General features: G+C 53.5%; 42 protein-coding genes (2 of these 42 cut by a window edge). 27 read left to right on the top strand and 15 right to left on the bottom strand.

The genetic code is table 11. The features are described 5' to 3' along the window. Together AC1W8Y_RS03705 and AC1W8Y_RS03700 are read left to right on the top strand one after the other, a co-directional pair. On the top strand, positions 1–17888 hold the 3' portion of the coding sequence (locus AC1W8Y_RS03705; RefSeq protein WP_482013118.1) for a beta strand repeat-containing protein. 12160 nt of this gene lie to the left of the window's left edge; the window shows 17888 of its 30048 coding nt (coding positions 12161–30048); its start codon lies off the left edge, out of view; its stop codon occupies positions 17886–17888. A gap of 38 nt (positions 17889–17926) precedes the next feature. After that, the gene (locus tag AC1W8Y_RS03700) at positions 17927–18544 is read left to right on the top strand and encodes a response regulator transcription factor (protein WP_482013117.1); all 618 of its coding nucleotides are present in this window, start codon (positions 17927–17929) and stop codon (positions 18542–18544) included. Between the two features lie 16 nt (positions 18545–18560). Here the strand turns inward: AC1W8Y_RS03700 and AC1W8Y_RS03695 are convergent, their stop codons facing one another. Both AC1W8Y_RS03695 and AC1W8Y_RS03690 read right to left on the bottom strand, forming a co-directional pair. Then, a complete protein-coding gene (locus tag AC1W8Y_RS03695; RefSeq protein WP_482013116.1) occupies positions 18561–19322 on the bottom strand; it encodes a sensor histidine kinase in 762 nt (253 codons plus the stop codon). A gap of 27 nt (positions 19323–19349) precedes the next feature. Then, positions 19350–19655 carry a YXWGXW repeat-containing protein gene (locus AC1W8Y_RS03690; protein WP_482013115.1) on the bottom strand — a complete coding sequence of 102 codons (306 nt, stop codon included), beginning with the start codon at positions 19653–19655 and terminating at the stop codon, positions 19350–19352. Positions 19656–19718: 63 nt separating this feature from the next. Here AC1W8Y_RS03690 and AC1W8Y_RS03685 point away from each other — a divergent pair, with 63 nt between their 5' ends. Further along, positions 19719–20630, top strand: a complete 912-nt coding sequence (locus AC1W8Y_RS03685; protein ID WP_482013114.1) for a DMT family transporter — start codon at positions 19719–19721, stop codon at positions 20628–20630. A 32-nt stretch (positions 20631–20662) separates the two neighbouring features. On the opposite strand, the gene argH is transcribed toward AC1W8Y_RS03685, so the two are convergent. After that, a complete protein-coding gene (argH, locus tag AC1W8Y_RS03680) occupies positions 20663–22081 on the bottom strand; it encodes an argininosuccinate lyase (protein ID WP_482013113.1) in 1419 nt (472 codons plus the stop codon). Positions 22082–22173: 92 nt separating this feature from the next. Between argH and AC1W8Y_RS03675 the strand changes: the two genes are divergently transcribed. Together AC1W8Y_RS03675 and AC1W8Y_RS03670 are read left to right on the top strand one after the other, a co-directional pair. Beyond that, positions 22174–23820, top strand: coding sequence for an NAD+ synthase (locus AC1W8Y_RS03675; RefSeq protein WP_482013112.1), 1647 nt, complete (start codon positions 22174–22176; stop codon positions 23818–23820). A gap of 43 nt (positions 23821–23863) precedes the next feature. Next, complete coding sequence (locus tag AC1W8Y_RS03670; protein ID WP_482013111.1) at positions 23864–24202, top strand: P-II family nitrogen regulator; 339 nt, start codon at positions 23864–23866, stop codon at positions 24200–24202. Positions 24203–24222: 20 nt separating this feature from the next. Here the strand turns inward: AC1W8Y_RS03670 and AC1W8Y_RS03665 are convergent, their stop codons facing one another. Further along, entirely contained in the window at positions 24223–24807 is a 585-nt protein-coding gene (locus tag AC1W8Y_RS03665; protein WP_482013110.1) for a chorismate--pyruvate lyase family protein, read from the bottom strand. A gap of 21 nt (positions 24808–24828) precedes the next feature. Here AC1W8Y_RS03665 and AC1W8Y_RS03660 point away from each other — a divergent pair, with 21 nt between their 5' ends. Then, complete coding sequence (locus tag AC1W8Y_RS03660; RefSeq protein WP_482013109.1) at positions 24829–25557, top strand: pseudouridine synthase; 729 nt, start codon at positions 24829–24831, stop codon at positions 25555–25557. A gap of 39 nt (positions 25558–25596) precedes the next feature. Here AC1W8Y_RS03660 and AC1W8Y_RS03655 read toward each other — a convergent pair whose 3' ends face one another. Further along, the gene (locus tag AC1W8Y_RS03655; protein ID WP_482013108.1) at positions 25597–26454 is read right to left on the bottom strand and encodes a 23S rRNA (adenine(2030)-N(6))-methyltransferase RlmJ; all 858 of its coding nucleotides are present in this window, start codon (positions 26452–26454) and stop codon (positions 25597–25599) included. Positions 26455–26493: 39 nt separating this feature from the next. Next, complete coding sequence (gene ugpQ / locus AC1W8Y_RS03650; RefSeq protein WP_482013107.1) at positions 26494–27237, bottom strand: glycerophosphodiester phosphodiesterase; 744 nt, start codon at positions 27235–27237, stop codon at positions 26494–26496. A gap of 59 nt (positions 27238–27296) precedes the next feature. Between ugpQ and AC1W8Y_RS03645 the strand changes: the two genes are divergently transcribed. Beyond that, a complete protein-coding gene (locus AC1W8Y_RS03645; RefSeq protein WP_482013106.1) occupies positions 27297–29267 on the top strand; it encodes a SurA N-terminal domain-containing protein in 1971 nt (656 codons plus the stop codon). Here the strand turns inward: AC1W8Y_RS03645 and AC1W8Y_RS03640 are convergent. Next, on the bottom strand, positions 29233–29946 hold the full coding sequence (locus AC1W8Y_RS03640; protein ID WP_482013105.1) for an arylesterase: 714 nt from the start codon (positions 29944–29946) through the stop codon (positions 29233–29235). The genes AC1W8Y_RS03645 and AC1W8Y_RS03640 overlap by 35 nt on opposite strands. Positions 29947–30004: 58 nt before the next feature. Here AC1W8Y_RS03640 and AC1W8Y_RS03635 point away from each other — a divergent pair, with 58 nt between their 5' ends. Together AC1W8Y_RS03635 and dctP are read left to right on the top strand one after the other, a co-directional pair. Next, complete coding sequence (locus AC1W8Y_RS03635; protein ID WP_482013104.1) at positions 30005–30676, top strand: ABC transporter ATP-binding protein; 672 nt, start codon at positions 30005–30007, stop codon at positions 30674–30676. Between the two features lie 65 nt (positions 30677–30741). After that, positions 30742–31782 carry a TRAP transporter substrate-binding protein DctP gene (dctP, locus tag AC1W8Y_RS03630; protein ID WP_482013103.1) on the top strand — a complete coding sequence of 347 codons (1041 nt, stop codon included), beginning with the start codon at positions 30742–30744 and terminating at the stop codon, positions 31780–31782. Between the two features lie 9 nt (positions 31783–31791). On the opposite strand, the gene AC1W8Y_RS03625 is transcribed toward dctP, so the two are convergent. From AC1W8Y_RS03625 to gmk, 3 genes are all read right to left on the bottom strand, one after another. Beyond that, a complete protein-coding gene (locus AC1W8Y_RS03625; protein ID WP_482013102.1) occupies positions 31792–34080 on the bottom strand; it encodes a RelA/SpoT family protein in 2289 nt (762 codons plus the stop codon). Positions 34081–34093: 13 nt separating this feature from the next. Then, positions 34094–34297 carry a DNA-directed RNA polymerase subunit omega gene (rpoZ, locus tag AC1W8Y_RS03620; protein ID WP_482013101.1) on the bottom strand — a complete coding sequence of 68 codons (204 nt, stop codon included), beginning with the start codon at positions 34295–34297 and terminating at the stop codon, positions 34094–34096. Between the two features lie 99 nt (positions 34298–34396). After that, complete coding sequence (gene gmk, locus AC1W8Y_RS03615) at positions 34397–35023, bottom strand: guanylate kinase (RefSeq protein WP_482013100.1); 627 nt, start codon at positions 35021–35023, stop codon at positions 34397–34399. Positions 35024–35093: 70 nt separating this feature from the next. Between gmk and AC1W8Y_RS03610 the strand changes: the two genes are divergently transcribed. Together AC1W8Y_RS03610 and AC1W8Y_RS03605 are read left to right on the top strand one after the other, a co-directional pair. Continuing rightward, a complete protein-coding gene (locus AC1W8Y_RS03610; RefSeq protein ID WP_482013099.1) occupies positions 35094–35951 on the top strand; it encodes a sulfurtransferase in 858 nt (285 codons plus the stop codon). Positions 35952–35974: 23 nt separating this feature from the next. Further along, positions 35975–36730 (top strand): SDR family oxidoreductase, encoded by a 756-nt coding sequence (locus tag AC1W8Y_RS03605; protein ID WP_482013098.1) that lies wholly within the window; start codon positions 35975–35977, stop codon positions 36728–36730. Positions 36731–36742: 12 nt separating this feature from the next. On the opposite strand, the gene AC1W8Y_RS03600 is transcribed toward AC1W8Y_RS03605, so the two are convergent. Both AC1W8Y_RS03600 and ggt read right to left on the bottom strand, forming a co-directional pair. Next, positions 36743–37681 carry a YicC/YloC family endoribonuclease gene (locus AC1W8Y_RS03600; protein ID WP_482013097.1) on the bottom strand — a complete coding sequence of 313 codons (939 nt, stop codon included), beginning with the start codon at positions 37679–37681 and terminating at the stop codon, positions 36743–36745. Continuing rightward, a complete protein-coding gene (gene ggt, locus AC1W8Y_RS03595) occupies positions 37678–39480 on the bottom strand; it encodes a gamma-glutamyltransferase (RefSeq protein WP_482013096.1) in 1803 nt (600 codons plus the stop codon). Before ggt ends, AC1W8Y_RS03600 begins: the two co-directional genes overlap by 4 nt. Before the next feature lie 32 nt (positions 39481–39512). On the opposite strand from ggt, the gene rph reads away from it, so the two are divergent. The 3 genes from rph (at position 39513) to AC1W8Y_RS03580 (ending at position 42566) form a co-directional block, all read left to right on the top strand. Then, entirely contained in the window at positions 39513–40265 is a 753-nt protein-coding gene (gene rph / locus AC1W8Y_RS03590) for a ribonuclease PH (RefSeq protein ID WP_482013126.1), read from the top strand. A 100-nt stretch (positions 40266–40365) separates the two neighbouring features. After that, positions 40366–41310, top strand: a complete 945-nt coding sequence (locus AC1W8Y_RS03585) for a transferrin-binding protein-like solute binding protein (protein WP_482013095.1) — start codon at positions 40366–40368, stop codon at positions 41308–41310. Continuing rightward, positions 41310–42566, top strand: coding sequence for a surface lipoprotein assembly modifier (locus tag AC1W8Y_RS03580; RefSeq protein WP_482013094.1), 1257 nt, complete (start codon positions 41310–41312; stop codon positions 42564–42566). Before AC1W8Y_RS03585 ends, AC1W8Y_RS03580 begins: the two co-directional genes overlap by 1 nt. A gap of 48 nt (positions 42567–42614) precedes the next feature. On the opposite strand, the gene AC1W8Y_RS03575 is transcribed toward AC1W8Y_RS03580, so the two are convergent. Next, complete coding sequence (locus AC1W8Y_RS03575) at positions 42615–43625, bottom strand: NADP-dependent oxidoreductase (RefSeq protein WP_482013093.1); 1011 nt, start codon at positions 43623–43625, stop codon at positions 42615–42617. Between the two features lie 236 nt (positions 43626–43861). Here AC1W8Y_RS03575 and AC1W8Y_RS03570 point away from each other — a divergent pair, with 236 nt between their 5' ends. The 8 genes from AC1W8Y_RS03570 to AC1W8Y_RS03535 are packed head-to-tail and all read left to right on the top strand — an operon-like array spanning position 43862 to position 50232. Beyond that, positions 43862–44311, top strand: coding sequence for a (2Fe-2S)-binding protein (locus AC1W8Y_RS03570; RefSeq protein ID WP_482013092.1), 450 nt, complete (start codon positions 43862–43864; stop codon positions 44309–44311). Between the two features lie 11 nt (positions 44312–44322). Beyond that, entirely contained in the window at positions 44323–46524 is a 2202-nt protein-coding gene (locus AC1W8Y_RS03565; RefSeq protein ID WP_482013091.1) for a xanthine dehydrogenase family protein molybdopterin-binding subunit, read from the top strand. Between the two features lie 2 nt (positions 46525–46526). Beyond that, positions 46527–47015 carry a sulfur oxidation c-type cytochrome SoxX gene (gene soxX, locus AC1W8Y_RS03560; RefSeq protein WP_482013090.1) on the top strand — a complete coding sequence of 163 codons (489 nt, stop codon included), beginning with the start codon at positions 46527–46529 and terminating at the stop codon, positions 47013–47015. Then, entirely contained in the window at positions 47012–47452 is a 441-nt protein-coding gene (locus AC1W8Y_RS03555; RefSeq protein ID WP_482013089.1) for a SoxY-related AACIE arm protein, read from the top strand. Before soxX ends, AC1W8Y_RS03555 begins: the two co-directional genes overlap by 4 nt. Continuing rightward, positions 47452–47781 carry a thiosulfate oxidation carrier complex protein SoxZ gene (locus AC1W8Y_RS03550; protein WP_482013088.1) on the top strand — a complete coding sequence of 110 codons (330 nt, stop codon included), beginning with the start codon at positions 47452–47454 and terminating at the stop codon, positions 47779–47781. Before AC1W8Y_RS03555 ends, AC1W8Y_RS03550 begins: the two co-directional genes overlap by 1 nt. Then, positions 47778–48566: a sulfur oxidation c-type cytochrome SoxA gene (soxA, locus tag AC1W8Y_RS03545; RefSeq protein ID WP_482013087.1), complete on the top strand. Its 789-nt coding sequence runs from the start codon at positions 47778–47780 to the stop codon at positions 48564–48566. Before AC1W8Y_RS03550 ends, soxA begins: the two co-directional genes overlap by 4 nt. Before the next feature lie 40 nt (positions 48567–48606). Then, positions 48607–48930, top strand: coding sequence for a c-type cytochrome (locus tag AC1W8Y_RS03540; RefSeq protein WP_482013086.1), 324 nt, complete (start codon positions 48607–48609; stop codon positions 48928–48930). Between the two features lie 9 nt (positions 48931–48939). Beyond that, positions 48940–50232, top strand: a complete 1293-nt coding sequence (locus AC1W8Y_RS03535; protein ID WP_482013085.1) for an NAD(P)/FAD-dependent oxidoreductase — start codon at positions 48940–48942, stop codon at positions 50230–50232. Positions 50233–50238: 6 nt separating this feature from the next. On the opposite strand, the gene AC1W8Y_RS03530 is transcribed toward AC1W8Y_RS03535, so the two are convergent. Continuing rightward, positions 50239–51627 carry an MmgE/PrpD family protein gene (locus tag AC1W8Y_RS03530; protein ID WP_482013084.1) on the bottom strand — a complete coding sequence of 463 codons (1389 nt, stop codon included), beginning with the start codon at positions 51625–51627 and terminating at the stop codon, positions 50239–50241. A gap of 22 nt (positions 51628–51649) precedes the next feature. Continuing rightward, positions 51650–52810, bottom strand: coding sequence for an acyl-CoA dehydrogenase family protein (locus AC1W8Y_RS03525; protein ID WP_482013083.1), 1161 nt, complete (start codon positions 52808–52810; stop codon positions 51650–51652). A 114-nt stretch (positions 52811–52924) separates the two neighbouring features. On the opposite strand from AC1W8Y_RS03525, the gene AC1W8Y_RS03520 reads away from it, so the two are divergent. The 5 genes from AC1W8Y_RS03520 to glnL all read left to right on the top strand — a co-directional run. Then, complete coding sequence (locus AC1W8Y_RS03520) at positions 52925–53827, top strand: LysR family transcriptional regulator (RefSeq protein ID WP_482013082.1); 903 nt, start codon at positions 52925–52927, stop codon at positions 53825–53827. A 2-nt stretch (positions 53828–53829) separates the two neighbouring features. Continuing rightward, positions 53830–54462, top strand: coding sequence for an RdgB/HAM1 family non-canonical purine NTP pyrophosphatase (gene rdgB, locus AC1W8Y_RS03515; protein ID WP_482013081.1), 633 nt, complete (start codon positions 53830–53832; stop codon positions 54460–54462). Between the two features lie 4 nt (positions 54463–54466). After that, positions 54467–55708 (top strand): radical SAM family heme chaperone HemW, encoded by a 1242-nt coding sequence (hemW, locus tag AC1W8Y_RS03510; protein WP_482013080.1) that lies wholly within the window; start codon positions 54467–54469, stop codon positions 55706–55708. A gap of 195 nt (positions 55709–55903) precedes the next feature. Continuing rightward, positions 55904–57316, top strand: a complete 1413-nt coding sequence (glnA, locus tag AC1W8Y_RS03505) for a type I glutamate--ammonia ligase (protein WP_482013079.1) — start codon at positions 55904–55906, stop codon at positions 57314–57316. A gap of 51 nt (positions 57317–57367) precedes the next feature. Continuing rightward, on the top strand, positions 57368–57671 hold the 5' end (the start) of the coding sequence (gene glnL / locus AC1W8Y_RS03500; protein ID WP_482013078.1) for a nitrogen regulation protein NR(II). Its footprint extends 746 nt past the window's final position; 304 of the gene's 1050 nt are visible here — the first part of the coding sequence; the start codon lies at positions 57368–57370; its stop codon lies off the right edge, out of view.

The following is a 57671-nucleotide window of genomic DNA, read 5'->3' as shown; positions in this document are numbered from 1 at the left end:
GCGGTTTGTTGAACGCACAAACGCTCGCGGGCCTGACGCTGACGAGTGCAGGGGGTTTAGCGACAGCGTCAGTCGTGGGTGGCCCTTACACCATCACCCCGAGCGCAGCCAGCGTGAATGGTGGCATTGCGATCTCGAACTATGCGGTAACTTACAACACGTCCACACTGACGGTGAATCCTGCAACCGTGAGCGTTACGGCAACTAAGGTCTATGACGGCACAACAGGCTTGACGAGCAGCCAAGTCACGATCTCGGGTGTCACGATCGGTGGTGTTACTGAAAGCTTGGGCTATACCGGCACCGCCTTGTTATCGGATGCGAACGTGGCAACGGCGAATAAGTATGTTGTTGATACGAATGTCACGTTGGCCAACGGTAGTACCGGCGTTGCGAGCAACTATGTCTTGCCAAGCAGTGCTTATGTGGCCAGCCTAAACACAGCGACGGTGAGCCAAGCCACGGCAAACCTCAGCGCGACGAAAGTCTATGACGGCTCAACCGGTCTGACAAACAGTCAGATTACTGTGACAGGTGTGACGGTCGGTGGTGTGACTCAAGTACTGGGTTATACGGGTACCGCCAGCTTGTCAGACGCGAACGTCGCAACGGCTAATAAATATGTCGTCGATAGCAGCATCAGCTTGGCGAACGGCGGCAGTGGTAGCACCGTGGGTCTGGCCAGCAATTACACCCTGCCAAGTAGTGCGAACGGTGCAAGTAACGCAGCCACCGTCACCGCCGCAACCGCGACGCTGAGTGCCACCAAAGTCTACGATGGCACCACTAGCCTTACCAGCGATCAGGTCACGATTGCTGGCGTCACCGTCAACGGGTCGGCTCAAACCTTGAGCTATACGGGCACCGCGACCTTGTCAGATGCCAATGTTGCAACCACCAATAAATATGTCGTCGATACTGGCGTGACCTTGGCAAATGGTGGCACTGGCCTCGCGAGCAATTATGTGTTGGCCAGTAGTGCCTATCAGGCCAACGTCAATAGCGCGACAGTGACACCCGCAACGGCTTCAATAACGGCCACCAAGGTCTACGACGGCACGACTGGCTTGAGTAACAGCAACGTGACTATCACCGGCGTCACGGTGGGTGGAACGACTCAGTCACTTGGCTTTACAGGCACTGCAACGCTCTCTGACGCAAATGTCTCGACTGCGAACAAGTACATTGTTGTCGGCAGCGTGACCTTGACCAATGGTACGGGTGGCGTTGCTAGCAACTATGTCTTGCCCAGCAGTGCGTATAGTTCGACCAACAACGTGGCATCCGTAACCGTTGCTACTGTGACGCTGTCGGCAGCTAAGACCTACGACGGCACCACGGGGTTATCGGGCACACAGGTGACGATTACTGGCGTTAACGGCGAGTCGCTGAGTTACAGCGGCGCAAGCGCCATAAGCGCCAATGTGGCCAACAACGGCAGCAACTACATCAACGCCATTGCGCTCGTTAACGGGTCAGGTGGCAATGCCGGTGTCACGTCCAACTACACGTTGCCAAGTCTCAGTTTTGCGAGTGCGCCGGTGACGATTTCTGCAGCACCCCTCACGATTACCGCGAGCGCCGACAGCAAGGTGTACGGCTCAAGCTCAACCACTGGCAGCCTGACCTACGATAGCACTGGGGCGGTGACGGGCGTGACAACGGGCTACACCGCGACCGGTTTAGTGAATTCGCAGACCCTTGCAGGGGTTAACTTGGCAAGCACCGGGGCGTTGACTACGGCGTCTGTAGCCGCAGGTCCCTATCTCATTACGCCAAGCGGTGCTGTGCTCAGCAACGGCGTTTCGCTCAACAACTATAGCGTCACTTATGCGACCGGTTTGCTGACCGTCAATCCCGCGACGGCAACCATTTCGGCAACTAAGACCTATGACAACACGACGGGTCTCATCAGCAGCCAAGTGACCATCTCGGGCGTTAATGGGGAAGTGTTGGCCTACAGCGGCACCGCATCGGTCAATAACGCCAACGTGAGTGCCAATGGCTCTAATTACGTGACTGGCACCATTGCCTTGGCCAACGGCACAGGTTCATCGGCTGGCGTGGCGAGTAACTACGTGCTGCCTAGCTTGACGGCTCACTCGAGTAACGACAGCGCAACGATTAACGCCTACGCCGGGTTCGTCACGTTGACGGCAAACAGCCTGACAACGACGTATAGTGGTTTGGCTCAGACGGTCAGTGGGTTCACGGCCACCGGCTTGTTGGGGACGGACGCGAACAACGTGGCAACGTCGATGGCGGGGTATAGCGCAAGCGTAACGGGCACCAATGCTGCGACCTATACCAATAGCGTCACAGGCAGCAACACCAATACCAACTACAACAACATCACGCTTGCGACAGGCGCCTTGACGATTGGTCAAGCGACGGTTTCTATCAGCGCGACTAAAACGTATGACAACACCACCAGCCTGACTAGCAGCCAAATTGTGATCAGCGGTGTGAACGGTGAAACCTTGAATTACAACGGCACGGCAACAGCCAATAACGCCAATGTCAGCGCCAACGGATCGAACTATGTGAGCGGCATCACATCGCTTGCCAACGGCACGGGCAGCCTGGCAAGCAACTATGTGTTGCCAAGCCTCGCTGCTCACGGTGGCAATAACAATGCGACCATCAACCCTTACACCGGTTTGGTTACGCTGACCGCCAACAGCCTGACCTCAACATATAGCGGTCAATCACAAAACGTCAGTGGGTTTAGCGCAACGGGTCTCTTGGGCAACGATGCTAATAGCGTCGCCAACACTATGTCGGGCTACAGCGCCAGCGTCAGCGGCACCAACGCCGGTAGCTACACCAACACCGTGACGGGCGCCAACACGAATACCAACTACAACAACGTGACCCAAGCCACGGGGACGTTGACGATTGGTCAAGCAACGGTTGCCATCAGTGGCATCAAGACGTATGACAGCACCACTGCCTTAACGAGCGGTCAGATCACGATCAGCGGTGTCAATGGTGAAATACTGAGTTATACCGGGACAGCAGTCGCCAACAACGCAAACGTGAGTGGCAATGGCTCTAACTTTGTATCCGGCATCGTGCTCGCCAACGGCACGGGCAGCTTGGCCAGCAACTATGTCTTGCCAAGCCTGACAGCACATTCAAATAACAACACCGTGACGATTAATGCGTACGCAGGGCAGGTTACCCTGACCGCGAATAGTCTGAACACCACATACAGTGGCTTGGCTCAGACCGATAGTGGCTTTACCGCCAACGGCCTTCTAGGTAACGATGCAAGCAACGCAGCCACCACGATGTCTGGCTATAGCGCCAGTGTGTCAGCTACTAATGCAGGTAGTTACATCAATAGCGTCACGGGTAGCAATACCAATACGAATTACAACAATGTGGTTCTGGCCACCGGGACGTTAACCATCGGCAAGGCGACCGTAGCGATAAGCGCCGCTAAGACCTATGACAACACCACGGCGCTAACCAGTAGTCAGATCACCATCAACGGTGTGAACTCAGAAGTGCTGAGCTATACCGGCACAGCCGTTGCCAATAGCGCCAACGTGAGCGCCAACGGTTCGAATTTTGTGACTGGCATTGCGCTTGCCAACGGCACGGGTAGTCTGGCAAGTAACTACAGCTTGCCAAGCCTGACTGCATACTCCGCCAATAACACGGTGACGATAAGTACTTACGCAGGGCAGGTGACCTTGACTGCCAATAGCTTGTCGACGACTTATAGTGGGTTGGCGCAAACCGTCAGTGGCTTTACGGCGACTGGGTTGCTCGGCACCGATGCGGTTAGCCCAACGACCACGCTGTCAGGGTATACGGCTAGCGTCACGGGTACCAACGCCGGTAGCTATACAAATACGGTGACAGGTAGCAATACCAACGCCAATTACAGCAATATTGCCCTGGCAACCGGTAGCTTAAGCATCTCGCAGGCAACCGCACGTATCACAGCAACCAAAACTTACGACAGTACCGTTAACCTCACGAGTGCTCAGGTCAGCATCAGCGGTGTCAATGGTGAACTGCTTGGTTACAACGGCACCGCGACGACTAATAATGCCAACGTGAGCGCCAACGGTGCTAATTACGTCTCCGGTATTACGTCACTTGCCAATGGGGCTGGCAGCTTGGCAAGTAACTATCTGTTGCCAAGTCTGACTGCCTACTCGACCAACAATACAGCCACCATCAATCCATACGCTGGCCTGGTGACCTTGACCGCCAATAGTTTGAGTTCAACTTACAGCGGGCTTGTTCAAACCGCTAGTGGCTTTAGCGCCACGGGTCTGCTGGGTACGGACGCAAGTAACGTGGCGACGACGATGGCAGGTTACTCGGCAAGCGTAAGTGCGACGAATGCGGGCACCTACACGAATTCGATGACCGGCAGCAATACCAACGCCAACTACAACAATGTGGCAGTGGCTACTGGTTCGCTCACGATTGGTCGGGCCACTGTCTCGATCAGTGCTAGCAAGACCTATGACACCACCGCGAGCCTTAACAGTAGTCAGGTTGCCATTAATGGCGTCAATGGCGAGGTCTTGGCCTATACCGGCACGGCACTGGCCAATAACGCCAATGTGAGTTCGAATGGGTCGAATTTTGTCACCGGGATCGTATTGGCGAATGGTACGGGTAGCCTGGCCAGCAATTACCTATTACCTAGCTTGACTGCACAGTCCAGCAACAACAATGTCACGGTCAGCGCTTACAACGGGCTGGTAACCCTGACCGCCAACAGTTTGACCTCAACGTATTCTGGTCTGGCTCAGACGGTTAGCGGCTTTACTGCCAACGGCTTGTTGGGTACTGATTCGTTGAGCCCAGCCACGACGATGTCTGGCTACACCGCAAGCGTGACGGGGACGAATGTCAATACCTACACCAATGCCTTCACCGGTAATAATACCAATACCAATTACAGCAACGTGAGCGTTGTTTCTGGCACGCTGGTCATCAATCAGGCGACAGTATCGATTAATGCGACAAAAACGTATGACAACACCACGAGCTTAACCAGCAGTCAGGTCACCATCAGCGGCGTCAATGGTGAAATCTTGAGCTACACAGGTACGGCGGTCGCGAACAATGCCAACGTCAGCGCCAACGGATCGAATTTCGTTAGCGGCATCACGCTGGCGGATGGCACCGGCAGTTTGGCAAGCAACTATTTAATGCCAAGTCTGACGGCTCACTCAAACGGCAACAACGCCACCATCAACGCCTACGCCGGTCAGATTACGTTGACCGCGAACAGTGTGAGCTCAACCTACAGTGGCGTCGCACAAACGGTGAGCGGGTTTACGGCAACAGGTCTTTTGGGTACTGACGCGACCACGCCTGCGACCACGATGTCAGGCTATAGCGCTAGTGTCACCGCGACCAACGCTGGTACTTATACCAGCACAGTGACGGGTAACAATACCAATTCGAACTACAGCAATGTGGCTGTGGTGTCTGGTAGTCTCGCCATCGCTCGGGCAACAGCCGTGATCAGCGCGACCAAAACTTACGACAGCACGACCACGTTGAGCAGCAGCCAGGTGACGATCAGCGGGGTAAATGGCGAAATCTTGAGCTACACCGGGACCGCGCTTGCCAATAGCGCTAACGTGAGTGCTAATGGCGCTAACTACGTGACCGGGATTGTGCTGGCCAACGGCACAGGTAGCCTGGCCAGTAACTATTTCACGCCGAGCCTGACTGCTTACTCAAGCAACAATAGCGTCACGATCAATCCTTATGCAGGGCAGGTGACGCTGACGGGCAATAGCCAGAGCACGACCTACACCGGGCTGGCGCAGTCCGTCAGTGGTTTCACGGCAACGGGTCTGGTGGGCACGGATGCCAACAACGCATCGACCACGATGTCTGGTTATAGCGCGAGCGTGACGGGTACCAACGCAGGTACCTACAGCAATGCGGTGACAGGCACCAATGTCAACACCAATTACAACAATGTCGTGCTTGTGGCTGGTAGCCTAGCGATTGGGCAAGCGACAGCGCAGATCAGTGCAAGTAAGACCTACGACAACACGACCGGCCTAACCAGTAGTCAAGTGACGATCACCGGCGTCAATAGCGAAGTGTTGGGTTACAGCGGCACGGCGTCTGCGAACAGTGCCAATGTCAGTTCAAATGGGTTTAACTTTGTCTCGGGCATCTCGCTGGCCAACGGTACGGGTAGTTCAGCGGGTCTTGCCAGTAACTATCTGTTGCCTAGCCTGACCGCTCACTCAGGAAACAACAACGTTTCGATCAGCCCTTATGCCGGTCAAATCACCTTGACTTCTAATAGTGCGACAAGCGTATATAGCGGTGTTGCCCAGACGCTCAGCGGGTTCACGGCGACTGGCTTGCTTGGCACCGATGCAAGTAGCTCAGCCGCGACGATGTCGGGCTATAGCGCCAGCGTGACCGCGACCAACGCTGGCACTTATACCAACGCGTTTACGGGCAGCAACACCAATACGAACTACAGTAATGTGGTGCTGGCAACAGGTAGCCTTGTGATTGGTCAAGCCACGGCCAGCGTGGCCGCCGTCAAAACCTACGACAACACCACCAACCTGAGCACCAGCCAAGTGACCGTCACCGGCGTCAATGGCGAGGTGTTGAGTTCTGTTGGTACGGCGGTCGCTAACAACGCTAACGTCAACGGCAACGCAACGAATTACGTCACGACGATTGTGTTAGGCAATGGCACCGATAGCTCAGCAGGGTTAGCCAGCAACTACTTGCTGCCAAGCCTGACGGCTCGTTCCAGCAACAATACCGTCACGATTAACGCTTATGCAGGTCAAGTCACGCTGACTGGCAATAGCTTGAGCTCAACCTACACGGGCTTAGCGCAATCGGTGAGCGGCTTCGCCGCCACCGGCTTGTTGGGCACGGATGCGATCAATGTGGCAACCACGATGGCTGGTTATAGCGCCAGCGTGACCGCGACCAACGCAGGTACTTATACCAACACAGTAACGGGTAGCAACACCAACACCAACTACAGCAATATCGTTCTCGTGGCAGGCTCGCTCAACATCGGACAGGCAACAGCAGCGATCAGCGCAACCAAGACCTATGACAACACGACGGCACTGACAAGTAGTCAAGTCACCATCACGGGTGTCAACGGTGAAGTACTGGGTTACACGGGGTCGGCCACGGCTAACACCATGAATGTGAGTGGCAACGGGGCCAACTACGTCACGACGGGCATCACGCTGGCCAATGGCACGGGCGGCTCTGCTGGTTTGGCAAGCAACTATGTACTGCCAAGTCTGGTCGCCTACTCAAGCAACAATAGTGTGACAATCAATGCCTACACCGGTCAAGTGACGCTGACGGCAAATAGTTCGGGCACGACCTACAGTGGCCAGTCACAGACGGTAAGCGGCTTCACCGCAACGGGTCTGTTAGGGACGGATGCTAACAATGCGTCTGGCACGCTATCTGGTTATAGCGCCACAGTCAGTGGTACCAATGCCGGTAGTTATACCAATACCGTGACTGGCACCAACATCAATACTAACTACAGCAATATCGTGTTGACGACCGGTACGCTGACCATTAGTCCGGCAACGGCAACCATCAGCGCCAGTAAGACGTATGACACCACGACATCGCTGATCAGCAGTCAGGTGTCGATCACGGGTCTCAATGGTGAGATCCTGGGCTACACAGGAACCGCGCAGGCTAATAACGCCAACGTGAGCGCTAACGGGTCTAACTATGTGACAAGCGGCATTACGTTAGCGGACGGAACGGGTAGCTCTGCAGGGCTTGCAAGCAACTATGTATTGCCAAGTTTGACGGTGCGCTCTTCGTACAACACGGCGACGGTGAATCCGTACACAGGGCAGGTGACGTTAACGGCCAACAGTGGCAGCGGCACGTATAGTGGTTTGGCCCAATCCGTGACGGGCTTCACGGCCACTGGCTTGTTGGGAACCGACACCAATAACGTGTCGAGCGTGATGTCGGGCTATAGCGCCAGTGTGAACGGCACCAATGCTGGCACCTACACGAACACGGTCACTGGCGCTAACATCAACGCCAACTACAACGACATTGTCTTGGCAACTGGTACACTGACCATTGGCAAGGCGACCGCTTCGATCAGCGCCACTAAAGTCTATGACAGCACGACCGGGTTAACCACCAACCAAGTCACGATTACTGGTGTCACGGCCAATGGCGCGACTCAAGTGCTTGGCTATACAGGCGCCGCGACGCTGTCAGACGCTAACGTCGCGACAGTCAATAAATATGTTGTTGATACTGGCATGACACTGGCTAATGGTGGCAGCGGCAGTTCGGTGGGCTTGGCCGCTAACTATGTGTTGCCTGCCAGTGCCTATGCGAGCGGCCAGAATAGCGCCACAGTCACACCAGCGACTGCGTCGATCAGCGCCACTAAAACGTATGACAACACAACCAGTTTGACCAACAGTCAAGTCACGATTTCCGGGGTCAACGGTGAGGCACTGAGCTATACCGGTACGGCCACCCTTAACAATGCCAATGTGAGCGCTAATGGGTCGAACTTTGTGTCAGGCACCTTTACCTTGGCTAACGGCAGTAGCGCAGTGGCGAGCAATTACGTCCTGCCAAGCCTGACCGGCTACGCGGGTAACAACAATGCCACGGTCAATGCCTATGCGGGCTTGATCACCTTGACTGGCAATAGTTCGGCTACCACGTATACCGGCTTGGCCCAGTCGGTCAGCGGTTTCACTGCTAACGGTTTGCTGGGTAACGACGCACTGAACGCGGCCACTACCATGGCAGGTTACAGCGCGACCGTCAGTGGGATCAACGCGGGCTCTTACAACAACATCGTGACGGGCAGCAACACGAATACCAACTACAGTAACGTTACCGTCGCAGCTGGTACATTGAGTATTGGTCAAGCGACTGCCAGCATCAGTGCGACCAAGATCTACGACAACGGTACGACGTTGAACAGCAGTCAGATTACGATCACAGGTGTGACGGTCAACGGGGTTACCGAGGTACTGGGCTACACCGGTACGGCCGTTGCCAACAATGCCAACGTGAGCGCCAACGGGTCGAATTACGTGTCGGGGATCACAGCGCTCGCTAATGGCGGATCTGGTAGCACGACCGGGCTCGCGGGTAACTATTTATTACCGAGCCAAACAGCGCAATCGAGCGGCAATAACGTGACGATTAATGCCTACGCCGGTCTGGTCACGTTGACGGCGAATTCATCAAGTACGACCTATACCGGTTTGACACAATCGGTGACAGGCTTTACTGCGACCGGCTTATTGGGTACAGATGCCTCGAACGCGACGACAACCATGGCTGGCTATAGTGCTGCTGGCAGTGGTACCAATGCGGGTAGCTACACCAGCACCGTGACTGGTACCAACACCAATAGCAACTACAGCAACATTGCTTTGGCCACAGGCACCTTAACGATTGCACGGGCGACCGCTTCGATCAGCGCGACCAAGACCTATGACAATACGACCAGCCTGACCACGAGCCAGGTAACCATTTCCGGGGTGAATGGCGAGGTCTTGGCTTACACCGGAACCGCGGTCATCAATAACGCCAACGTCAGTGCTAACGGCTCGAATTATGTGTTGGGTAGTATTGCGCTTGCCAATGGCAGCAACGGATTAGCCAGTAACTACGTCTTGCCTAGCTTGACTGCTTACTCAAGCGGTAACAGTGCGACTGTCAATGCCTATGCAGGTCAAATTACCCTGACAGCCAACAGTTTGACTTCGACCTATACGGGTCTCGCTCAGACTGTCGGTGGCTTCACCGCCAATGGTCTGTTAGGCACTGACGCTACCAACGTCTCGACGACAATGGCTGGCTACAGCGCGAGTGTGAGTGGCACCAATGCCGGTAGCTATGCCGATACAGTCACAGGCACCAATTCGAACAGCAATTACAGCAATATCGCACTCGCAACCGGTACGCTGACGATTGGTAAAGCAACGGCTAATGTCAGTGCCACGAAGACGTATGATGGCACGACCACGCTGAGCAACAGTCAGGTGACGATTACTGGGGTGACGGTCAACGGTTCGACGCAGACCTTGGGGTATACGGGGACGGCAGCCCTGTCGGATGCCAATGTAGCGACAGCGAACAAGTACGTGGTCGATAGCAGCCTGACCCTGACCAATGGGACAAGCGGCACGGTGGGTCTTGCCAGTAACTACGTGCTGCCAAGTGCTGTCTATATTGCCAATACCAATAGCGCGACGGTGACCCCGGCGAGCGCAGCGGTGAGCGCGACCAAGGTGTATGACGCGACAACGGGGCTGAGCACCAGTCAGGTGACGATTACTGGGGTGACAGTCAGTGGCAGCACCCAGTCACTGGGCTACACGGGGACGGCGACGGTGTCGGATGCCAACGTGGTGACTGCTAATAAGTACGTCTTGACCAGCGGTATGACCTTGATTGACGGTGGCAGTGGCAGCACGCTTGGCGTGGCCAGCAACTATGTGTTGCCAGCCAGCAGCTATAGCGGGCTACTCAACAGTGCGACGGTATCGCCTGCGACGGTGACCTTGTCCGCTGCCAAGACCTATGATGGCACGACAGCGTTTGGTGGCACCCAAGTGACGATCACGGGCGTCAATGGCCAGAGCTTGAGCTACAGTGGCGCCACGTCGTCAAGCCCTGATGTGTCGAACAACGGCAGCAACTACCTGACTGCGATCACCTTGGGTAATGGCAGTGGTTCGAATGCAGGGGTTTCAACCAACTACACCTTGCCCACGTTAAATGTCAGCAACGCTGCGGTCACGATCAACACTGCGCCTTTGACGATTACAGCGATCGCTGATGCCAAGACCTACGCCTCGGGCACGACCACGACCAACGGGGTTGTCTACGACAGCACCGGCACGGCAACGGGTGCGACCACGGGTTACGCGGTCAGTGGTTTGGTGAACTCGCAAACCCTGTCTGGGGTGACCTTGAGTAGCACAGGTGGGTTGGTGACGGCCACCGTGACTGGCGGGCCATACACCATCACGCCAGTGACAGCGACTATCACGGGCGGCATCAACCTGTCTAACTACAACGTCACCTACGTGAATGGCAGCATGACGGTGAATCCGCTGGCCTTGACCATCACAGGGTCGACGGGTCTGAGCAAAACCTATGATGCAACGACCGCCTTGCCAAGTGGCAGTTCGGGTTACAGCGTCACGACGTATACCGCGACGAATGGCGTGCTCTCTGGCCTGCCTAACAGCGATGTCGTGACAGTGGCTGGGGCACCGGTGTTTAGTTCTGCTAACGCTGGTAGTGTCAATGTGGTGCAGGGTTCGCTCACGTTGTCAGGCACGGCGGCCACCAACTACTCGATCAGCTGGGTCAACGGCGGCACCAGCACTATTACTAAAGCGGTATTGACGGTGACCGCGAACGATGCGGCCAAGCTGTCGGTACAGACCGATACCTCGGGCTTGAATGGGGTGTCGTATAGCGGGTTTGTGGATGGTCAGACCTCGAGTGTGTTGACGACCGCACCGACTGTGACAGTTAACCGTGCCAATGCGACAGCCAATGCAACGGGCCTATCGAGCACCAACAACGGTAGCGATCTGCCAGGCACATACTCAGGCGTTCTGGTGGCAGCCGGTGGGGTAGCAAGTAACTACTCGTTTAGCTATGTGAACGGTAATTACACCAATGTGGGGACAGGCACGGTGCTGGTTCAGGTCACCAATACCTCAGTGACGTATGGCACGACCCCCGCGCTTGTGATCTCAAGTGTGGCAGAGATCAATCCTGGCAATACGAGCGCGGTGCTGAACTTGACGGCGGTCTCGCACAGTGGCAACACATATACCTACACCGATAACTACACGTCTTCAACGACTACGCCCACGACCGTGACCTTCACGCTCAATCCCGGCACGACGGCCAACAGCTCGGGTTATGCCAACGTTGGCAATTACCAGGTGGCGGCGACGGGTATCTCGGTCGGTGGCGGTGGCAACATCTACAACCAAGTGTTCACGGGTAACGTGACCGTTACGGCTGCACCGATCACCCCCGTGACCAGTGGCGTGAGCAAGGTCTACGACGGCAGCAACACGATGACGAACCTGACCTTGGCCCCCTCGGGCACGATGACAGGTGACACCTTGGCGCTGAGCGGCGCGGGTACTTACTCAACGGTTAACGCGGGTAGCAATCTGAACTACACCGTCTCGGGGATTACGCTCTCTGGCACGAACGCTTCGAATTATTACTTGCCAGCCGGTTCAACCTATACGGGCAGCAACGGGGTGATCACGGCACGTCCGATCAATGTGACGGCACCTAGCATCACCAAGGTCTACGATGGTACGACTGCCTACACGACGACGGCGAGCAATCTGTCGACCGTTGGCACCGCCTCTGGTCTGGTCGCTGGCAATACGGTTGCGAGCCTGAACCTTGCCTACGCATCGACGAATGCGGGGACGGGCATCTCGGTCACGCCGTCGGCAGCGGTGATCGACGACGGTAATAGTGGTAATAACTACAGCGTGACGTATGTTGCTGCCAACACCGGCGCGATCACTCAAGCCACGGCCAAGCTGAGCGCCACCAAAGTCTACGACGGGACGACAGGGTTGACCAATAGCCAAGTGACCATTACCGGTGTCACGGTCAACGGCGCGACACAAGTACTGGGTTACACCGGTACTGCGTCGACCTCTGACTCGAACGTGTCGACCAGCAGCAAGTATGTGGTGGATACGGGAATGACGCTCGCCAACGGTGGCAGTGGCAGCACGGCTGGGTTGGCGGCGAACTATGTGTTGCCAAGTAGCGTGTATGACGCGACGCAAAACAGTGCAACGGTCACACCAGCGACCGCGACGATCAGTGCCACGAAGACGTATGATGGCACGACCACGCTGAGCAACAGTCAGGTGACGATTACTGGGGTGACGGTCAACGGTTCGACGCAGACCTTGGAGTATACGGGGACGGCAGCCCTGTCGGATGCCAATGTAGCGACAGCGAACAAGTACGTGGTCGACGCAGGCATCACGTTAGCGAATGGCAATGGCGGCGTCGCGAGCAATTACGTCCTACCGAACAGCGCATACAACACGTCGCAGAACACGGCCTCAATCAGCCCTGCGACGGTGATGCTGTCTGCTACTAAAACATATGATGGCACGGCTATGCTAAGCGGCTCTCAAGTCACGGTGACAGGTGTTAACGGTGAAACCTTAGGCTATTCAAACGCCGTTGCCACAAGCGCTAATGTTGCTGCCAATGGCAGTAACTATCTGAGTTCAATCAGCTTGCTTGACGGGACCGGATTGAATGCGGGCGTAACGTCCAATTATGTGTTGCCGGTTTTGACGGTGACCAACGCGCCTGTCACGATTACCCCAGCACCGCTGGTCATCACAGCAAGCAACGACAGCAAAATCTATGGCTCGACCACCACGACCAGTAGCCTCGTCTACAACAGCAGTGGGGTGATCTCTAGCACCACGAGTGGTTATAGCGTCACGGGCCTCGTGGCTTCTCAAACCTTATCCGGTGTCAGTCTGACAAGCACCGGCGCCTTAGCGACTACATCCGTTGTTGGTGGCCCATACGCCATCGTTGCCAGCGGTGCGACATTAAGCGGTGCTTATGCACTGTCTAACTACTCAGTGAGCTATGTCGACGGTTCATTGACGGTGACGCCTGCCGCTGTGACAGTCACCTCGACAAACCAGACCAGCACCTACGGTAGCGGCATCATGCTCGGCACCAGTGCATTTAGCACCTCTGGTTTACTCAACGGCAATAGCATCACCAGTGTGACGCTGAGCAGCACGGGTTCGAGCCCAACAGCCAACGCGGGCACGTATTCGATTACCGGTAGCAATGCAACCGGGGCGGCGGGTACGACGCTGAGCAACTACACGATCACCTACGTCAACGGTGTGCTGACTGTCAACCAAGCAGCGTTGTCTATCGTTGTGACCGTCGATAGCAAGTCGTATGGATCAACGGTCACTGCCAATAACGTGATCTATGACACCACGGGCAACTCAGCTACTTCAACGGTGGGCTATGTCGCCACGGGCCTGGTTAATTCGCAGACCCTGCTTGGCGTGAACCTGGCGAGTGCAGGGGGGCCACAGACGGCAACGGTCGCTGGTGGGCCTTACACCATCACGGCTAGCGGTGCCACGCTGTCGGGTGGGGCTGCTCTCTCCAATTACGCGGTGACCTATGTGTCGGGTGTGATGACGGTAAATCCTATCGCGATCAATCTCGTTGCCAATAGCACCAGCATGACCTATGGTGCTAGCACGATGCCAGCGCTGACGTATCAGTCCGTCTCTGGGTTGTTGAATGGCGATACATTGTCGGGTTCGCTTGCCACCACGGCCTCAGCTTACAACGGCGTTGCTGGTTCAGCCTCAAATGCCGGAACATACGCGATCACGCAAGGGACACTGACCGCCGGTACAAATTATTCGATTAATTACACCCCTGCAACGCTCACCGTGAATCAGGCGAACCTGACCGTGACGGCGTCAAATCAGGTGACGACATACGGCGCTCCGCTTGTCTTGCCGCAATCTGCTGTGGTGGCAACTGGGTTGGTCAATGGTGATTACGTGAGTTCGGCGACTGTCCTCTATAACGGTAGTCAAGTCGTGCCGAGCACCACGAATGCCGGCAGCTATTCTGGGGCTTTGACTTTATCCAACGCGCTCGGTGCTGGCATCAGCAATTACTCGATTAGCTATGTGGCCGGTGATTTGACGGTCAACAAGGCTGCTTTGACAGTAACCGCGGTGTCTGCAGGGCGCTTTGTCGGGTTGTCCGATAGCACCAGTTACGCGGGGGTGATGTATTCCGGCTTCCAGAATAGTGACTCAGCCACGAGCGGTGCGCTCGGTTCAGCCGTCTTGTCTATCACACGAACCAATGCGTCGGTGAATGCTGCGGGGACATACAACAGTGTGTTGATGCCTAGTTTGTCCGTGAATCCGCAAAACTATACGGTGAGCTATGTGGCTGGCACGTATACCATCGTTCCCGCCAATCAACTGCTCGTACAGATGGGCACAACCAGCACAGTCTATTCATCCGCACCGGTCTACAGCCCATCGTCGATGACCGTCTCGTATTGCACGAATTGCGTACAAGGCATGAATGCATCGTTGGCCAATATTATTCAGGTAAGCACCGCCAGTATCAACGTTTCTGGTAACGCGCTCACGATTAACGACGGTAACGGTACGAGCACAGGCTTTACCGTCGGCCCGCTGAGCGCGGTCTACAGTAGCTCAAATAACCTCTCTGTCGGTAGCTATGCATTGGGTGCAACTAATCTGAGCATCGTGACAACACCGATCGGAAGTACACCTAACTTTACCGCAGTCACGGTCACCGGAGGCTTAAGCGTCACACCACTGCAGATCACTCCCTCTAGCCTCGTGGTGAACGGTATCTCTAAGGTCTACGACGGTTCGGTCTACACCAGCAACTTGGCACTCGATGGTTCCGCAGTCTTTAAGACGGCTGACGCGGTTGCGGCAGCCGGAACAGGCACATTCTCAAGTAAAAATGTGGGTACCAACCTGTCTTACACGGTGGGGATCACGCTGAGCGGCGCTGACGCAACTAACTATCAAGTCACGAATGGATCCATTTACTCGGGCACCAACGGCAAAATCACGCAATTGAGTTCGGTCACGTACACGGGCCCCAACAGTGGTGGCGATTGGTCTAACCCCGCAAACTGGACAACGACTGGCACCACGGCTGTCGGCGCAATCCCTGACTTGTCGAACGTTGCCAACGTCATTATCCCGACTGGCACGTCAGTGGTATATGACAATGCAGTAGCCGGCCCTGTGACGTCAGCCTTTAACAATAGCGGCAATATCAGTTTCAATCTGTCGAACAACACAACAATATCTGCACCGATTTCCGGGTCGGGAACCGTCACGCTGACTGGGCTAGGCGTTCTCACCCTGGCCGGCACTAACAGCTATACCGGTGGGACCACACTGAACGCTGGCACCAGTCTGGATGTTGCCAACGCCACGGCGATTGGCACACCCAACATTACCTCGAACGGTACTTCCATCAATCCAGCCTCTCTCTCGGTTGATACGGGTGTGACCTTGCCATTCATCACACTGACCGGTGGCACGACGAAACTTCTAAGCGACGTGACCACGTCAGGCACACAATCGTATTCGAGTCTGATCTTTGCACCTTCTACGGGCACGACAACGACCTTGAGCAGCACAAACGCCGCGATTACCTTCTATGGCACTTTGGATGGAGCAACCACGAAAGTTGACTCGCTGGTGGCGAACGCCGGTACTGGTACGATCACCATCGGCGCCAGCATAGGCTCGTCGTCTCGGCTGAATAACCTGACGCTTAACGATGGCACCACCAACATTCTGGCCGATGTCTTGACGGCTTCCTCTCAGACATATAACGGCGCCGTGTTTATTGGCGATGCAAGTTATCTGGGCAAAACTGCGACGGTTGGGTTCTTGTACTCGGGCTACAAGTCTTACTTCCAGTTTTCGAGTGGTTCGATCACCAGCAATATCAATATCCTGAACAATAATCCTGTCAATGTCCGGACACTGATTTCCGAAGATCCCAACATTACCTTCAACGGTAAGATTGATGATCTGCAGACCTCCACCCACACACTGCTCGTTGGCGCTATCACGCCAGATAATTCGACCGCGTCAAGCAACGCCTCAAGTATCAACTTTGGGGCTGCGGTAGGGTCGGTATCGCCGCTTTATAGTTTGAATGCGCAGGTGATTGACAGCCTGACGCAAACCAATAATGACGCGAGTTATTTGGGGACCATCTCGTCTGTGGGTGGCGTCTGGACATACGAAAGTCAGACCTATCACGCCAACGTGTTTACCGCAAGAGCAACTAGCCAACCAGGCACCGTGACCTTAGCGGTCTATGACCCGTCGGGTAGTTTGAGCTTCTTGCTACCACTGCAAAGCAATGGGCAAATGAATTTGCAAAACACCAATAGTGTGGGCACATCAGGATTGGATGCCTTAGTCATCGACGGCACGAATAACTATTCGAGCCTAGCCAATACAAGCGGCACCCATAACTGGGGGCAACTGCTGCAGGTTAAGCCCGCATTGAACTATGTGCCCACGCCCTATGTGGCGCCAACGCCAACTACCCCCACCAATTCGTCAAACGCATCCAGTGCATCGAACACAAGCAATCCGACGAGCACTGTGAAGCCTGCTCCGGTTGTCGCCCCGGTTATTGTTAAACCAGCCAGCCGTACGGATATTGGCTATCCTCAGATCGTACAAAACTACACGACAACGATCGCGCTGCCCGCGTCGCTTGATACGACGATAAATCCGGTACCATCCGTGCAGGTTTCCGCACCGCTTGCATTGGACGGTTCAACACCCGTGCGCTCAATTACCTTTGCATTGAGCACGATCGAGCCAGGCTCAAGCACGCCTTTGACCCAAACCATGTTGATCGTCCCGCTGGGTGGTTTAATCCAGGCACCATTAGATGGTATGGTCAACGTGCAAGTTAAAGTGATGCAAAATGGTTCCCCCGTCACGCTTGTGTCGTCTAGCCCCGCCAAGGGCTTCCGTTTCACGGTGCCTGATGCGCTGATATCACAGATAGCCGACGTGCCTCCCGCCTTAGGGACAACGGCGACAGCTGTCATGGCCGACGGGTCTGCCTTGCCAAACTGGTTGGTCTTTAACCCAACGACCAAAACTTTCAGCGCAGAACTCGTGCCAGATGGCGTAAGTGCATTGGAAGTAAAAGTCAAGGTTTTCAAAGACAAAGAGGTCGTCGGGGAGACGACACTCACGATTAATACCAAATAGCTTAATATCTAAGAAAATTAGCAACGGAATTAGTCGTGATGAGTTTAGGACACATCTATCTGATTGACGACGATGAGTCAGTCAGAGTCGCTTTATTTAAGGCTTTTGTGCAGTTGGGTTATAGCGTTGACTGTTTCGCAGATGCGCAGTCCTTCATTGAGCAATCACCAACAAGATCGCCAGCCGTGATTCTGTTGGATATGCGTCTACCTGAGGGGACGGGCGTTGATATTCAAGCGCTCTTGAAGCGGCTCAAATTAGAAACCCCCGTCGTGTTTATGAGTGGGGCTGCAACGCAGTTAGAGATAATCAATGCCATGCGGCAGGGCGCTTTTGACTTTTTGCTCAAACCACTGGTGATTGAGCAACTACTGACCGTGGTGAACCAAGCGCTCGTCAAAGATGCCGCCCAACAAGACCTGATCGCGCGGCGATCTCGTTTGGGCAAGGCATTTAAAGGATTAACACCGCGCGAGAAGCAGATTTGTAAGGATATGCTTGACGGCAAAACCAACAAGCAGATCGCAGAGCAAAGTGGCACAGTCGCGTCTACGATCAAGCTTCATCGAGCGAGGGTGTTGGATAAGATGGGTGCAGAGTCACTCGCTGATCTGATTTCCATCTTCAAAGGCATTGAGCCAGACGATTTGAGCTAATCCGCGTTCAAACCGCTCAAACCGCTGAAATCGGCAATGAAATGCTGAAAATGCGAGCGCCTTGGTTGACTTGATACACATTAAGCGATCCATGGTGCCTTTGCACAATCAGCTTACTGATCAATAAGGGGTTATCCGTTGTCGCCAGATCGTCCTGATGGTGGTTAAAGGGGGAAGTCTCGATACAAACGCCAGTGTTCCGTGGTGCTTGAGTCGAGACCTCGAACAAGACGGTCTGGTTTAATTGTGATCGACTTAGTGAAATAGTTAATGAGTTTTGTTGTTGTTTCGCTAAATCGCCTGCATGGCACAATATATCCAGTACAACCATTCGCAATTGCCCCTCGTTGCCCGACAAATAGACGTCTGGTTCGAGCTGCACCGTTAACCCAATGTTGCGATGATCCCAGTCAGGTTGTGTCAGCACCACGATGTCTTCAATCGTCTTACTGATAGAGAAACGTTGCGAATCAACAGCCTGTGTTTGAAAAACCCGTTGTAAACGCGTAACGATATCGATGGCTCGGTCTGTGTCCGCATCAATGCGGCCAAGCACTTCGTCAACGAGTTCGTTGCTACGTTGCGCGCCGGGTGTTGCCCTCAGCGTGAACAGATTAATTCTCGTCGCTGAAAGCGGTTGCGCCAGCTCGTGAGCCAGTGAACCCATCAGCGGGCTCACGCTATGGGCGTTGATGAGGACGCCGATCGCCCTCAAGAGCTGTGCATTTTCAGCTTGAACGATCGCCAGCTCAGCTTCTAGTGTCTCTAACGCTTTCATTATTCACACGGCTGTTCTGCCATCGCATCAGCGCCAGCGAGGTTCAATCCAGACCCAGACCCCGCCACGATTCACCCAATGACCGTGCTCCCAGTGTCTGTATTCGGGGCTGTAGCGCACGTACTCGCCGGGTATCCAAATATATTCACGCCCATCCCAGCGCCAGTGGCCGGGACGCCAGACGTAGCGTCCTCCCCTCGGCATGGGGGGGATCGTTTCCTGGCGCAAAGGAGGCAAAGGCTGATAGGATTGTGCCTGCGCAGAAGTGCCCATCGTCGTCAACGAGAAAGCACTGACCTTTAAACACGTGATCAAAAACGTTCTGCGCGACATACTTTTCACCCATTAAACCTTTGCCCGATTCTAGCACTCCCTGACCAGAGAAAATGCCCTCAAATGCCTGACCAACGTAAACCTACAAACTCACTTTCCGGGACGGCATTTGCGACCCTTTTGTTGGTAGGGGTTCTGATGGGATCCAATCATATTTCTGCTCGTATCGCTTTTAACCATGGTTTGAGCGTGGGTACGGCCGTCGTCGTGCGCAGTCTCATGATTGTCATTGTCATGCTGATACTGGTGCGTCTGCAAAAGGTGCAGGTAAGGTGGACGCGACGTCATTGGCAAATCATGCCAGTCATCGGCATCTTGATGTCTGTGCAGGGATTTTCTCTCTACTCTGCCGTTGCCCGACTGCCTGTTTCCCTGGCTTTACTCGCGTTCAACACCTATCCCCTGTGCATCACCTTCTGGGCGCGTGTGCTCTACCGCGAAAAAACCCCCGTCATGGTGCTGAAATCCATGCCTGTGTTGCTGATCGGATTAGCACTCGCACTCGATGTTTTAGGGACGTCGTCAGGCCTGGGTATCCAAGGACAATGGCTTGAGATTGGCGCAGGCGTTGCGTTTGCGCTGACGGCGGCGATCACATTCGGCCTCGCCTTGGTGCTCACGCAATATGAAGCGGGCGATTTGGATGGGCGAGTACGCACAGGGGTGATCACAGCGACTGTTGCAACGTTGACATTCATGGTTGTAGAAGCCACGGGAGGCTTGCATTGGCCAACCGAGCCTGCGGGGTGGGGCGGTTTAGCCGGCTTGACCGTTTTTTACGGCACAGGCTTCACGATACTTTTTACCGTATTGCCCAGAATAGGGGCCGTTGGCAATTCAGCCATCATGAACATCGAACCGATTTGCGCTCTCGGGTTGGGCTGGTTGATTCTTGGCCAGTCGATCGCACCGATTCAGGTAATCGGCGCTTGCATCGTCGTCGCAACAGTGATCACCTTGGGACTGCGACGATAGATATCGATCGCGAGACCTGTCGTTAATCATTTTTACAAAATCGGCTCATCCAAAATTTTCTTCGCTGCCTCTCTCACTCTGATGGGGGCTGTCCCGCCAATATGTGATCTTGAGGCGACGGACCCCTCAAGCGTTAACACAGCAAATACGTCTTCTTCGATAGAAGGGTGCAACTGCTTGAGCTCAACGAGTGATAAATCGGCGATATCGCAGCCTTTTTGCTCGCATTCACGAACAGCATGCGCGACAGTTTCATGGGCATCTCTGAAGGGCAAACCTTTTTTGACTAAATAATCCGCCAGATCAGTCGCTGTTGCATAACCTTGGAGTGCTGCCGCACGCATGGCGTCAGCTTTGACTTTGATACCACCAATCAGATCGACAAAGATGGTCAAGGTATCGCGAACCGTGTCTGCCGTATCGAAAAGCCCTTCCTTGTCTTCTTGGTTGTCTTTGTTGTAGGCCAGCGGTTGCCCTTTCATGAGCGTCAATAAGGCAACAAGATGCCCGTTGACGCGACCGGTCTTGCCACGGGCAAGTTCTGGTACGTCGGGGTTTTTCTTTTGGGGCATGATTGAACTGCCGGTACAAAATCGATCGGCCAGGTCAATAAAACCAACCCGTGGGCTCATCCAGAGCACCAGCTCTTCGGACAACCGAGAAATGTGGGTCATGATCAACGCCGCCGCGGCACAAAACTCAATCGCGAAGTCTCGGTCAGAGACCGCGTCCAGCGAGTTAGCGCAAACGGCTTCAAACCCAAGGAGTTGGGCGACCTGCAGGCGATCGATCGGATAGCTTGTCCCGGCCAGTGCCGCAGCCCCTAAAGGCAACACGTTTACTCGCTTTCGGCAGTCGATTAGTCTCGCTGTGTCGCGCCCGAACATTTCTGCATACGCCAGCAAATGGTGCCCAAAGGTGACAGGCTGCGCCACTTGCAAATGAGTGAATCCCGGCAAAATCGTGTCTGCCTGTTCGAGTGCAACTTTGGCCAAGGCGTGCCTGATTTGGCTGAGCAGGGCGACTAACTGGTCGATTTCGGCACGCACCCAGAGTCGGATGTCGGTGGCCACTTGGTCGTTGCGCGAGCGGCCAGTGTGTAGTCTTTTACCTGCATCCCCAATTAAATCAACCAAGCGTTTTTCGATATTGAGATGCACATCTTCGAGATCGAGCAGCCATTCAAAACGGCCTTCAGCAATCTCAGTGGATATTTGAGCCATCCCGTGTTCGATGCTTGCTAAATCTTCTTGACTGATGACCCCGACCGTCTTGAGCATCGTGGCGTGAGCGATCGAGCCCTGAATATCAAACTGTGCCATCCGGTTATCAAAGTACACCGAGGCGGTGTAGCGCTTGACCAGCTCTGTCACTGGTTCAGAGAAGCGGGCGGACCAGGCCTGCGATTTCTTTGCAAATTGGTCGTCGGGAGATTGATTAGGATTTTTCATCGTAACTGGATTATAGAGCCCGGCACTTGGCGGGTTAGCGTGCGATAATTTTGATCAAGAAAATCAATCCTAGCAGAGAATCAGAGATCATCATGGCTGCGATAAAAATTGGCATCGCGCAGATAAACGCTTGTGTGGGCGATTTAGAGGGTAATGCCAAAAAAGTACTTGAGGCGGCTCGCAGCGCGCACGCGGCGGGTGCGAGACTGTTGCTCACCCCTGAGCTTGTGCTGTCAGGCTATCCCCCTGAAGACCTGCTCTTGAGACCAGCTTTTGTCGATCAGGCGCTGCTTGTTTTTGATCGTTTGCGGGCTGATCTGGCTGAATGCGAGGGATTGCATGTGGTGTTGGGCCATCCGGTGATGGCAACGGGCGGTTTGCGCAATGCGGCATCAGTCTTGGCTGATGGGAAAACGCTGGGTGTTTATTACAAGCATGAACTGCCGAATTACTCGGTGTTTGACGAGAAACGCCATTTTGCCGGCGACAACCACGCCCTCGTGTTTAACGTCGACGGGATACGGTTCGGGATTAACGTGTGCGAAGACGTCTGGTTCTCGGATGCCCCAAGCGCGGCGGCCGAAGCGGGTGCTCAGGTTTTGTTGGTCCCCAATGCGTCGCCATTTAATATCGGCAAGCAGGCTGAACGAAATACTGTGTGCCAAACCGCTGTTCGTGCGACGGGATGCGCGCTGGTCTATGCCAACTTGGCGGGCGGTCAGGATGAGTTAGTGTTTGATGGCGCTTCCTTTGCCATGAATCGCAACGGTCAGCTGGTCGTACGTGCTGCGGATTTTGCTTCTGATCTGCGCTACGTCGAGGTGACCGCAGAGGGTGATCTCGTTTCTTCGCCCAACCAGCGAGCCGTGGATGAATCACTGAGCGCCGAGATTGCCGACCTTGAAACCCAAGTTTGGGGGGCACTCACGTTGGGGGTTCACGATTATGTGACCAAATCAGGCTTTAAATCTATCGTATTAGGCTTGTCAGGTGGGATTGATTCGGCTGTCGTGATGGCCGTGGCCGTTGATGCCCTCGGTGCGGATCGAGTCAATGCAGTCATGATGCCCTCACGTTACACGGCAGATATTTCGCAGATCGACGCACAAGACATGGCCAAGCGCCTGGGGGTGAAATATGACGTCATCGCCATTTCAGCGTTGACTCAAGCGTTTGAGGCAAGTCTTTCACCGCTCATGCAAGGTCGAGCGCCCGATACGACAGAAGAGAACATCCAGGCCCGTATTCGCGGGACGTTGCTCATGGCCTTATCCAATAAATTTGGCCATTTGGTGTTGACAACGGGCAACAAAAGCGAACTGTCGACGGGGTATTGCACGTTGTATGGCGATATGGCCGGCGGTTTTGCCGTGTTGAAAGATGTCGCAAAGACCTTGGTCTATCGACTGGCACGTTGGCGCAATCGCGTGGTTGAAGTCATCCCCGACCGCATCATTACGCGCCCACCTTCTGCCGAGTTGCGGCCTGATCAGACTGATCAGGATAGCTTGCCTGCCTACGAAGTGATTGACGGGATCATTGAACGTTACATTGAGGGCAATGAGCCAATCTCGCAATTGCTTGACGCTGGCTACCGAACGGATGATATCAATCAGATCGTCCGTCTGATTCGCATTAACGAATACAAACGTCGCCAAAGCCAGCCCGGCCCTCGGGTGACCTCAAGGGCATTTGGCCGAGACTGGCGTTATCCCTTAGTCAACGGCTTTAGGGAATAGGTAAAATCCGCAAGAAGATAACGATTCACAGACAGGATTCAACATGAAACAAGTGACCGCAATTATCAAACCGTTCAAACTCGACGAAGTCCGTGAGGCTTTGGCAGAGGTAGGGGTCAATGGCTTGACGGTGACTGAAGTCAAAGGCTTTGGTCGTCAGAAGGGGCACACCGAACTGTATCGAGGCGCTGAATACGTCGTGGATTTTCTGCCAAAAATCAGAATTGAGATGGTGGTCGCAGATGAGTTAGTCGACAGCGTCATCGAGGCACTGCTCAAATCGGCTCGGACAGGCAAAATTGGTGACGGCAAGATTTTCGTCATGCCCGTCGAACAATCGATTCGTATCCGCACGGGCGAGCAGGGTGACGAAGCGCTCTAAGTGCTGAGCGACCGGCTGGCTTAACGTGCGTTGACCATCCCTATGGTCAACGACTGACGCTCGAGTAAGCGCCAGAAGGCGGGCAGAAAGCACTCTGACACCATCAAAGGCTGGCGCGCTCGCCTGAAAACGGATCGTCTCGCCAGGAGGCCGACGTTAGGTGGCCCTTCAAGCGCGTTGAGCGCTAACCGATAGAGCGGGGCAGGCCGTTTAATGCGGCACATAGCAAAATTAGATCGGCTGATCGTCTTGTCTTGATAGAGAATGTCTGCGAGTGGGCGGGCTTTTAAGCCCCTGATGCCTTTCCAGTGGCTACGGGTTGCGGTCAGCGGCGTCACGCTGCGGGCGACGACGCATAACTCATCTTGAATCGACATACTGATTTCACGGGTCCAAACCAAATGGCGCGGGGGTAATTTGAGCAGTTGAGCTTCGTCGGCGTGCGCAACGCTGATATGTTGTCTCAACACTCGCAACTTAACAACCCCTAACTGTCTTAGCCCTGTGGTCAAAGCACCAGCACGAGTCAACCAGCCGCGCTGGATCCGCGAGGTCATGGGTGAGGGGCGTTGCAACCAATTCAATCGATTCGTCGGGTTTCTCATTCAGGTTGTATTATCGCAAGTATGGAGAAAGTAAGAATATCAAAGCTGATGGCTGAACAAGGCCTCTGCTCTCGCCGCGAGGCAGATGCCTACATTGAAAAAGGCTGGGTAAAGGTAGATGGGGTGGTCGCCGTACTGGGCGAACGGGCTTTCCCTCATCAAAAGCTGACGCTTGATCGCTCTGCCGCGCAGCACCAAGCGCAATCGGTGACGATTTTGATACATAAACCAATGGGCTATGTTTCTGGGCAGGCTGAAGATGGCTATACCCCGGCTGTCGCCTTGATTGAATCTCGAAGCCAATGGGAAAATGACAAAACAACGATCCGTTTTGAACGCGCCCACCTGCGCGGGATCGCGGTGGCTGGCCGGCTCGATATCGATTCGACGGGCTTGTTGGTCCTAACACAAGACGGCCGTGTGGCACGGCAATTAATTGGCGAAAATTCAGATGTCGAAAAAGAATATCTTGTCCGAGTCAGTGGCAAGCTGACCGAACGAGGCCTGGCTTTGCTCAATGTGGGATTGTCACTTGACGGTAAGCCATTGAAACCAGCCCAAGTGCGTTGGCAGAATGAAGATCAGTTGCAGTTTATTTTGAAAGAAGGCAAAAAACGCCAAATCAGACGGATGTGCGAGCTGGTTGGCCTAAAAGTCGTGGGCTTAAAGCGCGTGAGAGTCGGCAATGTCAAACTCGGTGATCTGCCGCCAGGGCAATGGCGCTATCTGAGGCCTAACGAACGGTTTTAAGCGAGGTCTTGCCGTTGCTTGACCCTGCGCCCCTGACAGTTACGCCGATCTATCCTCAAGTTTGTAGGTGGCGCGATCGTCTTGCCCCAGATGTTTGACCAGCCAAGGCATGACAGGCTTGAGCGCATCTTTCAGGGTGTAGGGAGGATTCACAATAAACATGCCGCTACCGTTTAATCCGACCCCGTCAGGGCTCGACTTTTTGACGGTCAAACTCACATGTAGCCATGATTTCACGTCCAGCCGATCGAGTTGTCGCACCATTTGTTGTGCTTCGAGTCGTTGGATCTGTGGATACCAAACGGCATAACAACCGGTTGCAAACCGTTGCACGGCGTCCTTCAACGTATCCATTGCCCGACGATAGTCCTGTTTGTCTTCATAAGACGGGTCAATCAGCACGATTGCCCGTCGAGTGGCTGGCGGAATTTGCCCTTTAAGACCCGCAAAGCCGTCTGTTTCGAAAACCGTGGTTTGGCGAGGGATGCGATTGCCGTGGGCGTCGAGATTCATATTCAGGATCTCGACTTCACTGGGATGTAATTCGAATAATCGCAGTTTGTCGGTTGCACGCACCATTTGAAGGGCGATCCAGGGCGATCCCGGGTAGTAGCGCAATTCGCCGTCCGGGTTGAGCGCTTTGATTTCGTCCAAATATGCCAAGACAGCCTTCGGGGCGGCGGGTTTATCCCAGATTCGCGCGATACCGTCAATATATTCGCCTTTCGTTTGAGCCCATTTCCCTTCTAAATCATAGGCACCCGCACCAGCATGTAGATCAATAAACCAGTAGGGTGCAGCTTTCTGGTTGTAGTAGTCGAAAAGATGAACGAGCACCAGATGTTTGAGAACGTCTGCGTGATTGCCTGCGTGAAAAGCGTGGCGGTAACTGAACAATATGGACTCCGGTGCCGTGAAAAGGCTTAAATGAGAGGGTCAAGACGCAGCAATGGTATCGACACAATCGGTAATGACTGAATCGACTCCCCATTGCAAGAGTTCTTGGGTGGCAGCTGCGGTGTTGACCGTCCAGACGGCGACTCGAAATCCCGCCTTTTTAACATCAGTCACTAACTCCTGTGTCACGCATCGCTGCGATAAATGAAGCGATGTGCAGTCTAGGTCTGTCAACAGTTGCAACCAGTTATCAGGCAATTCATTCGTGAGAAAGCCCCTGGGTAGCGCAGGGCAAGCCGCGCGAGCGGCCTCCAGGCTATCGAACGAAAACGATGATAAGACAGGCTTGCTGCTTGCTGCTTGCCAGTACTGCTGGGTCAGCTGAGCGACAATGGTGCCAGTGATCGTTTCATCGCCCGGCGAGGGCTTTATTTCAACATTGCAGGTCAACCCGTTGTTGACAAGATAGTTGGCGATATTTTGCAAAGTGGGGATGGGCTCACCCGCGTAGCGCAAGCTGTGCCAGCTACCCGCATCCAGTTGCGCGAGCTCACTGAGTCGGTAATCGCCCGCGCGACCTGCGGCGTTGGTGGTTCGATCCAGATTGGTGTCATGCAACAGCACGGGGATGTGATCTTGAGTGAGCTTGACGTCAAATTCAAACATGTTGTAGCCAAACGAATGGCCCAAACGCATCGCTGCGAGGGTGTTTTCGGGGGCTAATTTGCCAGCACCACGATGGGCGATCATCCGAGGGTAAGGCCAGGGCCTGAGTGATTTCATTGCAAGAGGTTCCGCTGGTGTTAAACTCGCAACCTTATTTTAGGCTCCAAACCTCATTCATGTTTGAATTCATTCGTCAGCATCAGCGCTGGATGCAGGGCATATTAATCCTGCTTATTCTGCCGTCTTTCGCATTTTTCGGTGTGCAAAGCTATACCAGCTTCATGAACCGTGAACCTGAGTTAGCCACCGTCGATGGTATCGGTATCACGCTGAGTGAGTTCAACCGAGCCCGTAAAGCCCAGCTGGATCAATATCAAAATGCGTTGGGCGGCCAGTTTGACCCCGCAGCACTTGACACAGCCACCATGCGCAAGCAGGTGTTGGATAACCTGATTGACCAAAAGACCATCGCTATTGCCGCAGAGAAGGGGCATTTCACTGTTTCAGATGAAACCCTTCGTCGCACCATCGCTTCCATCCCTGCAGTGCAACAGGATGGGCAGTTCTCCTCAGAGCGCTATAAGCAAATTCTTGCTTCGCAAGGCATGACCGCCGCAGGTTTTGAAAACACCCTCAGACGTGATTTGTCGCTGTCCCAAGTGCTGAGTTCAATCTCGGGCAGTGTGATGGTGCCAGAGGCAGTGGTGCAAAAATTTGCCGCGTTACTCGGAGAAAAGCGCACCATCGCAGTGCAAGTATTTAATGCAGACGCTTACAAAAAAGGGATCTCCATCACACCTGAGCAGATCAGTGCTTGGTATGACGCGAATCAGGCAAGTTTAAAAATCCCTGAGAGTGTGAATATCGAATATCTGCTCGTCAATGAGAGTGCTGCTTCAAAGGACATCACGGTATCCGATGCAGATGTTGAAGCTTTTTATAAACAAAACCAGGCTCGGTACAGCCAGCCTGAGCGGCGGCGGGTCAGTCATATCCTGATCGAAGTGGCAGCTGAAGCAAAGGCAGACATTAAAGCCAAGGCACAAGAACTCGCGGCTGAACTCACGAAACAAGCAGAGGCTCGTCCTAAAGAATTTGCCGATCTTGCAAAAAAATACTCACAAGATAGCGGTTCGAAAGACTCAGGCGGTGATTTAGGCTGGATCGCCAAAGGCATGCTCGTCCCACAGGTTGAATCGTCCATTTTTTCGTTAGAGAAAGGCAAGATTGCTGGCCCGATCGAAAGCCCTTTTGGTTACCATGTCATCTACGTGACTGATATACAACCGGTCACCGTAAAAGCACTCGCTGACGTCAAAGCTGACATCGTGAGTGAGATTCGCAAACAAATTGCGGCTGATCGCTTTGCTACGATGTCTGACAAGATGACCAAGCTCATTTACGATCAGCGCGACAGTCTTAAGCCTGTAGCAGATGCTCTGGGTTTGCCTATTTCTAGCGCCGAGGGTTTGTCCAGGTCAGGTCTTTTGCCGCCTGATCAAGGCGGCAGTAAATTAGCAGATTCATCTGCTGAGGCTGTCGTTCTGAATAATCCCAAAGTGGCTCAAACAGCCTTTTCGCCCGATGTATTTAAGAGTCGGCTGAACTCCGGTGTAATCACCTTGTCTCCCGACACGATGCTGGCGTTGCGAGTCTCTCAGATCAATGAGGCCCACGTGCCTGCGCTGACAGAGGTGACTGAGCTGATTCGGCAAAAGTTATCCGTCGAAAAGGCAATTGAACTTGCAAAGGCCGCAGCACTCAAGCGAGTCGACGAGCTAAAAGCTGATCACAGTGCCATAAAGCTTAAGGGTTTTGATCCTGCGATCACCGTTTCGCGTCAAAGCCGTGACTCGATCACTAAAGCGCAACTCGACACGGTCATGACGCTTGATGCTAAATCCCTGCCGCAGTTTGTCGCATTGCCAGCAGCCGCTGGCTACGAGGTGATTGCGCTCAACAAAGTAGAGGCGGCTGCAACGCCCGAGCCCGGCCAGTTAACGCAATTGAGGCAAGAGTTAGCTCAAGCGTTGGGCGGTGCCGAAGAACGCGCTGCCTTGGCTGTCTTGCGTCAGACCTATCAGGTTGAGCTGTTGCCGACAGCCGCTAAAGTTATTTCTGGCGAACTGGACGAGCCGAAACAATAAGCGGCAACAACGTCGCTTTAACGGTTTGCATCAAGAGGGGTTGTGCCACTTCGACAGGGTGCAATCCGTCTGCTTGAAACATGTCCCGTTGTGCCGCAATTGCCTCCAAAAAGAACGGTACTTCTGAGCTGCCAGTTTCTATCGCCACATCGTGAAATAGTTGCTTGAACTTCTGCGTGTAATCTCGACCGTAATTGGGCGGGATTTGCATCCCGAGGATCAGCACTTGGGCGCGAGTAGCTTGCGACTGTTTGACCATGTTTCTCAGATTGTCTTGGGTCGCCTGGATCGCCAGGCCGCGCAAGGCATCATTGGCCCCTAGCTCGATGATCACCAGATCAGGATGATGTAGACTAAGTTGCTCGGGCAATCGATGGGCACCCCCGCTGGTGGTTTCACCGCTAATACTGGCGTTGAAGATCTCTATTCGTCGATTGAGCTTGTTTGCTGGCTGATTCAAGTCGCGTTCAAGCAATTTGATCCAACCGGTGTCTCGCCGCAATCCATACTCAGCGGACAAACTGTCACCCATGACCAGAATCGTGTAGACCTCGGCAGGCTGTTGAGCACGAGCAGCTGGGGCCAATGCTAACGACAGGGCAAACGACAGGGCAAACGCAACCACAACCGTCAATCGGCAAACAACAGCGACTGTTGCTCGATTCATCAACACCGTCATGACTATCGGTCGTATGATCGCGTGAGTCCGTTTGAAATAACGTTTAAAGTGCTTTGACATGACAATTGATGCTGCAGTAGAAGTTTCTGGTCTTAGTAAATACGTCACCGATGCCCAAGGCCTGTTGACGATTCTGGATAATATCGATTTTACGATCACGCGCGGTGATTCGGTCGCGATTACAGGGGCTTCAGGCTCAGGCAAGTCAACCTTGCTTGGCCTAATGGCTGGGTTGGATATCCCCAGCGCTGGCAAAGTGTCAATCGATGGGATTTCTCTGTTTGATCTTGATGAAGACGGCAGGGCTCGATTGCGGGCGGCGAAGATTGGCTTCGTGTTTCAGTCATTTGAATTACTGCCGAATTTAACCGCTCTCGAAAACGTGATGTTACCGCTTGAGCTACAAAACCAAGCCGCCCGTGAACCAGCTGAGCAGCTTTTGCGCAGCGTGGGGCTCAGCAATCGATTCAAGCACTACCCCGCAACGCTGTCAGGGGGTGAACAGCAAAGAGTCTGTATTGCTCGTGCCTTTGTTCAACACCCGTCTCTGGTTTTGGCGGATGAACCCACGGGCAGCCTTGATACGGTCACAGGCGAGCGGATTATCGAACTCATGTTTGAAATGCAGCGCATGAGCCAAAATACGCTGATTCTGGTGACCCATGACCTTCATTTGGCCAAACGGTGCAAAAGACAGCTGGTTCTCGAACAGGGCCGACTGGTCGAGTAAACGAGCATATGCACAAGCGGGTTGGATGGTTAAAATGCTTGATCAAACATGAGCGAGGACAACGCATGAGACGTGCGCTAGGGTGGCTGCTGACGATATTGTTGATCAACATGTCGCACGCCGAAGAACTCCCTCAGACTGAGCTTGTCGTGCTCGGTAGTCTCAGCACGCGCTCGGTTTACACCAACGTAGAGGTCCCGTTTTGGACTAAATTACTACCCGCTGATGCGAAAGGCCGAGTCACGGTTGAGATCAAAGGGTTTGATGAAGTGGGCATTAAAGGGCCTGACCTGCTGAAATTAACCGGCACGGGTGTCGTCCCATTATCGACGGTGCCTTTGTCCTACTATCTGACTGATCAGCCAATTAACGAGGCCATGAATATTGCCGGTTTAGTGTCCGATTTGAAACTGGCTAAATCGAGCGCTGAACAGTTTGAACGGGTATTGGCAGAGACCTATCGCCGGATGTATGGTGTCAAGTTGCTTGGCATGGCCGCTGGCCCCCCTCAATTGCTATTTTGTCGTTCGGCAATTCAACAGCCTTCACAATTGAAGGGGCGAACCGTTCGAACAAACACGCGATCGCAAGCTGAACTGGTGCAGGCTTTTGGGGCTAAGGCTAAAGTGCTTGCTGTCGGCGAGGTCGCCGAGGCTTTTCAAAACAAAACGATTGATTGTGCGATTGCCGCCAGTATGGTTGCGTTCAAAGCAGATTGGTACAAATGGGCTCACCATATTTATGCCATCCCGCTGGGCTGGAACCACCAAGCCTACACCGTCAATCAGACGGTCTGGGATAAATTCACCCCACCATTGCAGGCCTTTTTAACGACTGAGATCAAACGTCTTACCGATCAGCTGTGGGATTATGCGCTAGCTGATAATCAGAAGGGGATAGCCTGCCTAACCGGCGCTAAAGCTTGTCCGTTCCCGAGCAAAGCAAAGATGAAGTTGGTGCAACCTTCGCCTGCTGATGAGGCGTTGGTTCAAAAGACCGCGATACAAAAGGTGCTGCCAGTTTGGGCCAAGCAGTGCAATCAATCGTGTGTCGACGACTTCAATGCCACGATCGGCAAATCGCTCGGCGTGCAGGCCAAACACTGATCAAGTCGCCTAGGTTTTTACCCGTACGATCTTCTCCACTTGGTTGACACGTCGGATGGCACGAAACACCTGGGCAAGGTGCTTTCTGCTGTCGACCTGCACGGTCATATTCACCCAAATCGTATTGACCGAGTCCTCATGCATCGTGACGTGCACAATATTCGAGTCTGCTTGAGCAATTTCGGCGGCAATTCTGCCTAAAACCCCTCGTTCATTTCGCGCCACGATTTCAATGCGAGCGGCAAAGTGCTGCGAGGTTTCGTTGGCCCACGCGACGTTGATCCAGCGCTCGGGTTCTTTCGACCGCGTACGGGTGGCCGTCGGGCACTCATTGGTGTGAACGACTAAACCATGTCCCTCGCGGATAACCGCGATGATGGCATCGCCCGGCAGGGGACCACAACAGGGGGCCAGTTGTACTGCTTGTCCCTCGTTGCCATGGATCAGGATGGTATTCGTTTTTGCGTTGGTCATCTCATCGACCGCTGCCGCCGTTGTTGCGACAAGCGGATGATCCGGTGCAAAACGTCGGGCAACAACGGCGGCGAGACGCTTGCCTAAGCCAATGTCGGCAAGGACATCAGCGCGTGATTTGGCCCCACTTGAACGCACGAGCTTATCCCATGCAGGGTGATTTTCAGGGGGAAGCGCAAGGCCTAAATCTTGCAGCGCCTGGCCTAGCATTCTTTCGCCAAACGCCACTGATTCGGTGTACTGCATATTGCGCAAAAAGTATCTTATTTCTGATCGCGCTCGCCCAGTTCTCGCGTAGTTCAGCCACTGCGTCGTCGGCATTGCCGTCGCAGAGGTAATGATCTCAACGTGATCCCCGCTTGATAGTGTCGTGCGAAGGGCAACAATTTCACCGTTCACTTTGCAGCTGGCTGCGCGGTTACCCACATCCGTATGGATTGAGTAAGCGAAGTCTAGCGGGGTCGCACCACGCGGCAGGGAGACAATTTTTCCCTTGGGTGTAAAGACATAAACCGCATCCGGAAACAAATCTACTTTGACGTGCTCGAGAAACTCGGTTGAATCGCCTGTTTGATTTTGAATATCCAGCAGCGACTGCAGTGACTGGTGCGTCTTCTTTTGCAACTCGTTTAATTTGACGTCATCGGTTTTATACAACCAATGCGCAGCTACGCCTTCCTCAGCAACTTGATGCATATCATGCGTGCGGAACTGAAACTCGATGGGTGTCCCGTAGGGGCCAACCAGCGTTGTGTGCAAAGACTGGTACCCATTGACCTTGGGGATAGCAATGTAATCTTTGAATTTACCTGGTACCGGTCGATAAAGTTGATGAACAATCCCCAGTGCCAAATAGCATTCGGGCAGGGTATGCACGATGACTCTAAAACCGTAAATATCCAATACATTGGTGAAAGACTTTTTCTGTTCGATCATCTTATGATAGATACCGAATAGCGTCTTTTCGCGACCCGCCAAATCTGCTTCGATCCCGGCAGCGGGCAGGGCGGCTTTGACCGTTTCAGCGATTTTAGACAAGACTTCGCGTCGGTTACCTCTGGCGGCCATCACGGCCTTGTGTAACACCCGATAGCGATTGGGATAAATGGCCGCAAAGCACATATCTTGCAATTCGCGAAACAGCGCATTCAGACCAAGACGATGGGCAATGGGTGCGTAGATCTCTAGGGTTTCTTGTGCCACGCGCCGACGCTTTTCTGGGCTGACCGCATCCAGCGTGCGCATGTTGTGCAAGCGATCGGCAAGCTTGATCAGGATGACGCGAATATCCCGCGCCATCGCGAGTAGCATCTTGCGAAAACTCTCGGCTTGCTGTTGCGCCTTTGTCTCAAACTCTAGGCGATCGAGTTTGGATAACCCGTCGACCAGCGTGGCGACTTCGTCCCCAAAACGCTCGATGAGCTCTTGCTTGGTGATGCCTTGGTCTTCCATGACGTCGTGCAATAGCGCGGCGCGCAACGCATCGACGTCAAGCTTCCAGCCGGCGCATATTTCAGCGACGGAGATCGGATGCGTAATGTAAGGCGAGCCACTCGACCGAAACTGCCCGAGATGCGCCTGATCAGCGAACCGATAAGCGTCTTTGACTTTATTGATGTCTTTCGGCTCGAGGTAGTCTTCGAGCGCAGCTTGAAGGTTGGCCAGCGTCGCGATCGCGGGCTCGTTCTTCGTTTCTACGGGTTTAGCAGAGTGGGGCGGGGGCCGTTTATCACCAACGCTCTTTGAGCGTTTGGTCAAGGGTAAGTCAGTCGCAGCGACGATGGGCGACCCGGGTGGCGCAGACCGTAATCCGGGGGTGTCCATGTTGATCTACCAATCAGGTGGGAACCTTACGCATCATTTCTACACCCGTGACCCCAGCAGCGATTTCACGCAACGCTGTCACCGTAGGTTTGTCTTTGGATTCGATCCGTGAGGCGTGGCCTTGAGCCAACTCGCGTGCACGATAAGTCGCTGCCAAAGTGAGTTTGAAGCGATTAGGAATGAAATCCAGACATTCGTCGACGGTGATGCGGGCCATGGTAATCCTTGTCTTACAAAGTTGCTCAAGCGTCAGTATAGTCCGCAACGCAGTACGCCGCGGGGGTCAATCATCTGGGACATTGCCAGCCTCGAGTCATCAGTCGGTTAAGCCGAACTGATCGAAGATGGATCGGTGACGAGCCCGCTGTTTGCCGTAACGCAACCGCACGCTTGAGATGATGGTTTTTAATTCAGTTAAAGCGTCACTAAATACTTGATTAATAATAACATATTCGAACTCAGGCGCGTGCGAGATTTCACTGTTTGCAGCTTGTACGCGTTTGGCGATGACCGCCTCAGTGTCTGTCCCTCTTTTTTGCAAACGCTCGAGCAACGCATCGATCGAGGGGGGCAAAATAAAAATACCCACCACATCGGGCAACATTCGCCGAACTTGCTGGGCACCTTGCCAGTCAATCTCGAGCAAAATATCCTGGCCATCGCGCACGGCTTGATCTATCTTATCTCTCGGGGTGCCGTAGTAGTTCTCATGGACTTGTGCCCACTCAAGCAACATGTTGTCGCGCTTGAATGACTCAAAGGCTTCCGCACTGACGAAGCGGTATTCTCGTCCGTCGACTTCACCTGGGCGAGGCGCGCGCGTGGTGCAGGAGACTGATAGGGCTAACGAGGGATCATCCGCTAACAATGCAGTCACCAAGCTGGATTTGCCTGCCCCACTGGGTGCAGCAATGACGAAAACGTTTCCGACTGGCTCAGACATGAGTCACAATACACCCTTTGATGTGAATGCAAAAGCATAGCAGACCGACGTACCGAAAGAGGATTCAGACATGACCGCACGCCCAATAATGACCGCCGAAGCCTTGCATGAAATTGCAGACAGACCCGATGCGGCGAAAAAATTGCTGATTTGCGATTGTCGCTATGATTTGATGGATCATGCTGTCGGACGCAAACTTTACGAAACAGCTCACTTGCCCGGGGCCCAATATGTCGACCTGGGCAATGAACTGAGCGGTGCCAAGACCGGCTTAAATGGGCGGCATCCCTTGCCTCGTCGAGAGATATTTGCCCAGTATCTGGCAAGCATCGGTTTGAATAAAGATACCTTATTGGTGGCCTACGACAATAACGGTAGTATCTATTCGGCGCGCCTCTGGTGGATGGCTCGCTGGGTGGGGCATACGCGGGTGGTTGTGCTTGATGGTGGCTTAAAGGCTTGGCAAACTGCTGGCTACGAGTTGACCAGTGACGTAACCGAGCCTAGGCCTAAAGGTAACTTTGTCATCGGACCCGAACGCGTCAAACTGGTTGACCTGAGCAACATGCAGGCCGGCCTCGGTCAACCTGGGCGTGTTGTGATTGACGCGCGCGCCAACGATCGTTTTCACGGACAAAATGAAACGATTGACAAAATAGCTGGCCATATCCCCGGTGCGCTCAATCGGCCCTGTGGTCTGAATCTGCGTGAAGATGGCAAGTTTAAAGATGCGGCCAGTTTGCGTAACGAGTTTGAGCAATTGCTCAATGGCTTGACTGCCGATCAGGTCGTGTCAAGTTGTGGTTCAGGCGTGACCGCTTGCAATAATTTGATCGCCATGGAACTCGCTGGTTTAACGGGTGCCGCATTGTACGGTGGCTCTTGGAGCGAATGGAGTGCGCAGCCTGATGCGCCTGTAGAACTTTGACCCTCTCTGATAAGGACAAAAATATGTCAACCTTGAAAGTCGCATTAGTAACAGGTGCTGGGACAGGCATTGGCCGGGCTGTATCGCTGCATCTTGCGAAAGCTGGCTACGACGTCTGTCTAGCAGGAAGACGAGTAGACAAGTTAGAAGAAACTCAAGCGCTGGGTGGTGATCTTGCAAAACGACTCCATCCGATGCCGATGGACGTTGCCGATGAGGTGTCTGTTAACGCAACCTTCGAGCAAATCAAACAAAAATTTGGTCGCCTTGATGTGCTGTTCAATAACGCTGGGCGCGGCGGTCCGCCAGTGCCGATCGAAGACTTGCCGGTTGAGGTATGGCGCGATATCGTCAATATCAATCTGACGGGTATGTTTCTGTGTGCTCAGGGGGCAATCCGGATGATGAAAGCCCAAACGCCACAAGGTGGTCGTATCATTAATAACGGTTCGATTTCTGCTCACGCGCCGAGACCTTTTTCGATCGGGTATACCTCGACCAAGCATGCTGTCACGGGCTTGACCAAATCTATCTCTTTGGATACTCGAAATTACAATATTGCCTGTGGTCAGATCGATATCGGCAATGCCGAAACGCCAATGACTGAGCGAATGACCCAAGGGGTATTGCAGCCCGATGGTTCGGTTCGCGCAGAACCTCGAATGGATGTCAACCATGTCGCCGAGTCAATTGTCCAAATGGTGGGGTTTCCCCTCGAAACCAATGTGCAATTCATGACCATCATGGCCAGAACAATGCCTTTCATTGGCCGTGGTTAGCCCGCAGGATGATTACTCTAAGTTTTGAGCTTGCTCGCGCATCTGTTCGATCAATAGTTTGAGATCCATGGCCGCGCGGGTCATCTCCATACTGGCAGATTTAGATCCAAGCGTGTTTGCTTCGCGATTCATTTCCTGAAACAAAAAATCTAGTCGCTTGCCAACGCTGCCAGCGTCTGTCTTGGCGGCTTTCGCATTGGTCGATGCCGGTGATTGACCGTGATCCAATAAATAAACCAGTTCGCCCAGGTGAGACTTCAAACGAGCCAATTCTTCAGCCACATCGATACGTAGCGAGAATAAGCTCGATTCAGTGGCAATACGCTCGAATACTTCTTGCCCAGAGAGGTGTGTTAAGCCGCTAGGGAAGGCCTTGTTCAGGGTGTCTTGCAGCTTTTGGGCCATGCGTTCTTGATGGCTTGCCATGAGCGCGGGCATATGCGAACCGATATCGTCAACGATCTGAGCAATCTCTCGCGCTGATGCTTTCATCGCGTCGGTAAGTCTCAACCCCTCTCGCTGTCGGCTTGCTGTCATTTCTGCCATCGCGATATCAAGTGCCGCCAAGCAAGTGTCAAGCCAGTCTTCCCGCACGCTTTGTTGCTGAGGCTCTGACCAGCTCAGCATTTCTCCCATGCTGGGTGAAGGGGTTTCTGGCAAGATTCGACGCGCAGCCGTTAACTGCTCGGCAATGCGATTCAATTGCTGTTCGCTGAGTCTGTCTGTGGTTTCTTTGTTGGGCCGGGCGAAACTGGCTCTCACCTCTAGCTTGCCTCGCTTGACCATTTGCGATAGTCGTTCGCGAATGGGTTGTTCTGTTAGGCGCAGCTCGTCAGGTAGTCGAAACTGCAGGTCTAGAAATCGGCTGTTGACACTTTTTAACTCGACGACGACGGTGCCGCAATCGCTAGTAGCTTTGCCACTGCCAAACGCAGTCATGCTCGCTATCATTGTTGTACCTCGACACCGACAGCAGCCCCGTCAGGATTGCGCGGATCAGAAGCGCCAAAATATAGCCCGTTTTCAAATTGTACGGTCTGAATTCTGCCCATCGTTGGTGAGACCGCGATGGTATGACCTATCCCTTTCAATAACTTCATGGTGTCTGGGCTATAGCCCTGTTCAAGTCGCAACACATCTGGAATCCATTGATGATGCATGCGAGGCATCGCTGCGGCTTGCGCAATGTTCATTTTGTAATCGATCACATTGATTAGGTTTTGAAGCACTGTGGTAATGATTCTTGACCCACCGGGCGAGCCCGTCGCCAGCCAAGGTTGGCCATTTTTTAGCGCAATGACTGGCGTCATCGAACTCAAGGGACGCTTGCCTGGTTCAACCGCGTTGGCTTGGCCACCCACCAGACCGAAGGCATTGGGTGCGCCCGGTTTTGCCGAAAAATCATCCATCTCGTTATTGAGCAAAACCCCCGTGCCGCGCGCAACAATGCCAGAGCCAAAATTTAGGTTCAAGGTGTAGGTGGCGCTCACGACGTTACCGCTTTTGTCCATCACCGAGAAGTGTGTCGTTTGATCACTTTCGTAGGGCTGGGGCGAACCCGGCTTGACCTCTTTGCTCGGCGTTGCTTTCAATGGGTTGATTTTCTTGACTAAGCTCTGTGCATAGCCCTTAGACGTCAAGCCAGCCTGAGGGACTTTATAGAAAGCAGGGTCACCAAGATATTCGGATCGGTCAGCGTAGGCAAGACGAGCTGCTTCGGCCAGCAGATGAACGCTTTGCGCACTGCCAAAACCGCTCTCGTTCAGCTGAAAATACTCGAGCAAATTCAGCATTTCGATCAAGTGGATACCGCCAGAACTCGGGGCAGGCATAGAGAGCACTTCGACCCCTCGGTAGGTCCCGTGCACGGGCTGTCGGCTCTGTACTTGGTAGTGAGCAAGATCGGCCAGACTCATGACGGTGCCATCCTGATTAAGCTCGTGGGTGATTTTCTCGGCAATCTCGCCTTCGTAGAAAGCTGAGGCACCTTTTTCAGCAATCAATCTGAGCGTTTTAGCGAGATCAGGTTGTTTCAGCCGATCACCCGCTTGCAAAGGCTCGATTTGATTGAGCTCACAAGCGTCAGGCTGGCAAACCAGATGATCCGCTTTGCTTTTGAAAAAGATGGCTCGACTGCCGGGCCAACGACCCAGATGGTCACGTTGCAATCTGAATTGTTCAGCTAATACCGGACTAACAATAAACCCTTCTTCGGCGAGCTTGATGGCGGGGGCAATCACTCGGGCCAGCGATAAACTGCCATGCTTCTCAAGCGCATACGTCAACCCAGCGACGGTACCAGGGACACCCACGGCAAAAGGCGTGATGGTGGATTTGCCGCTGACCACTTTGCCGCTCGCGTCAAGATACATATCTCTGCTGGCAGCTGCAGGCGCCATTTCCCGAAAATCGATCGCTTCATTGGTATCCCCTTTGATGTCATGCACCAGCATGAACCCGCCGCCGCCGAGATTTCCAGCATTGGGCAGAACAACCGCTAGCGCGAAGCCAATGGCGACCGCTGCATCGGTGGCATTACCGCCTTGCTTGAGCACCTCTGCACCGACTTGACTCGCCAGCCTTTGCTCACTGGCCACCATGCCGTGGCTGGAGACCACAGGTTGAAATATTTCGTAAGAATTGTCGTATTTTGAAATGGCGGAATTAACAACACCTTGGGCATGAAGGCTAGTGCCTGCAATAAACAAGACTGAAAGCAGCAAGGGGTTGTAAGATTTCGGAACTTGCATTGACACGACTCCAACGATTTAAAGGTATTCAATTGACCCATAGTACTCAGCTACACCATATTCAGCGTCCCTCAGGTCGCGCGTTCAATGCTTTGCGCGAGGTCCGGATTGAACGGCACTTCACCAAGCATGCCGAGGGTTCTGTTCTGATTTCGATGGGTGAAACCCGGGTGCTATGCACCGCCAGCGTACTCGAGAAAGTACCACCTTTTTTGAAAGGACAGGGTCAGGGCTGGGTGACCGCTGAGTACGGGATGTTGCCTCGTTCGACGCATACCCGTTCAGATCGGGAAGCGGCGAAAGGCAAACAATCTGGTCGCACGCAAGAGATTCAGCGATTGATCGGGCGAAGCTTGAGAGCGGTGATTGATATGAAGGCGTTGGGTGAGCGAACCATTCAGCTGGATTGTGACGTTTTGCAAGCCGACGGGGGCACCCGGTGCGCCAGTATCACGGGTGCCTGGATTGCGTTGTCCGACGCGATTGCTGGGTTGATTCATTCGGGCGCCATCCATCAATCCCCCCTGACGGATTCGGTGGCTGCCGTGTCAGTGGGCATGGTTCAGTCAAGAGCGGTACTGGATCTTGATTATCTCGAGGATTCTGCTTGCGATGCCGACGTCAACGTCGTCATGACGGGGGCAGGTCGTTTCGTCGAAATTCAGGGGACCGCTGAGGGTCAGACCTTTGACCGAACAGATCTGGATGCGTTGCTCGCCTTGGCCAGCGCCGGTATCGGCGAATTAACAGCCAAACAGCTTGAATCCTTGGCACGCAACCCCTGAAATTGAAATGACTTGTAACTTTTGGGCGGAGGCTGACAGCTAGTGCTGTCAGCTTGCCATATACTAGGCGTCTTGTTCGATTTTCCGCAAACGGATTTCCATGAAAAAGCTCGAAATGTCTTCTCGTCTAAAGCTCACGATTGGCCTGGTGGCCCTTGCAGGTATTGCAGGTTGTGCCTCTAAAAGTAGTAGTAGTGACTCGTCAAGTGTGTCGGCGTTTAGCCAATGGAGCGCCATTTCAGCGAGCAGCACCGTGTCAGCCACCGGCTTCACAGTACAAAAAACCTACGTCACGGATAGCAGCGGTAATTATCAAATTGTAGGTAGTGCGAATCAGTCGACCTCGAATAATGCGACATATACCAGTCTTTATGACGGTGCAGGCAATATTTACAATATCTATTTGGTGACCTCAAACGGTTTGAAATTTGGTTTTGATAAAGGCGTCGGCGATACGCTGACCAACTCAACGAACCTGGTGGGTAACTTTATCAATGCCACGAATGTGGCTGGTACAAACTCGGGGGTGTTTGCGAATGCACCTGCGAATGGCTGGGATTATCAATCTTTTGGCGTCTGGGTCACAGGCCAAGGCCTCGGGGCGGGCACGGTGGGGGCTGCGACCTATGGCAATCCGTTAACCTCGTTGCCCACAACGGGCACCGCGACCTTTACCGGTTTATCGAGTGCAGTGGCCATTACTGGCACCAACTCTGCGGGCTTTGCGACGGCGAATATGACGGCGTCGGTCGATTATGGCGCTCAGACCATTGCGCTCACAACCTCGAACACGACGCTCACCAATTCACTCGTAGCGCGCAATATCACCTCGACCACTTCGGCGCCCCAATTGAACTATAGCGGTGTGTTGGTCTTTACGGGCTCAGGCACCATGTTCAATGGCACGCTGACCACCAACTCGGGGATGTCCGGCACAGGGCAGGGGCAACTGTACGGCCCTAATGCGACAGAAATTGGCGGCACCTTTGCATTGACGGGTTCTGGCGTAACCTCTCTGACGGGCGCGTTTGGCGGCAAAAAGTAATGTTGAGTTGTTTTCGTCGTACATGGCTGCTATTGCTGGCAGCCATTTTTTATTCTGCTGCTGTCACGGCTCAAAGCCCGCTGATTAACCCGCCTGGCGTGATGCCTTTGCCACTGAAGCAGACGCCTGACGTTCAGGCTCGAGTGCAACAAGACTATCAAAAGCGCTTCGAACTCGGTATCTCGATGATGGATAAAGATATCGAGCAGTCGGTTGAAATTTTTCAGGCACTCTACAACGACACGAAAGCCGTTCGTGTCCAGCTCGAACTTGCACGAAGTCTCTTTATCGCAAGGCGCTTGGCCGATGCAAAAGAGCAGTTTATTCAGGTGCTGAATCAGCCTATTCCCATTGTCGTCAGAGATAAAGTCGAGTGGTACTTGAGCGAGATTCAGAAGCGTCAGACCTTGAAGTTTTACGTTGGCGCTTATCAAGATAGCAACCCCGGGCAAATTACCTCTGAGCGCACCTTCACGATCTTTGGTCAAACCCTGAACTATCAGCCGAGCGTGCCGACGGGTAGTCAATGGGCCATTAATTTGACGGCTGAAATTGAGCGTGAGATACCAGGTACTGATGGCTTGTTGGCCTCAGCAAGCTTGGTGACGTCGACATTTTCAGGGCCGACGTTCGATCGACAAATTGGGGATACCAGCATTGCGAAACGTTGGCTGGATGCCAATTACAAAGAAGTGCGGGTCGGCAACGAGTTTATGTTTTATGGCGGCAGCATGCTGTACGATGCGCCCTATGTGTCGACCAGAATGGTGTTCAATCAGCCTGACCAGAACTATTTCTCGTTCTCGGCAAAAGCGTCAGTGTTGAATTTTCCGAGCTATCTTTACTTGAACGGGACGCAACTGCAAGCACAAGTCGGCTACACCTACAATGTCTTTAGAAACTGGATCGTGAGCGCCGAGGCAGGGGTTGACCGTACCACCGCACAGACCGAAGCCTACAGTTCTTATGGCATGTTCGCTGGGCTAGGTTCGCAAATCGCTGAAGATTCGACCGGGTTGCAACTCAACCTGAAGGCCACACTGTCACGGCGTAACTATTGGGATACAGATCCGATTTGGGGCTTGAATCGCACAGATTCGCTGACGACGCTATCGGCAACCTTAACAAAACGCGATCTGTATATCTTTGGTCTCAGACCAGAGATTGGTTATGTGTATCAGCACAACAACTCGAATATTGATTTTTACAGTTACGACAAAGGGATTGTTGGGGTTTTTTTGAAAAACGTCTTTTGAGCTTGATGCCGGCGGGCTGTCTCACCCGCTCGGCGTCGTGGTCGGGCGTTAGGTTGAGAGTCTGACGAGCTGTTTACCAAAATTCTCACCGGCGAGCATGCCGATAAAGGCGGATGGCGCTTGTTCTAGCCCTTCTGCGATGGTTTCCCGAAACTTCAATTGACCGGCAATGACCAATTCGGTCAGTTTCTCGCGAATGCCAGGCCAGGTTTCCAGTTTGTCGGACACGATAAAGCCTTGAAACTTGATCCGGTTGATCAAGATGGATCTTAGCGCGCGGTTGGGGTATGGATCGTCGTTATATTCCGATACCGTCCCGCACAACGCAATTCTCGAGAAGGCGTTCATCTTAGACAGCAGCAGTTCAAAGATCGCGCCACCCACGTTTTCAAACAGGCAATCGATACCGGCAGGCAAAGCATCAGCCACATCCTGCGCAAAGGTCTTAGAGCGGTGATCCACGCATGCATCGAAGCCGAGCTCTTTCACCACATAGTCGCACTTAGCTTGTCCCCCCGCGATACCAACCACACGGCAGCCGGCAATTTTGGCCAGTTGCCCGACCACCGCGCCCACGGCACCAGAGGCGGCGTCAACCACGACGGTTTCACCTGGTTTTGGCTCACAGATATTCATCAGGCCAGTCCAGGCGGTAATACCTGGCATCCCTAAAATCCCGACGTAGGCTGAAGCAGGCACTTGTGTCACATCAATCTTCATCGCTTGATTTGCTTTGACGATGCCGTACAGCTGCCAGCCCGTGGCGGCCAACACGACATCGCCCACCTTGAATTTATCGGAAGTGGATTGTTCGACAACCCCAACGGTGCCGCCGACCATCGTGTCCCCCACATTGACCCCCTGCGCGTAAGACTTTGAGGGTGATATGCGTCCCCGCATGTAGGGATCCAACGATAACCATTGGTTGCGAATCAATACCTCGTTGTCTGCGAGAGCAGGCAGTTGCTCTTCTACGAGTTTGAAGTTGTCGGGCGTGACTTTACCTGCTGGATGGCTTGCTAAGACGAATTTCTTATTTTTGATGCCTGATGTCTGCATGATGGTGTCTGTTGAGTTGGTTGATAGGAGATCTGCTCAAACTGTAACGTATGAAATGACTGTTTTGGTTGAATATTATTTGAGTTGTTTTACTTGGCATTATTTGTCTTGTCTGTTTGTTATCGTACACGGTGACACGGGTGCTGCCTTCAGTTACATTCGAAACAGCCGGTTGCATCGAACGAAGCCAGCCCCTTCATCATCGTGCTTCACATTGAGTCATTGGAGACTTAAACATGGTCCAAGTAAACGTAAACGGTAAGCAGCACAGCGTCGACGCTGAAAGCGATATGCCGTTGTTGTGGGTGATTCGCGAATTGATCGGGCTGACTGGCACCAAATACGGGTGTGGCATCGCTCAGTGCGGGTCTTGTACCGTTTTGATTGATGGCGAGGCCGTAAGATCCTGTGCTTATCCGGTAAGCGCTGTCGGTACGCGCAAAGTGACGACGATTGAAGGGCTTGCGACTCAGGACAAACTGACCAAGCTTCAAGCCGCGTGGGTCGAACACCAAGTGCCGCAATGCGGCTATTGCCAATCGGGCATGCTGATGGCAGTCACTGACTTGCTGAACAAGAAACCCAATCCGACTGATGCTGATATTGATGCTGCCATCACCAACATCTGCCGCTGCGGCACGTTTCAACAAGTTCGTGCGGCAATCCATGCCGTGGCTAAGGCATAGGAGATACGACGATGAATGCACCTACAAAGATCAGCAATCTTTCACGCCGCAAGTTTGTCGTTGGGTCGACGCTGACGGGCGTTGGTTTAGCTGTGGGGATAACGTTGCCGCTCGATGCGGTTGCAGCTGCCCCAGGTTCAACGGGGGGCCCCGAGATTGGCGCGTGGGTCGTCATCAAGCCCGACGAGTCTGTGATTGTCAGAATTGTTCGCTCAGAGATGGGGCAGGGCACCTCAACGGGATTGGCACAGTTGGTGGCTGAAGAGCTTGAGTGCGATTGGGGCAAAGTTTCAATTGAATTTCCAACGCCTGGTGAAAGTCTCAAACGTAAGCGGATTTGGGGCGAGTTCTCGACCGGCGGTAGCCGGGGTATCCGTACCTCAGAGCAATATGTTCGCAAAGGTGGTGCAGCGGCACGCATGATGCTGATTGACGCTGCTGCAGCGCAATGGAAGGTGCCTGCTGCTGAGTGTTTCGCCGCCAAAGGGGTGATTACACACAAACCGACCGGTCGCAAGACAAGCTTTGGTAAGGTATCCGTGGCTGCTTCCAAGTTGCCTGTACCAACCGATATTGTGTTGAAAGACCCCAAAGATTGGACAATCATTGGCAAGCCAATGAATCGCCTTGACACGTTACGGGATAAGGTGACGGGTAAACAGGTGTACGGGATTGATTTGAAGTTTCCCGGGATGGTGGTTGCGACCATTAAAGAGTGCCCCGTCTTTGGCGGCAAACTCAAGTCGTTTGACGACAAAAAAGCAATGGCCATGAAAGGCGTCAAAAAAGTCATCAAGGTCGGCGAAACGGCCGTTGCTGTGGTCGCTGATACGTTTTGGCATGCAAAGTCTGCCATTGCAGAGGTACAGATCGAATGGGATCTTGGCCCCAATGCTTCGGTGTCAAGTGAGACCATCAAGGCAATGTTGCAAGAGGGTTTGACGGCTGAACAAGCGTTTGTGGGCAATCAGCGTGGTGACATTAAGGCAGCCCTGTCGGGGGCTGCCAAGAAGATTGAGGCCACCTACTCATATCCCCATTTGAATCACGCCACCATGGAGCCACAAAACGCTACCGCCATCTTTACCCCAGAGCGTTGCGAGGCGTGGGTGCCGACGCAGGATGGTGAGTCGTCACTCGCGGTGGTGATTGCCACCTCGGGCTTGGACGCAGAAAAATGCGAACTTCACAAGGTCAATCTGGGTGGCGGTTTTGGTCGTCGTGGCGCAACGCAGGATTACACCAAACAAGCGGTGTTGATTGCCAAACAGATGCCTGGTGTTCATGTCAAATTGATCTGGACGCGCGAAGAGGACATGACCCAGGGCCGCTATCATCCGATCATGATGTCTAAGCTCACCGCCAGTTTTGATGACAAAAATAATATGACTGGCATGCATATGCGCTTGTCGGGTCAGTCAATTCTTGCCTCGCTCAGACCAGCCGTCATTGAGCAACAAAAAGGCCGTGATCCGATTGCCTTTCAAGGGGTATTTGATGGGGGCGAGCACGGATTCAGCTACACCTTCCCCAATCTTTTAATTGACCATGCCATGCGTAACCCGCATGTGCCGCCCGGCTTCTGGCGTGGGGTGAACGTCAACCAGAACGCCATTTTCATGGAATGTTTCATGGATGAAATGGCCGAAGCGGCGGGGATGGATCCGGTTGAGTTCCGGCGCAAACACATGGCTGACTTCCCCCGTAACTTGGCAGCATTGAATGCCGTGGTCGAACGCATCGAATGGTCAAAGCCAGCCCCGACAGGGATTTATCGCGGGGTGGCGCAGATGACAGCCTATGGCAGCATGGTGGCTGCCGCTTGCGAGATTTCGGTTGAAGATGGCACGAAAATCAAAGTGCACCGTATTGTCGCTGCCACGGATTGCAGCTATGCAGTCAATCCCGCCCAAATTGAACGCCAAGTGGCGGGCTCTTTTGTCTACGGCCTATCAGCCTTGTTCTTGCAAGAATGCACGGTGAAAAACGGTGCGATTGAGCAAAAGAACTTTGATACCTATGACTCGATGCGTATTGCGCAAATGCCCAAAGTCGAAGCCATTATTCTGCAAGGAGGAGGCAAGGAGTGGGGAGGGGTGGGTGAACCAACAATTTGCGTGGCCGCCCCCGCGGTCTTGAATGCTTACTACGCGGCAACGGGTAAGCGTATCCGTACCATGCCGCTTAAAAATAGCGGCATCACGATGGTATGACCATGCAAAGGTATTGTCTGATCCTGGCAGCAGGTCTGCTGCTGGGGCAGACAGCACCTTTAACGGCAGAGGTAACACCCCGACAATCCGTTGACCGACGCTTACCGGTGGTGGATACTCAGTCCGTGATGCCTGGGTACGAGATCGACAAACCGCTGACTGACCAGCCAGGTGTCCCGAGCAAGGGACGCAGCCTTGTTTTAGGGCGCCAGACTGGCTTGTGTTTGCTGTGCCATCAAGGGCCTTTCCCTGAAGCGCCTTTTCAAGGTGGTTTGGCCCCCGATCTCGGACAAAGTGCGGCACGTCTAACCGCGGGGCAGTTGAGAGCGCATTTGGTTGAACCGCAGCGATTTAATCCCGCGACCGTGATGCCAAGCTACCTTCAGTCTGAGGGTTTGACCAACGTGGCACCGCAGTATCGAGGCCAATCGATTTTGGTTGCGCAAGATATCGAAGATATTGTTGCCTTTTTATTGACGCTTAAACCATGAATAGTCGACGCCGTTTTATTTGCTGGTCATTGTGGCTAGGGGTTTTGCCCTTCGCCCGAGTTAACGCCTCTGTGGAAGATGCACAACAGGCGATTGAAAGCATCGTAGGTAAGGCATTCGTGAAATCCAGCCGCGTCAAACTGGATATCCCGCCTTTGGTAGAGAATGGCAATCTAGTGCCGCTGACGGTGTCAGTCGAGAGCCCGATGACTGCCGATGATTATGTCAAAGCGATTCACATCATCGCTCAAGGCAACCCGTTGGCCAACATCATTAGTTTTTATTTGACCGCCCGTGCTGGCCGTGCAGTTGTTCAAAGCCGCGTGCGTTTGTCGAATTCTCAGCAGGTGGTGGCCATCGCTGAAATGAGCGACGGCTCTTTTCATCAAGGCGTTGCCAGCACCTTTGTGACGCTGTCAGCGTGTACGGAGGTCTGATGAGCAAAACGTCGAGAGCGCTGGTGACGATGCCCAGCCGTGCAAAAAAAGGCGACATTATCGATATCAAAGCCATTGTTCAACACGACATGGAGAGTGGTTTTCGTCGCAATGAACAAGGTGAGATTGTCCCCAGAGATATCCTCAGAAGTTTCTTGTGCCACTATAACGGCGTCGAAGTGTTTCGAGCTGATTTTCATCCGGGCACCGGTGCGAATCCCATGCTTATCTTTTCTACTGTGGCGACTGAGACAGGCTCGCTTGAATTCAAGTGGTCTGGCGACAATGATTACCTGACGACGACAACGGCGCAATTGACGGTGACATGATGCCTCTGGCAATTCGTTCGATGGTTGGGTTGTGTCTGTTCGGGCTGGTTTGTTTATTGCCGCTAGCGGTGGGTGCGTCGCACGAGAAAGAGACTCGTCAGTCCTCGTATGAGTTAATGGCCCCAGAGAACAAAGCCATGCAAGACCATCCTGACTTGAATCCTGCTGCCTTCTGGCTGTTGGATGGACAAGCCCTGTGGACCGAGCAACACGGCTCAAAAAAGCAATCCTGTGCGTCCTGCCACGGCGATGCCGTTACCTCCATGAGGGGGGTTGCCGCGCGGTTTCCCAAACTGCAACGTGGTCAGTTAACGACCCTGGAAGAGCAAATCAATGCCTGCAGAACGAAGCGCTTAGCTTTACCGTCTGTTGACCATGAGAGTAAAACCTCGCTAGCGTTGACAAGTTATGTTGCTGCGCAATCGAAGGGGTTGGCGATTCAAAGCGCGGTTGCCCCCGCTGTGATGAGACAGATTGAGGCTGGCCGCACGCTCTTTGAACAACGGATGGGTCAACTTAACTTGTCTTGCGCCCAGTGTCACGATCAGCGAGCAGGCTTGAAATTAGGGGGAAGTACGATTCCTCAAGCCCACCCAACCGGATATCCCATCTATCGTCTTGAATGGCAGTCTGTGGGATCGTTGGAGCGGCGTCTGCGCAACTGTATGATCGGGGTCAGGGCCACGCCTTTTGCCTTTGATTCGACTGAAATTAAACAACTCGAAATCTTTTTGATGTGGCGCGCACGAGGGATGGTGATTGAAACCCCGGGTGTGCGGCCCTGACTGTACTGTTGAACCTGATCTTTATTGAACAAGGTGCGTAATGAATGCTTCAAAAAAGCTGGTTCTGGTCACGTTGATGCTGGGTTCGGGCGCAGTGAGCACGGCGCTTTGGGCGCAAACCAGCCCAGAACAGCTCAACCAGCGTCTACTTGCAGCAAGTTGCGCGAACTGTCACGGAACTGACGGCAAATCAGTTCAACCTTCGACCATGCGCTCGCTGCACGAGCAAACCGCTGACGACTTACTGTCACAATTACTCGCCTACCGTCATGGCACCCTAACCGGCACGATCATGCCGCAGCTGGTAAGAGGTTATAGCGATGAGCAACTTAAATCGATTGCACAGTATTTCGGAAAAAAATAAGAGATTCAGATGCAAAGACGTCATTTTTTGAATGCCTCTGCGGCCTCACTCGGGTCGGCCTTGTCGTTGGCGTCTTTTGGGGCGTCGGGGCAAGCGCGTGCCGCAGGGTTGACCCGGGCCGAGGTCGTGGTGATTGGTGGGGGTTACGGTGGGGCAACCGCCGCCAAATACTTGCGTCTTTTCTCAAACCACAACGTGCGAGTCACGTTGATTGAACCCGATGATCAGTTTGTGTCTTGCCCGCTCTCTAATTTGGTTGTCGGTGGCTCCCGGTCGCTGGCCGAGCTGACGAGATCCTATGATGAGCTATCGAAACGTCATGACGTAAAGCGAATCAAAGATCGTGCGTCAGTCATCGATCCGGTCAAGAAGACCATCACCCTCGGCTCTGGCAGCGTGCTTCGGTACGACAAATTGGTGCTGTCGCCAGGGGTTTCGATGATATGGGATAGCATTCAAGGGCTCGCGCAGGCCAATGCTGCCGGCATCACGCTACAAGCGTGGAAGGCTGGGCCAGACACCCATCGTTTACACAAACAGATCTCAGCGATGCGCGATGGAGGCGTCTTCGCGCTGAGTATCCCCGAAGCACCTTACCGCTGTCCACCTGGCCCATATGAGCGGGTCTGTCAGGTCGCTTCATATCTCAAGCAACATAAGCCAAAATCCAAGCTGGTGGTGCTCGATGCGAATCAGGATATTGTTTCAAAAGGGGCCTTGTTCAAAAAGGCTTGGTCTGAGCTGTATCCAGGCATGATTGACTATATGCCCTTGCACAATGTGATGGCAGTCGATGCAAAAACCAAAACGTTAAAGTTTGATATTCAGGAGGATGTCACTGCGGATGTCCTCAACATCTTGCCCAATATGCGAGCCGGCGAGATCGCCGTTCAAACGGGGCTGGCCAATGTGAACAAGCGCTGGGTGGGGGTCGATTTTCTGAGTTTTGAATCAACGGTCGCCAAAGATATTCATGTCATTGGTGATGCGACGCAAAACGCCCAGTTGATGCCCAAATCGGGGCACATGGCCAACCAGCATGCCAAGGTTGCTGCGGCTGCGATCGTGGCTGAGTTAAATGACTGGCCTGTTGCGCCCAGCCCCCTGATGACTAACACCTGCTACAGCTTTGTTGACCCCACGCGCGTGGTACACGTGGCGAGTGTCCATGCGTATGATGCCAAGGATAAGACGTTTAAAGTGGTGCCAGGGTCGGGCGGGTTATCACCAGAACCTACGGTCTTAGAGGCTACCTACGCTTGGTCGTGGGCGAGAAACATCTGGGCGGATATGCTGGTATGACGTTGCTCAGCCAATTAACAAGTGCCCCATCTGAGCTTGATTTGCTGTGACCCATACGCGATCGATCAGGTTTTTGACTTCTGCTTCAGTCGCTGCCCCCAAGTAGGTGCCCAAGCGCATCGCCTTTTGTTCAATTTCTCCGCGTGAAAGTGTGTTGCCTGGATCGCCCTTGGGTTCATCGACCCGGCCTGTCAAGATGCGCCCGTCGTTCGTGGTTACCGTCACTTTGCCAATCCATCGGGCAGGGTAGGCCGCATCCACTTCTTCATCTAAGACCATCACCACGCGATCCCGAAAGCTGGCCACCGCCTGGTCTTTTAAGCCGCTGTCAAAATTGGCCAAATCTGCTGAGTTGCGTAAAGCAATCAACGCTAACACGGTGCCCATTGAGAACTTCGACTGATGCACGGTTTGGGGATCCGTGACAGGCCCCAACACGTCGATAGCACCTTGATGTACGTGGGTGACGACGTGGGTGATGTCCTGCGCCGTTAACCCGTGCGTGCGCATCGTGTGTTGCAAGGCATCTGCCGCGGGGTGTGTGTGGCGACAAGAGGCGTGGAATTTGAATGAGGTTTCTGCCAGCGCCCAGCGTTCACCCAGCCGATCGGTGATTTTGCTTGGATCAGCATCGGAGGACATACCGGCTGCCATGCCTTGCAGGCCTTCAAGGATGCGACGTGCCCCGGTGAAACCATCTGCTGCAAGGTACGCGGCAGTCAAACCGCTGGCCGCTGCGTGAGCGGTATGCAGTTGCTTTGAATCAGCTGCGTCGCGCAGAAACTCCCATAGACCGGCGGCCTGAGTCCCCGCCGAGCCAATGGCATGAAGCATTTGTTCAGCGTTCAATTTTAATAAACGACCGACGGCGACGGCGGCGGCGACGGTGCCTGCCGTACCGGTGGTGTGAAAAATCTTGTAGTGCGATCGGCCCAAAAACTCACCGATGCGAATGCCCGCCTCATAACCTGCGACTGAAGCGGTAATAAATTCTTCACCCGATGCCCCGATTGCCTGAGCCACCGCTAAGGCGGGCGGAAACACCACGGCTGCAGGATGAAACACCGAACCATTGTGAACATCATCCTGCTCGACCACGTGTGCTGAAGCGGCATTAGCCATCGCAGCAAAAAGCGGTGATGTCAGGCGGCGATTGACGAAGTCTTCTGACTGACCTTGCTGTGGCCCCATCATTGAGCCGAATTTGCCCACTGATTTCACCGCACGAGCAGTGGATCCCGCCAGGATAGAGGCCATCGTGTCGAGAAAAAGATCCTCGCAGCGACGAACGACAGGCACTGGGATGTCCTTGAATTCCAACCCAGACACAAAACGGGCGAGCTCGGCGCTGGGGTGCAAAACCGTAGCTGCTAGGGGTGAACGAACTGGTGTCATGACAATCCTTTACACAAAATGATTAGAACGAGCGAGGCAAACCAAGAACGTGTTCGGCCACGTAGGACAAAATGAGATTGGTCGAGATCGGGGCGACTTGATACAGACGCGTCTCGCGGAACTTGCGCTCGACGTCGTATTCGCAGGCAAAACCGAAGCCACCGTGAAATTGCAGGCAAGCGTTGGCGGCTTCCCATGAGGCATCCGCTGCAAGCAGTTTCGCCATATTGGCTTCGGTGCCGCAGGGTAACTGTGCATCAAACAAGCGACAGGCCTCATAACGCATCAGACTCGCGGCTTCGACGTTAATGTGAGCCCGCGCGATCGGGAATTGAACCCCTTGGTTTTGCCCGATCGGGCGACCAAACACGATACGGTCTTTGACATACTGGGACACTCGATCGATAAACCAATAGCCATCCCCGATACATTCGGCAGCAATCAAGGCGCGCTCAGCATTTAACCCGTCGAGAATATATTTGAAGCCTTTGCCTTCCTCGCCAATCAAATTCTCGGCGGGGATTTCGAGGTTGTCAAAAAAGAGCTCATTGGTCTCATGGTTGACCATGTTCAAAATCGGTTTGACGGTTAAGCCGTGGCCAATCGCATCATGCAAATTCACGATAAAAATCGACATACCTTCAGATTTCTTGGTGACTTGGTCTAACGGCGTGGTTCTTGCCAAGAGAATCATCAGATCCGAATGTTGGATACGCGAAATCCAGACCTTTTGCCCGTTAATCACGTAGCGATCGCCTTTTTTTACCGCAGTCGTCTTGATCTTGGTGGTGTCAGTACCCGTGGTCGGCTCGGTCACCCCCATCGACTGCAGGCGTAGTTCACCAGTGGCAATTTTGGGCAGGTAAAGATCTTTTTGCGCTTTCGAACCGTGTCGAAGCAAAGTACCCATGTTGTACATCTGACCGTGGCAAGCCCCTGAGTTACCACCGCAACGGTTAATTTCCTCCATGATCACCGACGCTTCGGTCAGGCTCAACCCAGAGCCGCCGTATTCTTGGGGGATCAAGGCGGCCATCCAGCCAGCCTCCGTCAGCGCGTTGACGAACGCCTCTGGGTAGACACGGGCTTCGTCAATTTTACGAAAGTACTCGTCGGGAAACTGTTTGCATAAATCGCGGATAGCATCCCGGATTTCGGTGTATTGCGCTGCGTGAGAACTCATGGTGGCTTATGATGGGGTTTTAGATGCCTGTAATGTGCCTGATCGGCCAATAAATGCCAATTGGCGATTCGTTAACCCCGGGTTTTCAGTTAACAAACAAACTATTTGTGTCTCATGGCAAACCATTTCGACTTGACCGATTTACAGTTGATCGTAAACATCGGTGATGCCAGCAGCTTGACCAGAGGGGCAGAGAAGTCGCACCTGTCTTTACCAGCCGCCAGCAACCGTGTGAAAAATCTCGAAGAACACTTCGGGACGCGACTCTTTCATCGCAACAGCCAAGGCGTGACGCTGACGCCGTCGGGCGATGCCTTTTTGCGCCATGCCAAGCAAGTGCTCAGGCAGATTGAACATCTCAGGGGGGATATTCACGAATATTCTCGTGGGATCAAAGGTCAAATTCGGATGTTGGCGAACACCACCGCCATGACTGAGTCTATGCCGGCTGTCTTAAGTCGCTATCTGGCTTCTCATCCCGACGTGACCGTCGAATTGCGTGAAAGACTGAGCTACCTGATTGTGAAAGCAGTCGCAGAAGGGGCTGCTGATATTGGCATCGTGGCTGGTCGACCCGCTGGGTTCGAACTCGAGTTCATTCCTTACCGGGAAGACAAGCTGGTGCTTGTCACCCCCAAGATGCACGCATTGGCAGCCGCCAAAAGCGTTGCCTTTGCTGATACGCTGGGTCATGATTATGTTGGCTTGTCCGAATGGAGCGCCATCCACGCGTTTCTGATCCAGAACGCTGACAGGCTGGGGCATCTGTTTCGCTTCAGGGTTGAGGTCAGCAATTTTGAAACGGTGTGTCGCATGATCGAAGCTGGCGTTGGTATTGGGGTCGTGCCTGATCGTGTTGCTCGTCGTTACGTTAAAAATCTGAATATTCAGATTGTGCAGTTGTCTGATGACTGGGCTCAAAGAAATCTGCATATCTGCGTGCGCAACATGGCAGAGCTACCTGGCTTCACGCGTGACTTTGTCACGATGTTGATCGATGACGCAAAAGCGAGTTGAAGATGGCTCAGTTGACCAAGGTGGTACTTGCCTCAAATAATGCGGGCAAATTAAAAGAGTTTTCTCAACTGTTTGCTCCTTTGGGGATTGAACTTTTCGCGCAACGTGCACTGGGTATTGCCGAGGTAGCAGAGCCTCATCCAACCTTCATTGAAAACGCGTTGACAAAAGCTCGGCATGCGAGCGCTGCAAGCGGGTTACCGGCGCTGGCTGATGATTCAGGCATTTGCGTGCATGCGCTCGATGGCGCACCTGGGGTTCATTCCGCGCGATATGCTGAGCATGAGCATGGGCAAAAATCTGATCAGGCAAACAATCAAAAACTGATTCGCGCGTTAGCAGCCAAAGCCCAAGCAGGTCAAGCTGTTGATCGTGGGGCACATTATGTTGCCGTGTTGGTGCTGGTGCGCCGCGCCGATGATCCACAACCGTTGATTGCAGAGGCCAACTGGTCGGGCGTGATTGTTGATGAGCCTCGCGGAGACCACGGGTTTGGATACGATCCTCATTTTTGGATCCCTGAGCAACAGATGACGGTCGCACAGTTACCCCCGGCGTTGAAGAATCAACTGAGTCATCGCGGGCAGGCGTTTCGAGCATTGCTCGCCCAATTAACGTCACCCGCGTTTGTGTGACTGAATGAGCAGCGACAAGCCTGTCCGACGCGTTATTCCTATTGCGCACGCCGCCTCGCTCACCCAGCCAAGCATTGCTGATCGGGCAAAACGGGGGGCATTGCTTGATTCGCTTCCCCCCTTGTCACTGTATATTCATGTGCCTTGGTGTGTGCGTAAGTGCCCCTACTGCGATTTCAACTCGCATGAACAAAACGGCGACATCCCCGAAGCCGAATACTTGGCCGCGCTCGCCGCAGATCTCGAACAGACTTTGCCGCTGATCTGGGGGCGACAAATTCATACGGTCTTTATCGGCGGGGGTACGCCAAGTCTATTGTCTGTCCAAGCCGTCGATACCTTATTGGCCATGCTTCGCAGTCACTTGAGCCTTTGGCCCGATGCCGAAATAACGCTTGAGGCGAATCCCGGCGCGATTGATGTCAATCGCTTCAAAGACTACGCGGTGAGCGGTATTAATCGAGTATCGATAGGCATACAGTCGTTTAACAATCTGCATTTAAAATCTCTGGGCAGGGCGCACGACGCTCAAGCCGCTCATCGTGCGATCGAGTCGGCCATGACGTATTTTGATCGGGTCAATCTTGATTTGATGTTTGGCTTGCCGGGTCAGACGATCGAATCATCTGCGGATGACGCGCGACAGGCAATCGCCTACGGGACTGAGCATCTCTCGATGTATCAATTAACGATCGAACCCAACACGGTCTTCGCAAAATATCCTCCCAGCACACCTGATGATGATGTGTTGGTTGAGATGGAGATGGCGTTAGAAGCATTAGCCATCGAGGCAGGGCTCGAGCGTTACGAAGTTTCAGCATTCGCCAAGCCAGCGGCACGCGCACGACACAACGTCAATTACTGGGAGTTCGGTGACTATATTGGAATTGGTCCCGGCGCCCACGGCAAATTGTCTTTTCCGGATCGCATTGAGCGTTTTGCCAAATTGCGTCAACCCGATTCTTGGATGAGGCAAGCCATCTTGCGTGACGGAAGTCACATCGCCGAGCAGCGGCGCTTGGGTCTGGATGAACTTCCGTTTGAATTTATGCTCAATGCCTTGAGGTTAAAACAAGGGGTCGATATCACGCTGTACACTGAGCGCACCGGTCAGCAGCTAGACGGTATTCGGGATAAATTGACACTTGCAATGGATAAGGGTTTACTTAGTACACAGCCTCATCGATTGCAAGCAACAGCACTGGGTTGGAGATTTTTGAATGATCTTCAGTCGCTGTTCTTATAGATGCTCGGTTTTGGGGCATGAAGGTCTTTTTGTTGCACTAGAATGATGCGTGTTGTTGTTCGGTTTTGGGGCATGGTGGGGCAGATGAGGTGGCATAAAAATTGCTTACAATCTTTCCAGCATTGTCCGAACCTTTAGCAGCTTTGGATAGCTGACAATTACTTAAATCTCTTTCACTCCGGAGTCCACTCAACCATGAGCACCCCTCAAGACGTTATGAAAATGATTGCCGAAAACGAGGTCAAGTTTGTTGACTTTCGGTTTACGGACACCCTTGGCAAAGAACAGCATATTTCTGTCCCAGTCAGCCAAATCGACGAAGGCAAGCTGAGCGAAGGCCAGGCATTTGATGGCTCATCGATTATGGGCTGGAAAGGCATTGAAGCGTCAGACATGATGCTGATGCCCGACATGGACAGTGCCAAGCTGGATCCTTTTCGTGAAGAGTCAACCATTCTTTTAACGTGCGATGTGATCGAGCCGTCAGATGGCAAAGGTTACGACCGCGATCCACGTTCGCTAGCCAAACGTGCTGAGGCTTACTTGAAAGCAAGTGGTTTAGGCGATACGGCTTTCTTTGGCCCAGAGCCAGAGTTTTTCGTGTTTGACGGCGTCACCTGGGATGTCAGCATGTCCGGTTGCTTTGTCAAAATCAAATCCGAAGAAGCTGCCTGGTCTACAGGCATTGAGTACGAAGGTGGCAATCTGGCCCATCGTCCACGCGTCAAGGGCGGTTACTTCCCAGTGCCTCCTGTCGATTCTTTCCAAGACATGCGCTCCGAGATGTCAATTATTCTCGAAGAGTTGGGCATCCCTGTTGAAGTGCATCATCACGAAGTCGCTGGCCCAGGCCAGATGGAAATCGGTACCCGTTTCAACACACTCGTCAAGCGCGCCGACTGGAACCAAACTCTAAAGTATGTGGTTCACAATGTGGCCCACGCCTATGGCAAAACCGCGACGTTTATGCCTAAGCCAGTTGTCGGTGACAATGGTTCGGGGATGCACGTTCACCAGTCCATCTGGAAAGACGGGCAAAACCTGTTTGCGGGTGATAAATACGCTGGTTTGTCAGATTTTGCGTTGTATTACATTGGCGGCATCATCAAGCACGCGCGCGCGTTGAACGCGATCACCAATCCAGGGACTAACTCTTACAAGCGCCTGGTTCCTCACTTCGAGGCACCCGTCAAACTGGCTTACTCCTTCCGTAACCGTTCAGCGTCGATCCGTATTCCTAACGTGCCCAATCCGAAAGCACGTCGTATCGAGACACGCTTCCCAGATCCACTGGCGAATCCCTATCTCGCATTCTCGGCTTTGATGATGGCAGGTCTGGACGGCGTTCAGAACAAGATTCATCCTGGCGATCCAGCAGACAAAAATCTGTACGACTTGCCACCAGAAGAAGACGCGAAGATCCCAACCGTTTGCAGCTCGCTTGAGCAAGCACTCGAAGAGTTGGATAAAGATCGCGAGTTCTTGACCCGCGGTGGTGTGTTCAGCGATTCGATGCTTGATGCATACGTTGAGTTGAAGATGCAAGAAGTCCAGCGCATGCGCGTTACAACGCATCCCGCTGAATTTGATATGTATTACAGCCTGTAATTTTTTAATAGCTGACTAAAACTTGGGGTCGGGCTACCCGGCCCGACTCCCATGATTTCTGTACAAGCTTTCGAACTTCTCGCCACAACCGTGCTTCTCCTCAATGAAGGGGGTGAAGTGGTTGCTGCAAATTCGGCCTCCGAGGATATGTTCGGCAGGTCAAGGCGGCATGTCATCGGGCAGCCCGCTTTTTTTCTTTTTGACCAAGACAGCGCGCTCGAACACTCCATTACCCAGGCCTGTGCAGGGTTGGTGCCCGATTGCAGGCAATTTGCAGCCGTGCGGCGCGGATCCGAGACCATTGAAGTTGCCGTTACGTCGCTGGCATTAGTGAATCAGCCTTGGGCGGCGCTCA

Source organism: Jezberella sp. (genome assembly GCF_964834465.1).
Note: the sequence above shows the minus strand (reverse complement) of the source record. Positions and strands in the feature narration are given on the sequence as shown.

What these genes read in the sequence shown, in the direction of transcription:
- AC1W8Y_RS03670 (WP_482013111.1), top strand. Translation starts at nt 23,864, where the DNA reads ATGAAACAAGTGACCGCAATTATCAAACCGTTCAAACTCGACGAAGTC.
- soxA (WP_482013087.1), top strand. Translation starts at nt 47,778, where the DNA reads ATGATGCCTCTGGCAATTCGTTCGATGGTTGGGTTGTGTCTGTTCGGG.
- AC1W8Y_RS03570 (WP_482013092.1), top strand. Translation starts at nt 43,862, where the DNA reads ATGGTCCAAGTAAACGTAAACGGTAAGCAGCACAGCGTCGACGCTGAA.
- AC1W8Y_RS03555 (WP_482013089.1), top strand. Translation starts at nt 47,012, where the DNA reads ATGAATAGTCGACGCCGTTTTATTTGCTGGTCATTGTGGCTAGGGGTT.
- soxX (WP_482013090.1), top strand. Translation starts at nt 46,527, where the DNA reads ATGCAAAGGTATTGTCTGATCCTGGCAGCAGGTCTGCTGCTGGGGCAG.
- dctP (WP_482013103.1), top strand. Translation starts at nt 30,742, where the DNA reads ATGAGACGTGCGCTAGGGTGGCTGCTGACGATATTGTTGATCAACATG.
- AC1W8Y_RS03660 (WP_482013109.1), top strand. Translation starts at nt 24,829, where the DNA reads ATGGAGAAAGTAAGAATATCAAAGCTGATGGCTGAACAAGGCCTCTGC.
- hemW (WP_482013080.1), top strand. Translation starts at nt 54,467, where the DNA reads ATGAGCAGCGACAAGCCTGTCCGACGCGTTATTCCTATTGCGCACGCC.
- AC1W8Y_RS03695 (WP_482013116.1), bottom strand. Translation starts at nt 19,322, where the DNA reads ATGAAAGCGTTAGAGACACTAGAAGCTGAGCTGGCGATCGTTCAAGCT.
- AC1W8Y_RS03525 (WP_482013083.1), bottom strand. Translation starts at nt 52,810, where the DNA reads ATGAGTTCTCACGCAGCGCAATACACCGAAATCCGGGATGCTATCCGC.
- AC1W8Y_RS03675 (WP_482013112.1), top strand. Translation starts at nt 22,174, where the DNA reads ATGGCTGCGATAAAAATTGGCATCGCGCAGATAAACGCTTGTGTGGGC.
- AC1W8Y_RS03535 (WP_482013085.1), top strand. Translation starts at nt 48,940, where the DNA reads ATGCAAAGACGTCATTTTTTGAATGCCTCTGCGGCCTCACTCGGGTCG.
- AC1W8Y_RS03520 (WP_482013082.1), top strand. Translation starts at nt 52,925, where the DNA reads ATGGCAAACCATTTCGACTTGACCGATTTACAGTTGATCGTAAACATC.
- AC1W8Y_RS03690 (WP_482013115.1), bottom strand. Translation starts at nt 19,655, where the DNA reads ATGTCGCGCAGAACGTTTTTGATCACGTGTTTAAAGGTCAGTGCTTTC.
- AC1W8Y_RS03610 (WP_482013099.1), top strand. Translation starts at nt 35,094, where the DNA reads ATGACCGCACGCCCAATAATGACCGCCGAAGCCTTGCATGAAATTGCA.
- AC1W8Y_RS03550 (WP_482013088.1), top strand. Translation starts at nt 47,452, where the DNA reads ATGAGCAAAACGTCGAGAGCGCTGGTGACGATGCCCAGCCGTGCAAAA.
- AC1W8Y_RS03530 (WP_482013084.1), bottom strand. Translation starts at nt 51,627, where the DNA reads ATGACACCAGTTCGTTCACCCCTAGCAGCTACGGTTTTGCACCCCAGC.
- rdgB (WP_482013081.1), top strand. Translation starts at nt 53,830, where the DNA reads ATGGCTCAGTTGACCAAGGTGGTACTTGCCTCAAATAATGCGGGCAAA.
- AC1W8Y_RS03640 (WP_482013105.1), bottom strand. Translation starts at nt 29,946, where the DNA reads ATGACGGTGTTGATGAATCGAGCAACAGTCGCTGTTGTTTGCCGATTG.
- rpoZ (WP_482013101.1), bottom strand. Translation starts at nt 34,297, where the DNA reads ATGGCCCGCATCACCGTCGACGAATGTCTGGATTTCATTCCTAATCGC.
- ggt (WP_482013096.1), bottom strand. Translation starts at nt 39,480, where the DNA reads ATGCAAGTTCCGAAATCTTACAACCCCTTGCTGCTTTCAGTCTTGTTT.
- AC1W8Y_RS03625 (WP_482013102.1), bottom strand. Translation starts at nt 34,080, where the DNA reads ATGGACACCCCCGGATTACGGTCTGCGCCACCCGGGTCGCCCATCGTC.
- AC1W8Y_RS03580 (WP_482013094.1), top strand. Translation starts at nt 41,310, where the DNA reads ATGTTGAGTTGTTTTCGTCGTACATGGCTGCTATTGCTGGCAGCCATT.
- AC1W8Y_RS03540 (WP_482013086.1), top strand. Translation starts at nt 48,607, where the DNA reads ATGAATGCTTCAAAAAAGCTGGTTCTGGTCACGTTGATGCTGGGTTCG.
- AC1W8Y_RS03685 (WP_482013114.1), top strand. Translation starts at nt 19,719, where the DNA reads ATGCCTGACCAACGTAAACCTACAAACTCACTTTCCGGGACGGCATTT.
- AC1W8Y_RS03665 (WP_482013110.1), bottom strand. Translation starts at nt 24,807, where the DNA reads ATGAGAAACCCGACGAATCGATTGAATTGGTTGCAACGCCCCTCACCC.
- AC1W8Y_RS03565 (WP_482013091.1), top strand. Translation starts at nt 44,323, where the DNA reads ATGAATGCACCTACAAAGATCAGCAATCTTTCACGCCGCAAGTTTGTC.
- ugpQ (WP_482013107.1), bottom strand. Translation starts at nt 27,237, where the DNA reads ATGAAATCACTCAGGCCCTGGCCTTACCCTCGGATGATCGCCCATCGT.
- AC1W8Y_RS03575 (WP_482013093.1), bottom strand. Translation starts at nt 43,625, where the DNA reads ATGCAGACATCAGGCATCAAAAATAAGAAATTCGTCTTAGCAAGCCAT.
- argH (WP_482013113.1), bottom strand. Translation starts at nt 22,081, where the DNA reads ATGAAAAATCCTAATCAATCTCCCGACGACCAATTTGCAAAGAAATCG.
- AC1W8Y_RS03585 (WP_482013095.1), top strand. Translation starts at nt 40,366, where the DNA reads ATGAAAAAGCTCGAAATGTCTTCTCGTCTAAAGCTCACGATTGGCCTG.
- AC1W8Y_RS03645 (WP_482013106.1), top strand. Translation starts at nt 27,297, where the DNA reads ATGTTTGAATTCATTCGTCAGCATCAGCGCTGGATGCAGGGCATATTA.
- AC1W8Y_RS03635 (WP_482013104.1), top strand. Translation starts at nt 30,005, where the DNA reads ATGACAATTGATGCTGCAGTAGAAGTTTCTGGTCTTAGTAAATACGTC.
- AC1W8Y_RS03700 (WP_482013117.1), top strand. Translation starts at nt 17,927, where the DNA reads ATGAGTTTAGGACACATCTATCTGATTGACGACGATGAGTCAGTCAGA.
- glnA (WP_482013079.1), top strand. Translation starts at nt 55,904, where the DNA reads ATGAGCACCCCTCAAGACGTTATGAAAATGATTGCCGAAAACGAGGTC.
- gmk (WP_482013100.1), bottom strand. Translation starts at nt 35,023, where the DNA reads ATGTCTGAGCCAGTCGGAAACGTTTTCGTCATTGCTGCACCCAGTGGG.
- AC1W8Y_RS03605 (WP_482013098.1), top strand. Translation starts at nt 35,975, where the DNA reads ATGTCAACCTTGAAAGTCGCATTAGTAACAGGTGCTGGGACAGGCATT.
- AC1W8Y_RS03600 (WP_482013097.1), bottom strand. Translation starts at nt 37,681, where the DNA reads ATGATAGCGAGCATGACTGCGTTTGGCAGTGGCAAAGCTACTAGCGAT.